The organism is Streptomyces sp. SID12501 (assembly GCF_010550245.1).
Classification (GTDB): Bacteria; Actinomycetota; Actinomycetes; order Streptomycetales; family Streptomycetaceae; genus Streptomyces.
This window is the reverse complement of sequence record NZ_JAAGLU010000011.1, coordinates 57,672-114,561: the sequence shown is the minus strand read 5'-3', so window position 1 is coordinate 114,561 and position 56,890 is coordinate 57,672. Positions and strand designations below refer to the sequence as shown.

Below are 56,890 nucleotides of genomic sequence, written 5' to 3'. Positions count from 1 at the left end.
CCGTCATGCGGGCGGTCCTGGAGCGCGGCACGCCGCTGTTCGGCATCTGCTTCGGAAACCAGATCCTGGGACGGGCGCTCGGCTTCGGCACGTACAAGCTGAAGTACGGCCACCGGGGCATCAACCAGCCCGTGCAGGACCGTACGACCGGCAAGGTCGAGGTCACCGCGCACAACCACGGCTTCGCCGTGGACGCGCCGCTCGACCGGGTCTCCGAGACGCCGTACGGGCGCGCCGAGGTCTCGCACGTCTGTCTGAACGACCAGGTCGTGGAAGGGCTCCGGCTGCTCGACCGGCCCGCGTTCAGCGTTCAGTACCACCCCGAGGCGGCAGCGGGCCCGCATGACGCCGCCTACCTGTTCGACCGCTTCACGTCTTTGATGAGCACAGTCCAGATGGAGGGCCAGCGTGCCTAAGCGCACCGATATCCAGTCCGTCCTGGTCATCGGCTCCGGCCCGATCGTCATCGGCCAGGCCGCCGAGTTCGACTACTCCGGCACCCAGGCGTGCCGCATCCTGCGCGCCGAGGGCATCCGGGTCATCCTGGTCAACTCCAACCCGGCGACGATCATGACCGACCCGGAGATCGCCGACGCGACCTATGTCGAGCCGATCACCCCCGAGTTCGTCGAGAAGATCATCGCCAAGGAGCGCCCCGACGCGCTCCTGCCCACCCTGGGCGGCCAGACGGCCCTGAACACCGCGATCTCCATGCACGAGCAGGGTGTCCTGGAGAAGTACGGTGTCGAGCTGATCGGTGCCAACGTCGAGGCGATCAATAAGGGCGAGGACCGCGACCTCTTCAAGGGCGTCGTCGAAGCCGTCCGCGCGAAGATCGGGCACGGCGAGTCCGCCCGTTCGGTCATCTGCCACACCATGGACGACGTGATCGCGGGCGTCGACACCCTCGGCGGCTACCCGGTCGTCGTCCGGCCATCCTTCACCATGGGCGGCGCCGGCTCCGGTTTCGCCCACGACGAGGAGGAGCTGCGCCGCATCGCCGGCCAGGGCCTGACCCTGTCTCCGACCACCGAGGTGCTCCTGGAGGAGTCCATCCTCGGCTGGAAGGAGTACGAGCTGGAGCTGATGCGCGACAAGAACGACAACGTCGTGGTCGTCTGCTCCATCGAGAACTTCGACCCCATGGGCGTGCACACCGGCGACTCGATCACCGTGGCGCCCTCGATGACGCTGACCGACCGCGAATACCAGCGCCTCCGGGACATCGGCATCGCGATCATCCGCGAGGTCGGGGTCGACACCGGCGGCTGCAACATCCAGTTCGCGATCAACCCGGACGACGGCCGCGTCATCGTCATCGAGATGAACCCGCGCGTGTCACGTTCCTCGGCCCTCGCCTCCAAGGCGACCGGCTTCCCGATCGCCAAGATCGCCGCAAAGCTGGCCGTCGGCTACACCCTCGACGAGATCCCGAACGACATCACGGAGAAGACCCCGGCTTCCTTCGAGCCGACGCTCGACTACGTCGTGGTCAAGGCTCCGCGGTTCGCCTTCGAGAAGTTCCCGAGCGCCGACTCCACGCTGACGACCACCATGAAGTCGGTCGGCGAGGCCATGGCCATCGGGCGCAACTTCACCGAGGCCCTCCAGAAGGCGCTGCGGTCGCTGGAGAAGAAGGGCAGCCAGTTCACGTTCGTCGGCGAGCCCGGCGACAAGGCGGAGCTGCTGACGGAGTCCGTACGGCCGACCGACGGGCGCATCAACACCGTCATGCAGGCCATCCGCGCGGGCGCCACGCCCGAGGAGGTCTTCGAGGCCACGAAGATCGACCCGTGGTTCGTCGACCAGCTGTTCCTGATCAAGGAGATCGCGGACGAGCTGGCAGAGGCGGAGCGGCTGAACCCCGAACTCCTGGCCGAGGCCAAGCGGCACGGTTTCTCCGACCAGCAGATCGGCGAGATCCGGGGCCTGCGCGAGGACGTCGTGCGCGAGGTGCGGCACGCGCTGGGCGTGCGTCCGGTGTACAAGACGGTCGACACCTGCGCCGCCGAGTTCGCGGCGAAGACGCCGTACTTCTACTCCTCGTACGACGAGGAGACGGAGGTCGCCGCGCGCGAGAAGCCGGCCGTGATCATCCTCGGCTCCGGCCCCAACCGCATCGGCCAGGGCATCGAGTTCGACTACTCCTGCGTCCACGCCTCCTTCGCGCTGAGCGACGCCGGCTACGAGACCGTGATGGTCAACTGCAACCCGGAGACCGTCTCCACGGACTACGACACCTCCGACCGCCTGTACTTCGAGCCGCTGACCCTCGAGGACGTGCTGGAGATCGTCCACGCGGAGTCCCTGGCGGGTCCGGTCGCGGGTGTGATCGTGCAGCTCGGCGGCCAGACCCCGCTGGGCCTCGCGCAGGCACTCAAGGACAACGGCGTACCGATCGTGGGCACCCCGCCCGAGGCCATCCACGCCGCCGAGGACCGGGGCGCCTTCGGCCGGGTCCTCGCGGAGGCCGGTCTCCCGGCCCCCAAGCACGGCACGGCGACCACCTTCGCCGAGGCCAAGGCGATCGCGGACGAGATCGGCTACCCGGTCCTCGTACGCCCGTCGTACGTCCTCGGTGGGCGCGGCATGGAGATCGTGTACGACGAGACCCGGCTGTCGTCCTACATCGCCGAGTCGACCGAGATCAGCCCCTCCCGGCCGGTCCTGGTCGACCGCTTCCTCGACGACGCGATCGAGATCGACGTCGACGCCCTGTACGACGGTGAGGAGCTGTACCTCGGCGGCGTCATGGAGCACATCGAGGAGGCCGGTATCCACTCCGGCGACTCGGCGTGCGCGCTGCCCCCGATCACCCTGGGCGGCTTCGACATCAAGCGGCTGCGGACCTCGACCGAGGCCATCGCGCGCGGGGTCGGCGTCCGGGGTCTGATCAACATCCAGTTCGCGCTGGCCGGCGACATCCTCTACGTCCTGGAGGCCAACCCGCGCGCGTCCCGCACGGTCCCCTTCACCTCGAAGGCGACCGCGGTGCCGCTGGCGAAGGCCGCCGCCCGGATCTCGCTCGGTGCGACCGTCGCCGAACTGCGAGCCGAGGGACTGCTGCCGGCGACCGGCGACGGCGGCGAACTGCCCCTGGACGCGCCGATCTCCGTCAAGGAGGCCGTCATGCCCTGGAACCGCTTCCGCGACACCTCCGGGCGCGGTGTCGACACCGTGCTCGGCCCGGAGATGCGGTCCACCGGCGAGGTCATGGGCATCGACTCCGCCTTCGGCACGGCGTACGCCAAGTCGCAGGCGGGGGCGTACGGCCCGCTGCCGACGAAGGGGCGCGCCTTCATCTCGGTCGCCAACCGGGACAAGCGCTCGATGATCTTCCCGGCCCGTGAACTGGTCGCCCACGGCTTCGAGCTGCTCGCCACCTCCGGCACGGCCGAGGTCCTCAGGCGCAACGGCATCAACGCGAGGGTCGTCCGCAAGCAGAACGAGGGCACGGGTCCAGGCGGCGAGAAGACCATCGTCCAGCTCATCCACGACGGCGAGGTCGACCTCATCGTCAACACGCCGTACGGCACCGGAGGCCGCCTCGACGGCTACGAGATCCGTACGGCGGCCGTGGCGCGGTCCGTGCCCTGCCTGACGACCGTCCAGGCGCTCGCCGCGGCCGTCCAGGGCATCGACGCCCTCAAACAGGGTGACGTGGGCGTGCGCTCGCTCCAGGAACACGCCGAACAGCTGACCGCGGCCCGCGACTAGCAGCCCTGAGGGGGACACCGGAAACGGTGTCCCCCTCTTCATGAGGCCTCACCGCGAGGCCGTAGCGAGGACACCACCATGTACAAGCTGTTCTTCCGACTGGTCTTCAAACGGATGGACCCCGAAGAGGCCCATCACCTCGCCTTCCGCTGGATCCGCCTCGCCGCCCGCGTCCCCGTGCTGCGGACGTTCGTCGCCGCCGCCCTCGCGCCCCGGTACGAGGAACTGCGCACCGAGGCCTTCGGGCTGCGGATGCACGGGCCCTTCGGGCTCGCGGCCGGCTTCGACAAGAACGCGGTCGCGATCGACGGGATGTCGATGCTCGGCTTCGACCACGTCGAGATCGGCACGGTCACGGGGGTGCCGCAGCCCGGCAACCCCAGGAAGCGGCTGTTCCGCCTTGTGCCGGACCGGGCGCTCATCAACCGCATGGGATTCAACAACGAGGGTTCGCTGGCCGTGGCGGCCCGTCTGGCGAGCCGGGAGGCGGTCGTCCGGACCGTCGTCGGCGTCAACATCGGCAAGACCAAGGCCGTCCCCGAGGGCGAAGCCGTCGCCGACTACGTGAAATCGACCGAGCGGCTCGCCGCGTACGCCGACTACCTCGTCGTCAACGTCAGCTCGCCCAACACGCCCGGACTGCGCAACCTCCAGGCCACCGAGGCGCTGCGCCCCCTGCTGACCGCCGTCCGCGAGGCCGCCGACCGTACGGTGACCGCGCGCCGCGTACCGCTCCTGGTGAAGATCGCGCCCGACCTCGCCGACGAGGACGTGGACGCCGTAGCCGACCTCGCCGTCGAACTCGGCCTGGACGGGATCATCGCCACGAACACCACCATCGCGCGCGAGGGACTCGGCCTGACCTCCGAACCCACTCTGGTCAAGGAAACCGGAGGCCTCTCCGGCGCACCCCTGAAGGCACGCTCCCTGGAGGTCCTGAGCCGCCTCTACGCGCGCGTGGGCGACCGGATCACCCTGGTGGGCGTCGGCGGCATCGAGAACGCCGAGGACGCCTGGCAGCGCATCCTGGCCGGCGCCACGCTCGTACAGGGCTACAGCGCCTTCGTATACGAGGGCCCTTTCTGGGGACGCGCCATCCACAAAGGGCTCGCCGCCCGCCTCCGTACGAGCCCGTACGCCACCCTCGCCGACGCGGTCGGCGCCGACGTAAGGAAGACCGTATGACAGTCCTGGAACCCTTCGGTGCCCGGCTGCGCCGCGCCATGGACGAGCGCGGCCCGCTCTGTGTCGGCATCGACCCGCACGCCTCCCTGCTCCTCGACTGGGGGCTGAACGACGATGTCACCGGCCTGGAGCGGTTCAGCCGCACCGTCGTCGAGGCGCTGGCCGGGCGCGTCGCGGTGCTGAAGCCGCAGAGCGCGTTCTTCGAGCGGTTCGGGTCGCGCGGCGTCGCCGTACTGGAGAAGACGGTCCAGGAGGCGCGGGAGGCCGGCACGCTGGTCGTGACGGACGCCAAGCGCGGCGACATCGGCTCCACCATGGCCGCGTACGCCGAAGCCTTCCTGGAGAAGGGCGCCCCGCTGTTCTCGGACGCGCTCACCGTCTCGCCGTATCTCGGCTACGGCTCCCTGCAGCCGGCGGTCGACCTCGCGCGGGAGAGCGGCGTGGGCCTGTTCGTGCTGGCGCTGACCTCCAACCCCGAGGGCGGTCAGGTGCAGCACGCCGTCCGCGAGGACGGGCTGAACGTCGGAGCGACCATGCTGGCGTACCTCGCCGCGGAGAACGCGGGGGAGCGGCCCATGGGTTCCTTCGGCGCGGTCGTCGGAGCCACGCTCGGCGACCTCTCGTCCTACGACCTCGACATCAACGGACCCATCCTGGCGCCCGGAGTCGGTGCGCAGGGGGCGACCCCGGCCGATCTTCGGGGGGTGTTCGGCGCGGCGCTGCGGAACGTGGTTCCGAACGTCAGCCGGGGTGTTCTGCGTCACGGTCCCGAACTCGTCGCCCTGCGGGACGCGTCGGACCGCTTCGCGGACGAGATCCGGGCCGCGGTGGCCGCCACCTGAGCATTCGCACAGTTCGGCGAAGTCCTCCGATGAGTGACTTCCGGACGCCCTGAGACTGAATACATTCTCAAATCCAGGGCAGTTTGACCGAAATATCCGACCTGGTGAAGGCTGACCAGGACTTTTCCGCTGTTCTCGCTGACTCTGGCGGACTTGGCCGCTAGTCTCCGACCAGAGCCAACGAGCGAGCGTGTTGCTCGTAGCTCACCAGGTGAGGGGCGATCAGGTTCCTCACCGGTCCGTATCCGACAGTTCGACATCCGAGGTGACGTAGGCGTGGCTCTTCCGCCCCTTACCCCTGAACAGCGCGCAGCCGCGCTCGAAAAGGCCGCCGCGGCTCGCCGGGAGCGGGCCGAGGTCAAGAATCGACTCAAGCACTCCGGCGCCTCCCTTCACGAGGTCATCAAGCAGGGTCGCGAGAACGACGTCATCGGCAAGATGAAGGTCTCCGCGCTGCTCGAATCGCTCCCGGGCGTGGGCAAGGTCCGCGCCAAGCAGATCATGGAGCGACTCGGTATCTCCGAGAGCCGCCGAGTGCGTGGCCTTGGCTCCAACCAAGTCGCCTCCCTGGAGCGCGAGTTCGGCAGCACCGGCTCCTGAGTCCTGGCACCCCGGGATTCCTGGAATAATCGCCGCATGGCTGCAACATTCCGGGGGACGACCCCCGAGCCCCCGGACGTACGTCCGCGGCTGACCGTGCTCTCCGGCCCCTCGGGCGTCGGTAAGAGCACGGTCGTCGTCCATATGCGCAAGGCACACCCCGAGGTGTGGCTCTCGGTGTCGGCGACGACCCGAAAGCCACGCCCCGGTGAGCGGCACGGCGTCCACTACTTCTTCGTCACCGACGAGGAGATGGACAAGCTGATCGCCAACGGCGAGCTCCTGGAGTGGGCCGAGTTCGCGGGCAACCGCTACGGCACGCCGCGTGCGGCCGTGCTGGAGCGGCTGGAGTCCGGCGAGTCGGTCCTCCTGGAGATCGATCTCCAGGGCGCCCGGCAGGTCCGTGAGTCCATGTCGGACGCTCTGCTGGTGTTCCTGGCTCCTCCCTCCTGGGAGGAGCTGGTGCGCAGACTGACCGGGCGGGGCACCGAACCGCCCGAGGTGATCGAACGTCGCCTGGACGCGGCCAAGATCGAACTGGCCGCCGAGCCGGAGTTCGACGAGACCCTGGTCAACACCTCTGTCGAGGACGTAGCACGCGAACTGCTAGTCTTGATGGAAGTTGTGTGATCGTTTTCGATCCCATCCCACCTTTCGGAAGGCAGAGCGTGTCCTCTTCCATCTCCACGCCCGAGGGCATCATCAACCCTCCGATCGACGAGCTCCTCGAAGCCACCGACTCGAAGTACAGCCTGGTGATCTACGCGGCCAAGCGTGCCCGCCAGATCAACGCGTACTACTCGCAGCTCGGCGAGGGCCTCCTTGAGTACGTCGGTCCGCTCGTGGACACCCATGTCCATGAGAAGCCGCTCTCTATCGCCCTGCGTGAGATCAACGCGGGTCTGCTGACGTCCGAGGCCGTTGAGGGCCCCGCGCAGTAGTATTTTCAACTTTCGGCTCACTTATCCACAGGCCCGACAGGGGGCACCTCCCAGCGTTAGCTGGGGGAGCGACTGTCGGGCCTGTGGTGTGTCATGGACGCGTACCGAGTCAGGGGAGGCCCGATGGGCAAGCCGAAGGTCGTACTGGGGGTCAGTGGCGGCATCGCCGCGTACAAGGCCTGTGAGCTGCTGCGGAGACTGACGGAGTCCGGCCACGACGTCCGCGTGGTCCCCACCGCGTCGGCCCTGCACTTCGTCGGAGCCGCGACCTGGTCCGCGCTCTCCGGCCACCCCGTCTCCACAGAGGTCTGGGACGACGTCCACGAGGTCCCGCACGTCCGTATCGGCCAGCAGGCCGACCTGGTCGTCGTGGCCCCGGCGACCGCCGACATGCTCGCGAAGGCGGCCCACGGTCTCGCCGACGACCTGCTCACGAACACCCTCCTCACCGCCCGCTGTCCGGTCGTCTTCGCCCCCGCCATGCACACGGAGATGTGGGAGCACCCGGCCACCCGGGAGAACGTGGCGACGCTGCGCCGCCGGGGCGCCCTCGTCATCGAACCGGCCGTGGGGCGCCTCACCGGCGTCGACACGGGCAAGGGACGCCTGCCCGACCCGGCCGAGATCTTCGAGGTCTGCCGCCGGGTCCTGGCCCGGGGCGTGACGGAACCCGACCTCGTCGGCCGGCACGTCGTCGTCAGCGCCGGCGGCACCCGTGAGCCCCTCGACCCGGTCCGCTTCCTCGGCAACCGCTCCTCCGGCAAGCAGGGGTACGCGCTCGCCCGTACGGCCGCCGCGCGGGGCGCCCGCGTCACCCTGATCGCCGCGAACACTGGCCTGCCGGACCCGGCCGGCGTGGACGTCGTGCCCGTGGGGACGGCCGTCCAACTGCGCGAGGCCGTGCTCAAGGCAGCCGCGGACGCCGACGCCGTGGTGATGGCCGCGGCGGTCGCGGATTTCCGTCCGGCGGCCTACGCGACCGGAAAGATCAAGAAGAAGGACGGCGAGGACCCCGAACCCGTCGTCCTGGTCCGGAATCCGGACGTTCTCGCGGAGATCTCGGCCGACCGCGCCCGAGCGGGCCAAGTGGTCGTCGGCTTCGCCGCCGAGACGGACGACGTCCTCGCCAACGGCCGTAAGAAGTTGCGACGCAAGGGGTGCGACCTGCTCGTCGTGAACGAGGTGGGGGAGCGCCGGACCTTCGGTTCGGAGGAGAACGAGGCCGTCGTGCTGGGCGCCGACGGCAGCGAGACCCTTGTGCCGCACGGGCCGAAGGAGGCATTGGCCGAGGTCGTATGGGATCGGGTAGTCGGCCGCCTGGAGTGAATGTCGGTGAATGTTCCTGCCGCCCCGACAGACCCCTAACATCCCCCTGTCTCGTGCTTCGGGGCGTGGCGCCCTCTGGCGCCCACCGCTCGTGGTGGGCAGAATGCCCGTGTCGCAGGTCACGACGCTTCCGAGAGGCGAGACGGATGGGCCGATGGCCGAGTGCGACCGATAAACTGTTCCTGGACGACACCGGGCGCAGCTCCCGAGCCGTCCGCCAATGATCAGCCAGCAGCCGCTGCAACCACAGGGAGCGTTGTGTCCCGTCGCCTTTTCACCTCGGAGTCCGTGACCGAAGGTCACCCCGACAAGATCGCTGACCAGATCAGCGACACCATTCTCGACGCGCTTCTGCGCCAAGACCCCACGTCCCGAGTCGCCGTCGAGACGCTGATCACCACCGGCCTGGTGCATGTGGCCGGAGAGGTCACCACCAAGGCCTACGCGCCCATCCCGCAACTGGTGCGCGACAAGATCCTGGAGATCGGCTACGACTCCTCCAAGAAGGGCTTCGACGGCGCCTCCTGCGGAGTGTCCGTGTCGATCGGCTCGCAGTCGCCGGACATCGCGCAGGGCGTCGACACGGCGTACGAGCAGCGCGTCGAGGGCGATGAGGACGAACTCGACAAGCAGGGCGCTGGCGACCAGGGCCTGATGTTCGGCTACGCGACGGACGAGACCCCGGAGCTGATGCCGCTCCCGATCCACCTCGCGCACCGTCTCGCGCGCCGCCTGTCCGAGGTCCGCAAGAACGGGACGATCCCGTACCTGCGCCCCGACGGCAAGACTCAGGTCACCATCGAGTACGACGGTGACAAGGCGGTCCGGCTGGACACGGTCGTCGTCTCCTCGCAGCACGCGAGCGACATCGATCTGGACTCCCTCCTCGCCCCCGACATCCGCGAGTTCGTGGTGGAGCACGAGCTCAAGGCCCTCCTCGAGGACGGCATCAAGCTGGAGACCGAGGGCTACCGCCTGCTGGTCAACCCGACCGGCCGGTTCGAGATCGGCGGCCCGATGGGCGACGCGGGCCTCACCGGCCGCAAGATCATCATCGACACGTACGGCGGCATGGCCCGGCACGGTGGCGGTGCCTTCTCGGGCAAGGACCCGTCCAAGGTCGACCGCTCCGCTGCGTACGCGATGCGCTGGGTCGCCAAGAACGTCGTCGCCGCGGGCCTCGCCTCGCGCTGCGAGGTCCAGGTCGCGTACGCGATCGGCAAGGCCGAGCCGGTGGGCCTGTTCGTGGAGACCTTCGGCACGGCCAAGGTCGACGCCGACAAGATCGAGGCCGCGATCACGACGGTCTTCGACCTTCGTCCGGCCGCGATCATCCGCGACCTCGACCTGCTGCGCCCGATCTACGCCCAGACGGCGGCGTACGGTCACTTCGGCCGCGAGCTGCCCGACTTCACGTGGGAGCGGACGGACCGCGTGGAGGCGCTGCGGAAGGCTGTCGGTCTGTAAGGCCCACAGCGGACTGCTTGATCGATCGTTGAGGCCCGGTGTCCTGTAGAGGGCGCCGGGCTTCGCCGTGTCGGGAAATGACTGGCGGGGTGGGGGCGCGGGTTCCTACTATGGTGCTCTCCCGGTGCGCAGGCCGCGGTTACTTCGGTGGAGTACGTCCCTTGGGCGTGCGGTGAATCTGGAATTTCGTGCCGCTGCCGACTTGATCTCGGGAGTTCGGACGCCGCCCGTTGTCAGTGGCGTTTGGTAAGAATGCAGGCGTGAGCAGCGAGAACGGGCAGGGGAGCGGCGGGGACCGGAGGGCCGATGGGGCGGCGCCGCCCGAGCAGCTTGCGTTGATTCGGGAGAGTGTGCGGCAGGCCAAGGCGCCGCGGGCCAAGCCGCGGACCTGGCGGGGGGCCGCGCTGGCCAAGGAGTTGCCCGTCGCGCGGGTCCTGGTCGACAAGGGTGTGCTGCATCTCGACCGGTACTTCGACTACGCCGTACCCGAAGAGCTGGATGCCGAGGCGCAGCCCGGGGTGCGGGTGCGGGTCAGGTTCGGAGCCGGGCGGCATCGGGTGCGGGACGGGCGCCGTGAGGGCGGGGGGCTGATCGACGGGTTCCTTGTCGCGCGGCTCGCCGAGTCCGACTACTCCGGGCCACTGGCCGCGCTGGCACAGGTCGTGTCCCCCGAGGTCGTGCTGAGCGAGGAACTGCTCTCGCTGGCTCGGGCCGTCGCCGATCGGTACGCGGGGAGCCTTGCCGACGTGCTGCAACTGGCCGTGCCACCGCGCAACGCCCGGGCGGAGAAAGCGGCCTCGGCCGTGGCTCTGCCCGTCACCGGGGCGCCGGACGCCGGCACCTGGGGGCGGTACGAGCGGGGGGGCGCGTTTCTCGAGGCGCTCGCCTCCGGGGGTGCGCCGCGTGCCGTGTGGAACGCCCTGCCCGGGCCCCAGTGGAGCGAGGAGCTGGCGCGGGCCGTCGGTGCGACCCTCGCCTCCGGGCGCGGGGCGCTCGTCGTCGTGCCGGACGGACGGGCCGTCGCGCGGGTCGACGCAGCCCTGACCGCCCTCCTGGGTGAGGGGCGGCACGCCGTGCTCACCGCCGACGCCGGGCCCGAGAAGCGGTACCGGGAGTGGCTCGCCGTGCGGCGGGGTGCCGTACGGGCCGTGGTCGGGACCCGGGCCGCCATGTTCGCGCCCGTCCGGGATCTGGGGCTCGTCGCGATCTGGGACGACGGCGACGACAGCCACAGTGAGCCGCACGCCCCGCAGCCGCATGCGCGCGAGGTGCTGTTGCTGCGGGCCGCGCAGGACAAGTGCGCATTTCTGCTGGGGAGTTGGAGCTGCACGGTCGAAGCCGCGCAGCTGGTCGAGAGCGGGTGGGCCCGGCCGCTGGTCGCCGGGCGGGAGCAGGTGCGGGCGGCTGCTCCGCTCGTCCGTACCGTCGGCGACGGGGATTTCGCACGGGACGAGGCCGCCCGGGCCGCGCGGCTGCCGACCCTCGCCTGGCAGGCGGTGCGGGAGGGGCTGAAGCACGGCCCGGTGCTGGTACAGGTGCCCCGGCGGGGATACGTACCGCGGCTGGCCTGCGATCGATGCCGGGAACCGGCCCGGTGCCGGCACTGCGCCGGGCCGATGGAGGCGCGGGAGGCCGGGGCGCCGTGGTGCGCGTGGTGCGGGCGGGAGGAGACCGGCTGGCACTGTCCGGAGTGCGGCGGGTTCCGGCTACGGGCGCAGGTCGTGGGCGCGCGGCGGACCGCCGAGGAGCTGGGGCGGGCGTTTCCGGCCGTGCCGGTGCGGACCTCCGGGCGTGAACATGTGCTGGACACGGTGCCGGGGACGCCCGCGCTCGTCGTCAGCACGCCCGGCGCCGAGCCCGTCGCCGAGGGCGGGTATGCGGCTGCCCTGCTGCTGGACGGCTGGGCCATGCTCGGGCGCCCCGACCTGCGGGCCGGGGAGGATGCGCTGCGGCGGTGGATGGCGGCTGCGGCCCTCGTCAGGGGGCAGGGCGTGCGAGGAGAGGGTGCGCCGGGGGGGACGGTCGTCGTGGTCGCCGAGCCCACCCTGCGGCCCGTGCAGGCGCTGGTGCGATGGGATCCCGTCGGGCATGCCGTGCGGGAGCTCGCGGAGCGCGCCGAGCTCGGGTTCCCGCCGGTGTCCAGGATGGCATCCGTCGCCGGGACCGCGGAGGCCGTCGCCGGGTTCCTCTCGGGAGCCGAACTGCCGGGGGACGCGCAGGTGTTGGGGCCGGTGCCGATGCCGGTCACGCCGGCGGGACGGCCCCGGCGGGCGGGCGCGCCTCCGCCGGGGGAGCACTGGGAGCGGGCGTTGGTCCGGGTGCCACCGGGGAGCGGGTCCGCGCTGGCCGCCGCGCTGAAGGCTGCCCAGGCCGCGCGGATGGCTCGCGCGGGGCGGGGCGGGGAGGAGAGCGTGTGGGTGCGGATCGATCCGCCCGACATCGGGTGAGAAGGGGTTGGTGGGGGACTGCAGGTCAGCTGGGGTGGAGCTGAAGGCCCGGTGGGGATCGGGCGTTGGGCGAGGGCCGGCGGGGGATCAGGGCTCGGCAGAGGGGTGGGTGTCGGGCTCTGGGCGTCAGGAGAGGGCGGATGAGGGTGTCGGTCCGACGCTTGCGGCGGCTGAGAGTGCGGGGGTTCGGCCCCGCCGCCCCTTCCCGTCCCATCCTCGGGGGCTCCGTCCCCGAACCCCCGTTCGCGCCGAACGCGCCCGTCCTCGAACTCCCGCAGAGGGGGACCCCCGGACGGGCTGAAATGGCTGGGCCTGGGGGCCTGCATGCCGCTGCCCTCCCGGGTGTGGGCGGGAGGGCAGAGGGTGGGGTGGGGTGGTGGTTCGGGTCAGCCGTTGCGTGGGCCGGGGAAGGCCGTGGGCCTCGACTCGTCGCGGGGGAACGTCGTGGGCCTTGCCTCGTCGCGGAGGGTCGGGCTGCCCGCCGTCGGCTGGGTCGGCATCGAGCGGGCCGCGGGGACCGTGGGCATGGCGGTGCCTACGCCGCTGACTGTGCCGACGCTGACCGTGCGGCTTGCCGAGGTCTCCGTGGCGCGCTCGGCCTCGGCCGCTGCCTGGGCGGCGGCGCGGCGGGCGCCGTAACGGCGGTGGACGGCCTGTTTGGTGACCCCGAGCGCGGAGCCCACCGCGTCCCACGAGAAGCCGAGCGAGCGGTCGAAGTCCACGGCTGCCGTGACCAGGGTCTCGACGCTGTCCCGCAGTTCCTGGGCGAGGCGGACGGTCGGGGCGGGGGCGCGTCCGTAGACGACGAAGCCCGTGGAGGGGCCGGAGCGGCGCGGGCGGTAGACATTGCCCAACTGGGCGGTGAGCGTGCGCAGTGCGTCCACCTGCCGGCGGACCCGCTCGATGTCCCGTACCAGCAAATGCAGGCTGGCCCGAGCCTGGGCGTCGTGGGTTGCGTGGTCGGCCATGAACAAGCCTCTCGAACCGGCGTTGAAAAGGAAGGGCCGCGCGGTGTGCGGCCCGTTGTGGTCAACTCTTTCTTGACCAACGCGATTTTGCGTGAGTGGTCACGGTGCGGGGGCGTAGGGGCATATGCGTACGCCCCCTGGAAGCGCGGTCATAGACTGGTGCGCTGCCCGCAGAATCCCGTCCGAGAGGCCCCCGCCCACCCATGAGGCTTGTCTTCGCTGGTACCCCCGAGGTCGCCGTTCCCGCTCTGGATGCCCTGATCGGGTCGGGACGGCATGAAGTGGTCGCCGTCGTCACGCGACCCGACGCGCCTGCCGGGCGGGGACGCAGGCTGGTCGCCAGCCCCGTGGCCCAGCGGGCCGAGGAGGCCGGCATCGAGGTGCTGAAGCCCGTCAAGCCAAGGGACGAGGCGTTCCTCGCGAGGCTGGGCGAGATCGGGCCCGACTGCTGTCCCGTCGTCGCGTACGGGGCCCTGCTGCCCCGTGTCGCCCTCGACATCCCCGCCCACGGCTGGGTCAACCTGCACTTCTCGCTGCTGCCCGCCTGGCGTGGCGCCGCGCCCGTGCAGCACTCCATCATGGGTGGCGACGAGATCACCGGCGCCTCCACCTTCCTGATCGAGGAGGGCCTCGACTCCGGGCCTGTCTACGGCACGGTGACCGAGACGATCCGGCCCACCGACACCAGCGGCGACCTGTTGACGCGGCTCGCCTTCGCGGGCTCCGGGCTGCTGGCCGCGACCATGGACGGCATCGAGGACGGCACCCTGAAGGCCGTACCGCAGCCCGCCGACGGCATCACCCTCGCGCCGAAGATCACCGTCGAGGACGCGCACGTCGACTGGTCCGTGCCCGCCCTCCGGGCCGACCGGATCGTGCGCGGGTGCACTCCCGCGCCCGGCGCCTGGACCGTGTTCCGGGGCGAGCGGCTCAAGCTCATCCAGGTCACGCCCGTGCCCGAGCGCACCGATCTCGCTCCCGGCGTGCTCTCCGTCGGCAAGAACAACGTGTACGTCGGCACCGGATCGCACGCCGTCGAACTGCTGTGGGTGCAGGCGCAGGGGAAGAAGCCGATGCGCGCCGCCGACTGGGCCCGGGGCGTGCGGATCACCGACGGCGAGATGCTCGGCGCCTGAGTTGCTCTCGCGGCCCGTTCCAGTGCGGTACCGCGAGATCCCGGCCGGCCCGGCACGACGTACGCTGGAAATCGCACCCCTTTTCCCGTATCCGGAGCACCTTTTTCGTGAGCGAGCAGCCCAGCCGGCCCCACAAGACCGGCAAGCCGTACCGTCGGCCCCAGAAGGACCCCGTCCGCATCCTCGCCTTCGAGGCGCTGCGGGCCGTGGACGAGCGGGACGCGTACGCCAATCTGGTGTTGCCGCCGCTCCTTCGGGCGGCCCGGGCGAAGGGGGACTTCGACGGGCGGGACGCGGCTCTCGCGACCGAGCTGGTGTACGGGACGCTGCGTCGGCAGGGGACCTACGACGCCGTCATCGGTCAATGCGTCGACCGGCCCCTGCGCGAGGTCGATCCGCCGGTGCTCGATGTGCTCAGCCTCGGCGTTCACCAGCTGCTCGGGACGCGGATCCCCACGCACGCCGCCGTGTCCGCCTCCGTCGAGCTGGCCAGGGTCGTGCTCGGTGACGGGCGGGCCAAGTTCGTGAACGCCGTGCTGCGCAAGGTCGCCCAGCACGATCTCGACGCCTGGATCGAGCGGGTCGCGCCGCCCTACGACGACGATCCCGAGGACCACCTCGCCGTGGTGCACTCGCACCCCAGGTGGGTCGTCTCCGCCCTGTGGGATTCGCTGGGTGGTGGCCGCGCCGGGATCGAGGAACTGCTCGCCGCCGACAACGAGCGGCCCGAGGTCACCCTGGTCGCCCGGCCGGGCCGGTCCACCACCGAGGAGCTGCTCCTCGAGGAGGCCGCGGTGCCGGGGCGCTGGTCGCCGTACGCCGTGCGGCTCGCCGAAGGCGGGGAACCCGGGGCCATCGACGCCGTACGGGACGGGCGTGCGGGCGTGCAGGACGAGGGCAGCCAGCTTGTCGCGCTCGCCCTGGCCAACGTTCCGATCGACGGGCCCGACAAGGCCTGGCTCGACGGGTGTGCCGGGCCGGGCGGCAAGGCCGCGCTGCTCGCCGCTCTCGCCGCGGAGCGGGGTGCGCTGCTGCTCGCCTCCGAGAAGCTGCCGCACCGGGCCGGTCTGGTCGCGAAGGCGCTGAACGGCAGTCCGGGCCCCTACCAGGTCATCGTGGGGGACGGGACCCGGCCGCCGTGGCGGGCCGGCAGTTTCGACCGGGTGCTGATGGACGTGCCGTGCACCGGGCTCGGGGCGCTGCGCAGGCGGCCCGAGGCGCGCTGGCGGCGACGCCCCGAGGACCTGGAAGGTTTCGCGCCGCTCCAGCGCGCGCTGCTGACCACCGCGCTGGAGTCGGTCCGTGTCGGCGGGATCGTCGGCTACGCCACCTGCTCGCCGCACCTCGCCGAGACCCGGGCCGTCGTCGACGACATTCTCAAGCAGCATCCGCACACCGAACTCGTCGACGCCCGGCCGCTGTTGGAGGGCGTGACCGACCTCGGCGAGGGTCCCGACGTACAGCTGTGGCCGCATCTGCACGGGACCGACGCCATGTATCTGGCCCTCATTCGCCGGACCGGCTGACCGTCGGGGTGGCGGCCGGCTCCGGGGCCTCGGTTCCGTCGGACTCCTTGGCCGGCCGGTGCGGCCACCACACCTTCGGGCCGACGTCCAGGAACAGGGACGTGACCAGGACCGACCGGACCACGAACGTGTCCAGGAGCACGCCCAGGGCCACCGCGAAGCCGATCTCCGCGAACGCCACCATGGGCAGCGTGCCGAGGGCCGCGAACGTGCCGGCCAGGACCAGGCCCGCCGAGGTGATGACCGCTCCCGTCGCCGCCAGGCCCGTCACCACGCCCTTGCGGGTGCCCTGACGGGCCGCCTCTTCGCGGATACGGGTGGTCAGGAAGATGTTGTAGTCGATGCCGAGTGCCACCAGGAACACGAAGACGAACAGCGGGAAGTCCGTCGACTCGCCCGCGTAGTCGAACAGGTGACGGAAGGCGAGGGCGCTGATGCCCAGTGCCGCCGCGAAGGACAGCACCACCGTGCCGATCAGCAGCAGCGGGGCGATCAGGGACCGGAGCAGGCCGCAGAGGATCAGCAGGACCACTGCCAGGACCAGCGGGATGATCAGCATGTTGTCGTGCGTCGTCGCCCTGTCCATGTCCAGCAGGGCCGCCGTACCGCCGCCCACCTGGGCGTCGGCGTCCGGCACCGCGTGCACTGCGTCCCGGACCCGCTCCACTGTCTGTTTCGCGGCCTCGCTGTCCGCCGGGGCGGTCATTGTCGCCTCGAACAGCACCTTGCCCTCGTGGGAGGCCTTCGTGCTCGGCGGCAGACCGAGGGAGGTGGGCACCACGCCACGCGTCTCCGCGACCGCCCGGCCGACCTGCTGGGCCTGCGCCTGGTTGCTGATGACGACGAGCGGATCGCCGCTGCCCGCCGGGAAGTAGCGCGCGGACACCTCCTGGCCGACGATCGAGTCCGGCTTGTCGGTGAACGCGTCCGCGTTGCTCAGCCCCTCGGCGCGCAGCTGCATCAGGCCGAACGAGCATGCGATCAGGGCCGCCGCCGTGATGCCCCAGACCATGCGCGGGCGGACGGCGATGCCCCGGCCCATCCGGGCCCACAGGCCGCGCTCGGTCGGGTCCGGCGAGCCGTTGTGCGGGATCACCGGCCAGAAGATCCAGCGGCCGCAGATCACCAGCAGAGCGGGGAAGAGCGTGATCATGGCCAGCAGGGCCACCGCCACCCCGATCGCCGCCACCGGGCCCAGGCCGCTCGTCGAGTTCATCTCGGCGGCCACCAGCACCAGCATGCCGAGCACGACCGTCGCGCCGGACGCGATGACGGCGGGGCCCGCGCGGTGCAGGGCAAGCGCCATCGCCTCGTGGCGGTCCTCGTGACGGCGCAGCTCCTCCCGGTAACGGGCGACCAGGAGCAGGGCGTAGTCGGTCCCCGCGCCGAACACCAGCACGGTGAGAATGCCGGCGCTCTGACCGTTCACCGTCAGGCCCGCGTGTTCGGCGAGGAAGTAGATCAGCGCCTGCGCGGTGAACAGGGCCGCGACCACACCCAGCAGGGGCACGACGATCAGGGTGGGGCTGCGGTAGGTGAGCAGCAGCATCACGATGACGACGCCCATGGCCGAGAGCAGCAGCGTCGAGTCGATGCCCTCGAAGGCCTCGGAGAAGTCCGCCGACGTACCGCCGGGCCCCGTGATGTGCACGGCCATCCCGGCCGCAGCGGTACCGGCGGCGGCCCGGACAGAGGCGACGGCGGACGAGATCTGCTCCCAGCCCTGCTCGTCCATCGTGATGGGTACGAAGATCTGCGCGGCCCGTGGATCGGAGGTGCGGTCGTACACCGGGCCCCGGGTCTCCGTGCCCCGGATGCCGTGGTCCCGCAGCTTCTCGATGCGCGCCGCGCCCTCGGTGATCCGGGCCCGGTCCGCCGCCGTGAGGCCGCTCCCGCGCGCGTAGACGACGATCGCGGGGATCTGCTCGGGCCGGAAACCCTCGGAGAGATGAAGGACCTGGGTGGACTCGGCGGACCCCGGCAGCCAGGAGGCGGCGTCGTTGTCCTGGGCGTCGGTGAGCTTCTGCGCGAAGGGCGCGACAAACACCAGCAGCACCAGCCACAGTGCCAACACCAGCCACTTGGCCCGCCGCCCACAGACGAAATACGCGATCCTGCGGTGACTGTTCATACCCACCTCGCATGGTCCCACCCAGGGGCGCGGGGAACTGCGCGACCAGCCACAGACGGCCCGCGGACTACACACCACCCAAGCCAAGACGGACCCAACCGCGCAACCCCCGGAGGGCATGGCACGCTTGGGGCATGGCCGCGCAGATCAACCCCAGCATCCTGTCCGCAGACTTCGCCCGACTCGCCGAGGAGGCGAAGGCGGTCGACGGGGCCGACTGGCTTCACGTCGATGTGATGGACAACCATTTCGTACCGAACCTCACGCTGGGTGTGCCGGTCGTAGAGTCCCTGGCCCGGGCGACGGACATCCCGCTGGACTGCCACCTGATGATCGAGGACCCCGATCGATGGGCTCCGCAGTACGTCGAAGCGGGTGCCGGTTCCGTGACCTTCCATGTGGAGGCCGCCGCCGCTCCGGTACGGCTCGCCCGCGAGATCCGGGCGAAGGGCGCCCGGGCCTCCATGGCCCTCAAGCCCGCGACCCCGATCGAGCCGTACGAGGATCTGCTGCCCGAACTCGACATGTTGCTGATCATGACGGTCGAGCCGGGTTTCGGCGGCCAGGCGTTTCTCGACATCATGCTCCCCAAGATTCGCCGCACCCGCGAGTTGATCAGCAAGCACGGCCTTGAGCTGTGGCTCCAGGTCGACGGAGGCGTCGCCGCCTCCACCATCGAGCGCTGCGCCGAGGCCGGCGCCGATGTCTTCGTCGCCGGATCGGCTGTCTACGGCGCCGCGGACCCGGCGGAGGCGGTACGTGCGCTGCGCACCCAGGCTCAGACGGCGACCGCCGGTGCGTCCTGGGCGTGCGGCCACTGAGCCAAGGGAACGTGAACGACGTACTTCTGGGCAGATCAAGTACTCGGGATCTGACAGGATGAACGGCGAATCCAGAATGTGAACAGCAGCGATGTAAGAGCAGTGAGGAGATCGCCGTGTCGGGTATGTCGGCTGGCCGGTCAGCCATGCGGATGGGACCCGCTGAGCTGGTGCAGGCGGCGGCCATGGCCCGCCGCTTCTACCTGGAGGGCAAGTCCAAGATCCAGATCGCCGAGGAGTTCGGCGTCAGCCGCTTCAAGGTGGCCCGGGTCCTGGAGACCGCTCTCGAACGGGATCTGGTGCGGATCGAGATCCGTGTCCCGGCCGAACTGGATGCCGAGCGCTCTGACGCGCTGCGCGCCCGGTACGGCCTCAGGCACGCGGTCGTGGTCGAGTCCCCGGCCGAGGCCTCCGAGGAGTCACCCGATCCTGAGAACCTCGGTGAAGTGGCCGCCGACCTGCTCGGCGAACTGGTGAACGAAGGCGATGTGCTGGGTCTCGCCTGGGGCCGGTCCACCATCCACATGGCCGCGGCCCTCGACCGGCTGCCGCCCTGCACGGTGGTCCAGCTGACGGGTGTGTACGACGCCGGAACCGCCGAGCGCGGCTCCGTCGAGGCGGTCCGTCGTGCCGCCCAGGTGTCCGGTGGCGACGCCCACCCCATCTACGCCCCGATGCTGCTGCCCGACGCGGCCACCGCCGCCGCGCTGCGCAACCAGACCGGGATCGCGCGGGCCTTCGAGTACTTCGACAAGGTCACCGTCGCCTGCGTCTCCATCGGCTCCTGGGAAGCCGGTATCTCGACGGTGCACGACATGCTCAGCGACGAGGAGCGCAGCCACTACGCGTCCCTGGGTGTCGCCGCCGAGATGTCCGCGCACCTCTTCGACAGTGACGGGCGCCGGGTCGGCCGTGACCTCGGCGAGCGGTGCATCACCGTCAAGACGGACCAGCTCCGCCGGGTCCCCGAGGTCGTCGCGATCGCGGGCGGGCAGCGCAAGGCCGCGGCCATCGACGCGGTGCTGCGGTCCGGGCTGGTCACCAGCCTGGTCACGGACACCTCGGCCGCGGACTATCTGATGACGGCGGGCCCGACGCCGAAGCCGGCGCTCAACAGGGCGGACCCGGACGGGATCTGACGGGTTGCGAAGGTGCGTACGGTGCCCGGGTTCCCTTCGGAGCCCGGGCACCGCTCTGTTCAACGGCCCTTTCATTGAACGACTCGCCGATCGACGTGTCCTGTCGGGAGGCTGTCGCCCGGGAACTCTCCCAGATTCTCGCCCGGTTTCCCGCCCGGGTCCTCGTTGTCACGGGGCGGGTGGTGGGATCTACTACAGCGATGATCACTTCGACCTTCCGCGACTCCACACGGCGGTGCTGAGATGACCGACCACCCCCTCGTCCCGGTGTTCGCCGGCAGCGTGCCCGCCGGTGTCCTGTCCTGGCCCGCCGCACTGCCGGCGGACCGCGCGCTCGAAGCCGCCCGCGAAGCCGGCTGGGAGGCCGTCGACCTCGACCTCGCCGATGTGTCCGACAAGGCCGGGCTGATGACGGCCTGCGCCACCGCGATGCGCTTCCCGGACCACTTCGGCTCGAACTGGGACGCCCTGGCGGACTGTCTCGGCGACCTGCAGTGGTGGCCCGCGAGCCGAGGCCGGCTCCTCCTGGTCCGCAACTGGCAGGCGTACGCGACGGCCCGGCCCGAGGAGTGGAACACGCTCCAGGAGCTCTTCGCCGACGCCGCCGCGAGCTGGCGGGAGACGGAGACGGGGCTGGCGGTGGTGATGGTGCTCGCCTGACCTCTCCCGCGGTGGTCCGTCGGAGGATGGCACCAGCCGTCCCACGATTCGTCTGGACGATCCGACCAGGCGGTTTCAGGTCACCGGCATGGGACAATGAGGTACGTGCTCTTCCCCTTGGCTGTCCTGTCCGGGGGCCACCTCTGATCGACCGGGATGTGCAGCACGTGCGTTTCCTCAACGACATCCAGCCCCCGTACGACCTGACGTACGACGACGTCTTCATGGTCCCGAGCCGTTCCGCCGTGGGTTCCCGGCAGGCCGTGGACCTCAGCTCCCCCGACGGTTCGGGTACGACGATCCCGCTGGTCGTCGCCAACATGACCGCCATCGCCGGCCGCCGGATGGCCGAGACGGTCGCCCGGCGCGGCGGGATCGTCGTCATCCCGCAGGACATCCCGATCGAGGTCGTCACCGACGTCGTCTCCTGGGTGAAGAGCCGGCACCTCGTACTCGACACGCCGATCATGCTCGCCCCGCACCAGACCGTCGCCGACGCCCTCGCCCTGCTGCCCAAGCGGGCGCACAACGCGGGTGTGGTCGTCGACGCCGAGCAGCGGCCGGTCGGTGTGGTCACCGACGCCGACCTGACCGGTGTGGACCGCTTCACCCAGCTCTCCGAGGTCATGTCGAAGGACCTGCTCCTCCTCGACGCAGACATCGACCCGCGCGAGGCCTTCAACCGTCTCGACGGCGCCAACCGCCGGTACGCGCCCGCTGTCGACGCCGAGGGCAGGCTCGCCGGCATCCTCACCCGCAAGGGCGCTCTGCGTGCCACCCTCTACACGCCGGCCACGGATGTGAACGGCCGTCTGCGGATCGCCGCCGCCGTCGGGATCAACGGCGATGTGGCCGGAAAGGCGCAGCAACTGCTCGACGCGGGCGTCGACACGCTCGTCATCGACACCGCGCACGGTCATCAGGAGTCGATGCTCAGCGCCATCAAGCTGGTCCGTGACCTCGACCCGCACGTCCCGATCGCCGCGGGCAACATCGTCGCTGCCGAGGGTGTCAGGGACCTCATCGAGGCGGGCGCCGACATCATCAAGGTCGGCGTCGGACCGGGCGCCATGTGCACCACCCGCATGATGACGGGCGTGGGCCGGCCGCAGTTCTCGGCGGTCCTGGAGTGCGCGGCCGAGGCGAAGAAGTACGGCAAGCACGTGTGGGCGGACGGCGGGGTACGCCACCCTCGTGACGTCGCGATGGCGCTGGCCGCCGGTGCGTCGAACGTGATGGTCGGCTCCTGGTTCGCGGGGACGTACGAGTCCCCGGGCGACCTCCAGCAGGATGCCGCCGGGCACCTCTACAAGGAGTCGTTCGGCATGGCGTCGGCGCGTGCGGTGCGCAACCGTACGTCGGAGGAGTCGTCGTACGACCGGGCCCGCAAGGCGCTGTTCGAGGAGGGCATCTCCACGTCCCGGATGTTCCTCGACCCGGCCCGTCCGGGCGTCGAGGACCTGATCGACTCGATCATCGCGGGCGTCCGCTCCTCCTGCACCTACGCCGGTGCCAACTCCCTCGAGGAGTTCGCCCAGAAGGCCATCGTCGGCATCCAGAGCGCCGCCGGGTACGCGGAGGGCAAGCCGCTCCACGCCAGCTGGAGCTGACCCGACCGTGCTGAACGATCTCGACGAACGTATCGTGCACGCCCTCGCCGAGGACGCGCGTCGCTCCTACGCGGACATCGGGCAGCTGGTCGGGCTGTCCGCGCCGGCGGTGAAGCGGCGGGTGGACCGGTTGCGGGCGAGCGGGGCGATCACCGGGTTCACCGTGCGGGTGGATCCGGCGGCGCTGGGGTGGGAGACGGAGGGGTTCGTCGAGATCTACTGCCGGCGGAACACCTCGCCGGAGACGATTCAGCGGGGGCTGGAGCGGTATCAGGAGGTGGTGGCCGCGTCCACCGTGACGGGGGAGGCGGATGCGGTGGTGCAGGTTTTCGCCTCTGACATGCGGCACTTCGAGCGGGTGCTTGAGCGGATCGCGGGGGAGCCGTTCGTGGAGCGGACGAAGTCCGTGCTGGTGCTGTCGCCCTTGTTGCGGAGGTTTTCTGCGGGGTCGCCCACGTAGGTGCCTCTGGGGGTGAGTTCGCGGGTGCGGGTTCGCTGTGGCTTGTCGCGCAGTTCCCCGCGCCCCTTCCCGGCACTGCCCCCAGCCCCGTTTGCAAGCCGGCCTTATTCCGCCGGTTTTCTCGCCAGGGCGTTGTTTCCGATCGAGTTGTGGACGCTGAAGCTCACCGCGTCGCCTCGGTAGCGGTCGTCGGACCATTCGACCGGGCGGCCCTCCCTGGTTGTTGTCACGCGGCGGACGCGTAGGAGAGGGCTGGTGCGGCGGATGTCGAGGAGTTCGGCGTCCTGGGCGCCGGCCGCCACCGCGTCGATGACGTGTTCGCCGTATGCGAAGACCAGACCCGTGTCCTCGAAGAGGCGTTGGGTGACCGAGGGGCAGTCCGGTTCGATGGGTTCCACGGACGGGGCGATCCAGTCGGCGTAGACCGTGCGTTCCAGGAGGACCGGTTCGCCGTCCAGGCCGCGTACGCGCAGGACGTACAACACCCTTTCCTTCTCAGGGAGTTGGAGACGGATCGCGTCCTCCGCCGTCGCCGGACGGTACTCCTGGTGGACCACTCGGCCCGTTGCCTCGCGGCCCATCGCGCGGGCCCACTGGGCGAAGCTGCGCAGTTCCTCGAAGGTCTGGCTGCGGCGGCTGGCCAGGACCACCCGGCGGGCGCCCTGGCGGGAGCCGATCAGACCCTCGGACGTCAGGGCGGCCACGGCCTGGCGGATCGTGCCGCGGGCCACGCCGTAGTGGGCGGCGAGTTCCGTTTCCGGAGGCAGACGGCTGCCGACCGTGTACTGCTCGTGGTCGATCGCGCGGCGCAGCTCGTCGGCGATCTCCTCGTGTCGCGCCGTCATGCTTCCCCTCCGGATTTGTCGCTGTGCACAGCGTGAGCAGCCTAATCGACATCTGGGAGCGGTCAGGGCGCGCCGGAAATGTGCAGGGAATCAGTGGTCAGTGTTTCGCCAGTGTTTACGGGCGTGATACCGGCGGAAGTCCTACTGAAGCCAACTTGTTCAGACAAGTTCTCCGCACTACCTCCACCCTCGTGCGCACCCCTGGAGAGACCGTGATCGTGACCCTGCCGAGAACAGCCGTCCGCGGCGGCGCCCTCGCCGTCGTCGCCGCGCTCGCCCTGAGCGCCTGCGGCGCGGCCCCCGACGACACGTCGACCACCGCGAACGGCAGGAGCGCGGCCACCGCGACCTCCGCCGCCGACTTCGGCGGCCTGGACGCCCTGGTGAAGGCGGCCAGGAAGGAGGGCAAACTCAACGCCATCGCGCTGCCCCGCGACTGGGCCAACTACGGAGCCCTGATCGACGGTTTCCAGAAGAAGTACGGCATCAAGATCTCCGTGGAGAGTCCCGACGGGACCAGCCAGGACGAGATCAACGCCGTCACCTCCCGCAAGGGACAGGACCGCGCGCCGGACGTGCTCGACCTCGGCAGTTCCTTCGCCATCAGCGCCGCCCAGCAGGGGCTGCTCGCGCCGTACAAGGTCGTGTCGTTCGACGACCTCGCCACCGGGCAGAAGGACGTGCAGGCCCGCTGGTACAACGACTACGGCGGCTACATCTCCATCGGCTGCGACGCGAAGCGGGTCAAGTCCTGTCCGACCACCTTCGCCGACCTGCTCAAGCCGCAGTACAAGGGCCAGGTCGCCCTCAACGGCAACCCCACCAAGTCCGGTTCGGCCTTCGGCGGTGTGTACGCGGCCTCCCTTGCCAGTGGCGGCTCCTTCGACGACATCCAGCCCGGCCTCGACTTCTTCGCCAAGCTCAAGAAGAACGGCAACTACACGCCCGTCGAGTCCACCCCGGCGACCGTCGAGAAGGGCGAGACGCCGATCAGCATCGACTGGGACTACCTGAACGCCGGGTACGCCGACGAGTTCAAGTCCAAGGGCCTCGACTGGAAGGTGTCGGTGCCGAGCGACGGCCAGTTCTCGCAGTACTACTCCCAGGCCGTCAACAAGGACGCCCCGCACCCCGCCGCCGCCCGCCTGTGGCAGGAGTACCTCTACAGTGCCGAGGGCCAGAACCTGTGGCTCAAGGGGTACGCCCGCCCGGCTCTGATGACCGCCATGGAGAAGGCCGGCACCCTCGACAAGACGGCCGCGGCCAAGCTGCCCGAGGTCTCCGGGACGCCCAGCTTCCCGACCGAGGCCCAGCAGGACAAGGCCAAGACGGTCCTCGGCCAGGGCTGGGCGAAGGCGATCTCCGGATGACCTCCGCCCTCCCGAGGGTCGACACGGTGTCCGCCGCCGCACCGCGGCGGCGGCGCCGTGCGCCGGGCTGGCTCGCCGTCGTCCCGCTGCTCGCCGTCACCGCGATCGCCTTCGGCGTCCCGGCGCTGGCCATGCTGAACGGCGCGTTCACGGCCAAGGACCAGGCGACGGGCGCCACTTCGTACACCATGGCGAACCTGACCGACTCCCTGCAGGGCGCCTACCTGACCGCCCTCCTCGGCAGTGTCAAGCTGTCCGCCCTCTCCGCCGCCCTGGCGACCGTGCTCGGCCTGTTCCTGGCGCAGGCTGTGGTGACCTCGCGGTTCCGGGCACTGCGCGAGGCCATCCTGACCGCCTCCGGGGTACTGGCCAACTTCGGCGGAGTACCGCTCGCGTTCGCCTTCGTCGCCACCCTCGGCAACTCCGGTGTCCTTACCCAGCACCTCGATCTGAAGGACGCGGGCTGGGACCTCTACAGCTTCTGGGGCCTGACCCTGGTCTATCTGTACTTCCTCATCCCGCTGATGGTGCTCACCATCACCCCGGCCCTGGAGGGACTGCGCGTCCAGTGGCGCGAGGCCGCCCAGAACAGCGGCGCCACCCACGCCCAGTACTGGCGGCACGTGGCCCTGCCCGTGCTCACGCCGTCCCTGCTCGGCGGCTTCGTGCTGCTGTTCGGCAGCGCGTTCGCCGCCTACGCGACCGCCGCCGCCATGGTGGGCAGCGCCGTCCCGCTGGTCACCCTCCAGATTGCCGACGCGCTCTCCGGCAACGTCCTGGTCGGACAGGAGAACGTGGCGCTCGCCCTCAGCCTCGACATGGTGCTGGTCGCGGGCCTGGTGATGGCCCTCTACCTGCCCCTGCAACGACGGAGCGCGCGATGGCTCGCCTGAACCCGTGGCGGTGGGTCGTGTTCGGCCTTGCCGCGCTGTACTTCCTCGTCCCGCTGGGCGCGTCCGTGATCTTCTCGGTCGACGTCAACGACGAGGTCACCTTCGACGCCTACAGCCAGATCGTCGGCACCGACGGCTTCGTCTCCAGTCTGCTGCTCGCCCTCGAACTGGCCGCCGCCACCATCGCCTTGGTGCTGCTGCTCATGGTGCCCGCGATGGTCGCCCTGCGGCTCGGCGCGCCCCGGCTGCGGCCGGTCGTCGAGGTGGTCTGCTCGCTGCCGCTGGTCGTGCCGCCCATCGCGTTCGTCGCCGGGATCGTCACGGTCCTGAAGTGGGGCCCCGACCATTTCTCGCGGACGCCGTTCTTCGAGACGTTCGTGGCCGTCCAGAACCCGGACTTCCCCTTCGTTCTTGTCCTGGCATACGTCGTGATGGCGCTGCCGTTCGTCTACCGGGCACTGGACGCCGGGTTGCGTGCGATCGACGTGCCCACCCTCGTCGAGGCCGCCCGCAGCTGCGGCGCGAACCAGACCCAGGCCCTGCTGCGGGCCGTGCTGCCGAACCTGCGCGGCGCGCTGCTCAACGCCTCCTTCCTGACCCTCGCCCTGGTGCTCGGCGAGTACACCGTCGCCCACCTCCTGGGCTTCCGACCCTTCGCGGTGTGGATCGTCGACATCTCCGGCTCCCAGGCTCAGATGTCCGTCGCCGTGTCCGTGCTCAGCCTGCTCGTGACCTGGGCGCTGCTGCTGGCCCTCGCCGCCCTCGGAGGACGGCACGCCTCCTCCCGTACCGTCGCCCAAGGGAAGACAACGCCATGACGATCACAATCCCCGAGAACGAGGTTCCCGAGAACGGCAGGACCGTCCAGGACGGCGCCGCCACCGTCGAGTTCCGCGGCCTGACCCGCCGGTTCGGGGCGACGGTCGCGCTCGACGCCCACGACCTGACCGTCCGGCCCGGCGAACTGATCGCCCTGCTCGGCCCGTCCGGCTGCGGCAAGACCACCGCGCTGCGCATGCTCGCCGGGTTCGAGGCGCCCGACTCCGGCGCGGTGCTGGTCGACGGACAGGACGTCACCGGTGTTCCGGCCCATCGGCGCGACGCCGGGATGGTCTTCCAGTCGTACAGCCTCTTCCCGCACCTGAACGCACTGGACAACGTGGCCTTCGGACTGCGCATGCGGAAGGTGGCCACGGCCGAACGACGCTCGCGGGCGGCGGAGCTGCTGGAGCTGGTCGGGCTCGCCGACAAGGGCGAGCGGTTCCCGCACCAGCTCTCCGGCGGTCAGCAGCAGCGCGTCGCGCTCGCCCGGGCGCTCGCCCTGCGACCGCGGGTCCTGCTGCTCGACGAGCCGCTGTCGGCGCTGGACGCCAAGGTGCGCACCACACTGCGCGAGGAGATCCGCCGCCTCCAGCAGGAACTCGGCATCACCACCTTGTTCGTCACCCACGACCAGGAGGAGGCGCTCTCGACGGCCGACCGGGTCGCCGTGCTGCGGGCCGGCCGGGTCGAGCAGTGCTCTACACCCACCGAGCTGTACGCCCGCCCGGCCACCGCCTTCGTCGCCGAGTTCGTCGGGACGACGAGCCGGATCCCCGGGGTCATGAGCGCGCCGGACACCGTCGAGGTGCTGGGGCGCCGGGTCCCCGCGACCGGCGCGGGCATCGCCGCCGGCACGGACGTCGACGTGCTGCTGCGCCCGGAAGGGGTGGACGTCACCCCCGATCCGGGCGCCGGGGCGCGGGTGGTCGCCACCGCTTTCCTGGGCGCGACCACCCGCGTCACGGTACGGCTGTCGAACGGAGTGGAGGTCAAGGCCGACGTACCCACCCGGCGCACCGCCGAGCTTCCCGTCGGCACGCCGGTCGCCGTCGGACTCCCGGACCAGGAGGTGCTGGTGGTGGAGCGGCCGCGGACGGCTACTTGAAGATGCCGCAGTACAGATTGACGTTGGGCGTCTCCCAGTGCGTGCCCGCTTCTCGGAGCCAGACGGTCTGCCAGGTCTTCAGGCTCGCCCCTGAATTCGGGTAGTCGAATGTGCACTGGTGGGTGATGCTCCAACTCGCCGACTTCTTCGACTGGAAGACGTAGTCCCGCTTCTCGTACAAGTCGCGGCCGAATGCGGGGTGTGCGTAGTTGATTTCCGACGTCATATGGAATGTGTGGCTGGACTCGCATTTCCATGAGCCGTTCACGGTGATGGTCTGGTCGTCGCGGCCGTAGTAGTGGTGGACCGGTACCCCGACGGAGAACGTACAGCCCTCGAACGTCCAGTTCACCGTGGTCGCGCCGGCTGCCGGGGCCTCCAGGACGCCGAGCGCCGTGACCGAGAGCAGCGCTGCGGAGAGTGCGGCGAGGTGGGAGCGGGAAAAGCGGGAAAGGCGAGAAAACATGGAAACCCCGTTTCGTTGTGGTCGGCGCACGTCAACCTAGCAGGCGGTGAGGAATAGAAATCGATCTCTTGATGACTTTGCCGATAATTTCCCGACTTGGTGGAAAAGAAAGTGAAGGTTTCCGTGGAAAGCCTTGCGGGTCGAATTCCTGACACTCCGTTGGCGGCCGTTCTGTTCGATATGGACGGCACGCTCGTCGACACCGAACGGCTGTGGTGGGAGGCCGTTGAGCAGGTCGCGGAACGCGCGCTGACCGACGCCGACCGGCCCGACGTGCTCGGGCGGCCGGTCGAGCACACCGCCGCGTGGCTGGGCGCAGCCACGGGAACCTCCGCCGCGGACCTCGCAGACACGCTCCACCGGGAGTTCGCGGATCGCGTCCGCGCCGGCGCGGTGCCCCGCCCCGGCGCGCTCGCCCTGCTCGACGCCCTGGCCCGCGAGGGTGTCCCCACGGCCCTGGTGACCGCGTCCTCACGAGCCGTCGCCGACCTGGTCCTCGTGACCCTGGGCGGCACGAACCGATTCGCCGTCTCCGTCACCGCCGACGACACCGAGCGGACCAAGCCCGCCCCCGACCCGTACCTCGCCGCCTGCCACGCCCTGGGCGTCGCCCCGGCCGCCTGTGTGGCCGTCGAGGACACCGAGACGGGCGTCGCGTCCGCCGAGGCTGCGGGGTGCACGGTGCTCGCGGTGCCGTCACTGGCGCCGATCGAGGAGGCGCCAGGACGGACGGTACTGACGAGCTTGGCGGGGGTGACGGTGGCGAGTCTCGCTGCCTTGGTCACCCGTGAATTCCGTCCCGAACTACGGGTGATGAGCTGGAACCTCTGGCTCGGCGGTACGAAGGTCGACGGCCACCGGGACAAGCAGCTCAAGGTGATCACCGAGACGGGCGCCGACGTGGTCGGCCTCCAGGAGACTTACGGGAACTCGGCGCGGGAACTTGCCGAAGCGCTCGGCTGGCACCACCATCAGGCGGGCCCGAACCTCGGCGTCATCAGCCGCTACCCGATCACCGCCCGGCTCGGCGGCCTGGACGTCGGCTTCTACGGGGCGACCGGGGTACGGATCCGGCTGGGCGGAGGGCAGGAGGTGGACGTCTGGAGCGCCCACCTCGACTGCGCGCCGTACGGGCCCTACGAGGCCCACTTCGACGGGTTGCCGCCGGCTGAGCTGATCGCGCATGAGAGCGGGCGGCTGGAGCAGATGCGGGAGATCCTGTTGCGGATCGCGGATTTCGTCCCCGACGAGCACGGCTCCATGCCCGTCGTGCTCGTCGGGGACTTCAACACACCCTCGCATCTGGACTGGCCGGGGGTGGAGTGGCCGGTGACGAAGGCGGCGGAGGAGGCGGGGCTGCGAGACTCGTACCGGGAGGCCCACCCGGACCCGGTCCGTGACCCCGGTCTCACCTGGTCCCCGATCCATGTCGAGCACGAGGACGGGAGTGGGCGGCCGGAGCCGCAGGACCGGATCGACTTCGTGCTGTACAGGGGGAAAGGGCTGCGGGTGCTGGACTCGCGCGTGGTCGTGAGCGGGGTGGTGCGGGTGTGGCCCGAGATGGCCGACAACGTCTGGCCCTCGGACCACGCGGCGGTACTGACGACGTTCGGGTTCCGGTAGAGGGATTCCTCGCGGGGCGAGAACAACGAATCGCCGCCCAGCCCTCGCCTCACGCAACGAATCGCTCACCGGCGCGCAACAGCTCCGCCTTGTCCCGCCGAGCCCGCCCCCCGTACCGTCTACCTGTATCCCCAACCCCTTAAGCCCCTGCAAGGACCGCGCATGCGCACCGCCCTGCTCCAGAGCTCCGGCCGCCCCGGCTCCCTCGTCGAGAACCTCAAGGTGCTCGACGAGGCCGCGGGCCGGGCCGCCGCAGCGGGCGCCGCGCTGCTGGCCGCCCCGGAGATGTTCCTCACCGGGTACGCGATCGGCGACGGCATCGGCCACCTCGCCGAGCCCGCCGACGGCGACTCCGCCGACGCGGTCGCCGACATCGCCACCCGGCACGGCCTCGCCGTCGCCTACGGCTACCCCGAGCGGGCCGACGACCAGGTCTTCAACTCCGCGCAACTGATCTCCGCCGACGGCGACCGACTCGCCAACTACCGCAAGACCCACCTCTTCGGCCGCTTCGAACGCGACCACTTCACACCGGGCGAGCAGCCCGTCGTACAGGCCGAACTGGACGGGCTCCGGGTCGGTCTGATGATCTGTTACGACGTCGAGTTCCCGGAGAACGTCCGCGCGCACGCGCTCGCCGGCACCGACCTTCTCCTGGTCCCGACGGCGCAGATGCACCCGTTCCAGTTCGTCGCCGAGTCCGTCGTACCGGTGCGGGCCTTCGAGAACCAGATGTACGTCGCCTACGTCAACCGGGTCGGCCAGGAAGGGGAGTTCGACTTCGTCGGGCTCTCCACGCTCGCCGGACCCGACGGAGTCGCCCGCACCCGGGCCGGCCGCGGTGAGGAACTCCTCCTCGCCGACGTCGACCCCGTTCTCCTCGCCGCCTCCCGTGAGGCGAACCCGTATCTCAAGGACCGGCGCCCCGGCCTGTACGGCTCCCTCGTCTGAGCCTTCTCCTCTCCTCCCCCTCACCTGTTCCGCCCGCAAGGAGTCCGTACCCCATGACGTCCACGGTGCCCACCGCCGTCCAGCACGCCGACGCGCAGCAGCCGCCGATCACCATGTTCGGGCCGGACTTCCCCTACGCCTACGACGACTTCCTCGCCCACCCGGCCGGCCTCGGGCAGGTTCCCGCGACCGAGCACGGCACCGAGGTCGCCGTCATCGGCGGCGGGCTGTCGGGGATCGTCGCCGCGTACGAGCTGATGAAGATGGGCCTCAAGCCCGTGGTGTACGAGGCCGATCGGATCGGCGGGCGGCTGCGGACCGTCGGGTTCGACGGCTGCGACCCCTCGCTCACCGCCGAGATGGGCGCGATGCGCTTCCCGCCCTCCTCCACCGCCCTCCAGCACTACATCGACCTGGTCGACCTGGAGACCCGGCCGTTCCCCAACCCCCTTGCCCAGTGCACCCCTTCGACGGTCGTCGACCTCAAGGGCGAGTCGCACTACGCCGAGACGGTCGGCGACCTGCCGCAGGTCTACCGTGATGTCGCCGAGGCCTGGAACACGTGCCTCGAAGAGGGCGCCGACTTCTCCGACATGAACCGGGCCTTGCGTGAGCGCGACATCCCGCGCATCCGCGAGATCTGGGCACGGCTCGTCGAGAAGCTCGACAACCAGACCTTCTACGGCTTCCTCTGTGACTCCGAGGCCTTCAAGTCGTTCCGGCACCGCGAGATCTTCGGCCAGGTCGGCTTCGGGACAGGCGGCTGGGACACCGACTTCCCCAACTCGATCCTGGAGATCCTGCGGGTCGTCTACACCGAGGCCGACGACCATCACCGGGGCATCGTGGGCGGCAGCCAGCAACTGCCGCTGCGGCTCTGGGAACGTGAGCCGGGAAAGATCGTCCACTGGCCGTACGGGACCTCCCTCGCGTCCCTGCACGTGAACGGCGTACCGCGCCCGGCCGTGACCCGCCTGCACCGCACGGCCGGCAACCGGATCACCGTCACCGACGCGGGCGGCGACATCCGTACGTACCCGGCGGCTGTCTTCACCGCCCAGTCCTGGATGCTTCTGTCGAAGATCGCCTGCGACGACTCGCTCTTCCCGATCGACCACTGGACGGCCATCGAGCGGACCCACTACATGGAGTCCAGCAAGCTCTTCGTGCCCGTCGACCGGCCGTTCTGGCTCGACAAGGACGAGAACACCGGGCGTGACGTGATGTCGATGACCCTCACCGACCGTATGACACGCGGGACTTACCTCCTCGACGACGGCCCGGACAAGCCCGCCGTCATCTGCCTCTCGTACACCTGGTGCGACGACAGCCTCAAGTGGCTGCCGCTGTCCGCGAACGAGCGGATGGAGGTCATGCTGAAGTCGCTCGGGGAGATCTATCCGAAGGTCGACATCCGGAAGCACGTCATCGGCAACCCGGTCACCGTGTCCTGGGAGAACGAGCCTTACTTCATGGGCGCGTTCAAGGCCAACCTGCCCGGCCACTACCGTTACCAGCGGCGCCTGTTCACGCACTTCATGCAGGACCGGCTGCCCGCCGACAAGCGGGGGCTCTTCCTCGCCGGCGACGACATCTCCTGGACGGCGGGCTGGGCAGAGGGTGCCGTCCAGACCGCGCTGAACGCGGTCTGGGGCGTCATGCACCAGTTCGGCGGGACCACCGATCCGACCAACCCGGGTCCCGGTGACGTGTACGACGAGATCGCGCCCGTCGAACTCCCCGAGGACTAGGTACCAGGTCCAGGACCAGGGCTGCCGGGGTCGGTCAGATCCCGGCCGCTCGCGCCGCCTCGTACAACTCGGCGGCAAGGTCCTTGAGTTCGCCGGCGTCCCTCGGGGTGTCGCCGAAGTCGAGGAAGAACTCGTCGAGGCCGATCTCGGTGTGGGCGGCGAGGTCCGTCACGATCTGGTCGACGTTGCCCTGGAAGGGCCGGCGGTCGGTGCCGTCGTATGCCTTCGCCGTGTAGGAGGGGTTCACCCGCACCGCCGTCTCGATCGGCCTCGTGCGGCCCTTCTCGGCGGCGAAGTCCTGCACCTGCCGCCACTGGGCGGCGAGTTGCTCGGCGCCCATGGCGATCGGGTTCCAGCCGTCGCCGCGTTCGACGAGGCGGGTCAGGGACTTCTTGCTGAAGGCGGGCAGGAATATCGGGATCGGCCGGGCGGGCTTGGGGCCGACGACGGCCGACGCGATGTTCGTCAGGTTGCCCCCGTACTGGACCGGGTCCGGGCCCCAGACCGCGCGGCACACGTCGAGGATCTCGTCCAGGACCTTGCCGCGCTCGGCGAACGGGGCAACCCCGGCGGCGGCGTACTCGTCGAGGGACCAGCCGGTGCCCAGGCCCGCCACCACCCGGCCGCCGCTCGCCGCGTCCAACGTGCCGAGTGTGCGGGCCAGTTGGAACGGGCCGTGCAGCGGGGCGACCAGCACACTGGTGCCGAGGCGGGCGCGCTCGGTGGCCGCGGCGGCCAGCGTCAGCGTCACCAGGGGTTCGGCGAGACCGCGGTACGCGTCGGGCCAGGGGACGCCCTCCATGCCGTACAGCCCCTGGGTCGCGGGTTCCGGGTACAGGGCGCGTTCGAACACCCACAGGCTCTCGTAGCCCATCTGCTCGGCCGCGCGTGCCACGTCCGGCACGTCCCGTCCGATCTCGTACTGGTGTGACTGCGGAAGACCCAGACCCAGGCGGACGGCCATGCTCGTGCTCCTTCGCAAGAGATCGCAAGAGATCGCTAGAGATCACAAGAGATGCGTTCGCCATCGAACGTACAACGTTCACCTAGCTATGGCGGAGGCCCTGTGCAGGAGTGGCCGGATCAGTCCGGCAGTGGCGTGAGGAGCATGCGGCTCGCGAAGCCGACCGCTGCGTCGAGACGGTCGGTGAACTCATCGGCGACATCGGGCAGCCGGCGCAGCGCCCACAGGGTGCGGGCCGCGGACCAGGTGGCGGCCCGGGCCCGCTCCATGCTCCACGCGCCGAGCAGATGGGTGAGCGGATCGGCGATCTGGAGCAGATCGGGACCCGGCATCAGCTCTTCGCGGACGCGCTCCTCCAGCGAAACGAGTAGATCACCCACGCGCTCGAACTCATCCTCGAGATCGGCCGGTTCGCAGTCGAGCGTACGACAGGCGTCCACGACGGCGAGCGCCAGATCGTGCCCGATGTGCGCATTGATGCCCGCGAGCGCGAACTGCAGCGGGCGTACGCCGGGGTGGCGGCGGAACTGGAGCAACGGGCGCCAGCAGGCGGGCGCGTGGTCGTCCTCGGCCACCCGCAGATACCGCTCGGCGAACCGTACGTCCAGGGTGATCGCGGCCTCGCTGTCGGGGAAGGCGTCGGCCTCCAGACGCCGGTCGAAGGCCTCCGTGACGGCGAGGTAGACGCGGTTGAAGACCGCCAGCCCGTCGCGCGGCGGCAGGTGTGCCTCCAGCGCGCGCATACGGGAGAGGACGTGGTCGACAGAAGTGGTGAACTGTTCCAATTGCACCATGAGGGCAGGGTCCCAGTCCTAGGCTGGCGCACGTGCCGCCGGGCCGGACACTTCCCCAGAACGGGGGAACGCGCCCGCCGAGGCAGAGGAAGAGGAGTCGTACGTGTCAGGCTTGCGCGCCCACCGCCTGGCCGCGCGCCGGGTCGAACGCAGGCGCGCCGCCCGGCGTTCCGTCATGGTCGCCGCCGCCTCGGTCGTGGTCGCCGTGGGCACGGCGACCGGGCTGCTCTCCGCACTCGACGACGGCCGCGGTGGCGGTGCCGACGAGGCCAGGCCCGAGGTGACCAGCTCACCCCTGCTCGCCCCGCTGCCGGCCGTGACGTCGGCCTCGTCCACGCCGAGCGTCTCGAAGTCGCCCTCCCCGTCCGCCCGTACGACGAAGGCGAAGAAGCCGAGCCGTACCCCCTCGCCCGCCGCGACGGAACCCGGACCGGAGGCGAAGCAGGCGCCCGCCGCGGTGTCCGCCCGTCTCTACCGCTACCCGGATTCCCAGGTCCTCGACTGGGTCGGCACCCACCGCGACGATCCGCGCCGCCCCGTCATCGAGGCGGAGATCGCCGACCGTCCGGCGGCGGTCTGGTTCGCCGACTTCACGCCCTCGACGATCGCCTCCCGGGTCCGCGCGGTCACCTCGGGCGCGGCGGGCGCCGGCCGGGTCCCGGTCCTCGTGCCCTACGCCGTGCCGGACCGCGACTGCGGCGGGGCCTCCGAGGGCGGCGCGCCCGACCTCGACGCGTACGACGGCTGGATCGACGCGTTCGCGGCGGGCCTGGGCTCCGACGAGGTCATCGTGATCCTGGAGCCCGACTCGATCGCCCAGTCCGACTGTCTCTCCACGGGGCAGCGCGCCGACCGCTTCGCCTCGCTGGCCCGCGCGGGCCGCGCCCTCAAGGCCGCCGACCCCAACGCCCGCGTCTACTACGACGCGGGCCACTCCGGCTGGAACACCCCCGCGAAACAGGCGGCCCTCCTCCGTCAGGCGGGCGCCGCCTCGGCCGCCTCCTCCGACGGTGTCTTCAGCAACGTCTCCAACTTCCACCGCACGGACGACGAGATCGGGTACGACCGACAGGTACTCGACGCCCTCGGCGGCCCCGCAGGCCTCGGCGCCGTGATCGACACCAGCCGCAACGGCAACGGCGCCCCGGCCGACGGCGAGTGGTGCGACCCGGACGGCCGGAAACTCGGCCGGGCGCCGACCACGAACACGGGCGAGGCGCGGATCGACGCCTATCTGTGGGTCAAGCTGCCGGGGGAGTCGGACGGCTGCAAGGGCACCCCCGGCACGTTCACCGCGTCGTACGCCTACGACCTGGCGCGCTGACCTGCGGGAAAAGGGCCAGGGAGGATGTGCGGAGGATCACCGGGAGCAATCTGAGCGTCCGCTTAGGATGGTGAGGCGCGGACAACCGCATCCGCCACTCGTCCCGTACGCCCAGGAGCCCCGCCCGTGACCGCCGAAGCCGAAGTCGCAGCGCCCATGTCCTCCGCCGATCCGGACGGCTCGTACGGGCGGCTGATGCCCGTCACCGTCCACTTCGACGACCTCGACTCCCTCGGAATGCTCCACAACGCCCGCTACCCGCTGCTGGTGGAGCGGGCCTGGAACGAGCTGTTGCACGGGTACGGCTTCACCTTCGACGGCGACTGGGCGGCGGCCGGCGACTTCTGCAACGTGGTCAGGGAACTGCTCATCGGCTACGAGGCACCGGTCGACCGGCCGGGCGTCCACGCCGTGCACCTCTGGGTGGAGCGCCTCGGCACCACCGGCCTCACCTACGGCTTCCGGCTCTGCTCGGCCGACGGCGAGCTGACGTACGCCCGGGGCACGCGGGTGCTGGTGCGGCTCGACGCCGGCACCCTGCGGCCCACGCCGTGGAGCGACCGGTTCAGGGCCTGCGCTCGGGAACTGCTGCGCTCGGCGGACTGACCTTCGGGCGGTCCTTCTCGCCTGCCCGCAGGACTCCCGCGAACCCGGCGAGCCCGCCCGCCAGCACTGTGACCAGCCCGAACGACACCACCAGGCTCGTCGCCTGGGCCAGTGTCCCGATCGCGCTCGGCGCGACCAGACCCGAGGTGTACGTGATGGTGGCGACGCCCGCGATGGCTTGACTGGGGTTGGAGCCGCTGTGGCCCGCCGCCGCGAAGCACAGCGGGACGACCACGGCGATACCGAGACCGAGCAGCCCGAAGCCGGTCATCGCCGTGGCGGGTCGCTCCGCGATCACGATGAGCACACCGCCGAGTACGGCGAGCACGCCGCCCGCGCGGACCGTGCGCACCGCACCGAAACGGTTCACGACCGCGTCGCCGACGAGCCGGGCCACCGCCATCGTCAGCATGAAGCCGGTCGTGGAAGCCGCCGCCAGACCGTCCGAGGTCCCCAGCTCGTCCCGCAGATACACCGCCGACCAGTCCAGGCTCGCGCCCTCCGCGAACACCGCGCAGAAGCCGATCGCGCCGATCAGCAGCGCTGACCTGGGCGGCAGCGCGAACCTCGGGGGCGGCTCCTCGTCCTCGGTGGGGCGCAGGTCGAGCACCCAGCGGCAGGCGGCCACGCCGAGCACCGTGAGGGCTGCCGCCGCGAGTACGTGATGAAGGCGCGCGTCCGAGCCCAGATGTGCGGCGAGGGTGCCGCCGGCCGCGCCGATCAGGGCGCCCGCGCTCCACATGCCGTGCAGGCCGGACATGATCGACCTGCCCAGCCGGTTCTCGATCTCCACGCCCAGCGCGTTCATCGCCACGTCCGCCATGCCTGCGGTGGCGCCGTAGACGAACAGGGCGAGGCAGAGCGTGGGGAGGTTCGGGGCCATGGCCGGCAGGACGAGCGCCAGGGTCCAGAGCGCGATCAGACCGCGCAACGCCGTACGGGCGCCGAAACGGTGGCTGATGCGGCCCGCGAGCGGCATCGCGAGGGACGCGCCGAGCGCGGGGAACGCCAGCGCCAGCCCCAACTGCCCCGCGCTGACCGAGGCGTGGTCCTGGATCCACGGCACCCGGGTCGCGAACGAGCCGGTGACGGCGCCGTGCACGGCGAAGACCGCGGCCACGGCGTACCGGGCGCGCTTCACCTCGTCTCGTTCGTACAGCACAGCACTCATTCTGCGGCCCTCCCCGGGTCGGCTCTCCGCCGTGTCTCCATTTGTGCCGCGGAACCTCCGCCGCGCGCCGCCGTAAACTATCAGGGACCCTGCCTGATAGATAGCGAGATACGGGCCGTCCGCAGCGGGAACGGCCCCGCCGATCTGGAAGGATCTCGGCATGCCCGCATCACCGAGCACCGCCCGGGCCATCAACGACCGGCTCGCCCTGCGTCTGCTCCAGCAGGAAGGCCCGTTGGCGGCCTGGCAGTTGAAGCAGCTCACCGGCCTGTCCCGCCCGACGGTCGCCGACCTCGTCGAACGCCTCACCGCCGCCGGACTGATCACGATCGTGGGGGAGTCGGGAGAGCAGCGCCGAGGACCCAACGCGAAGGTGTACGGGATCGTCGCCGGCCTCGCCCACCTGGCCGCCCTCGACATCCGTACCGAAGGCGTCTCCGTCGTCGTCGCCGACCTGCTGGGCGAGGTGCTCGCCGAGGCGTCCGTGCCGATCGGGGGTGACACCGGCACCGGCCCCGCCGTGGAACAGGCGGTCGCTCTCGTCGAGCGGGCCGCCAAGGAGGCCGGGGCCGAGCAACTGCACACGGTCGGGGTCGGCGCCCCCGGCCTGATCGACCCGGCGACCGGTGAACTCCGGGACTCCACGGGCCTGCCCGAGTGGCACCGCAGGCTGGTCGCCGCGCTCCAGGAACGGCTCCCCGGGACCCGCGTGATCGTCGAGAACGAGACCAACCTCGCCGCCCTCGCCGAACAGCGCGACGGCGCCGCCCGCGACCGGGACACCTTCGTGCTGCTGTGGCTCGGTCACGGCACCGGCGCGGCCGTGGTCCTCGACGGCATCCTGCGCCGGGGGGCCTCCGGCGGCACCGGTGAGATCGGCTTCCTGCCGGTGCCGGGCACGGGGCAGCTGCCGTCGGCCACGGACTGCGCGGGCGGCTTCCACTCCCTGGCCGGAGCGGCGGCGATCGCCCGACTGGCGGGTACGCAGGACCTGGTGGCCGACGCCGCCGCCCACGAGCCCTACGCGGCGGCTCTGGTCCGGGCGGCCGTGGCGGCCCCTGGAGTCCCGGCCCACGCCCGTTTTCTCGGAACCCTCGCCGATCGCGTCGCCATCGGCGCCGCGTCCGTCGTCGCCGTCCTCGACCCGGGGTGCGTGGTGCTGGGCGGCGAGGTCGGCCGGGCGGGCGGCGACGTACTCGCCGCCCGTGTCGAGGAACGGCTCGCCCGGATGTCACCCCTCCCGGCCCAGGTGCGCGCGAGCATGCTGGGCGGTGGAGCAGTACTGCGCGGGGCGTTGCTGACGGCGCGGGAGGGTGCGCAGGAGGTGCTGTTCGGGGCGCGGATCGGGTAGCGCGGGAGGGCGTGAGGGACCGGCGGCGGGCAAGAGCCGTCGACACCGCCACCGGTCCGGCACCGACGCTAGGAGGTCTGGACCATGACGGTCAATAGGTATGGACCAATTGTGGGACTTGGCTGCCCGCCTCTCGCCTGTGGCCCGATCCCGTCGATTATTCCCATCGGTTGTTGTGAGCCAGTCCACAAAACTCACCCGCATGGAGTATGGCCAGGCGTGGCACACTGGCCTCTAACAGAAGCAGCGCACTCCGGGGTCGGTGAAAGTCCGAACCGGCGGTTACAGTCCGCGACCCGTCCGCATTTTTTTCGGTGGCCGGTTGACCAGGTGGAATTCCTGGACCGACGGTTAAAGTCCGGATGGGAGGCAGTGCGCGGCGGGCGGGCATTCGTGCGCGCCGCCGTACCGCTCGGCCATGGGTCGAGCTCCGTCCGGCGTCGCTCCCGATGTTCCTGCCCGTTCACAGCTGTCGTCATCGACAGGCCCCGGAGTCCGTGCCCGAAGAGGCAGGGAGGACCCGGGAAGTGTTCACCGGAATCGTCGAAGAACTGGGCGAAGTCACGGCGGTCGAGAACCTCGGCGACGCCTCCCGCTTCAGGCTCCGTGGCCCCGTGGTCACCGAAGGTGCCCGCCACGGCGACTCCATCGCCGTCAACGGCGTGTGTCTCACGGTCGTCGAACACGAGGGCGACGAGTTCACCGCCGACGTCATGGCGGAGACCCTCGACCGCTCCGGCCTGGGCGCCCTCGCCGTCGGCTCCCGCGTCAACCTCGAACGCCCCATGGCCCTGGGAGCCCGCCTCGGCGGCCACATCGTGCAGGGCCACGTCGACGGCACGGGCACGGTTCTCGAACGCAGGCCGTCCGAGAACTGGGAGATCGTCAAGATCTCGCTCCCCGCAGACCTCACCCGCTATGTCGTCGAGAAGGGTTCCATCACCGTCGACGGCATCAGCCTCACCGTCGTCGACGCCGGGCCGGACTACTTCACCGTCAGCCTCATCCCCACCACCCTCGACCTGACCACGCTCGGCCGCAAGCAGTCCGGCGACCCGGTCAACCTCGAGGTCGACGTCATCGCCAAGTACGTCGAGCGGCTGCTCGGACCGCAGGGGGCGGCGAAGTGAACCGGCTGAACACCGAGGCGTTCACCCTCCTCGACCAGCACATCCTCTGGTCGGACATGATCGGCAACATCCTCGGCCTGATCGCCCTCGCCCTCGGCTGGCGGCGCTCCCTGCTGAGCTGGCCGGTGCAGTTCCTCTCCGGCCTGATCCTCTTCGGCGCCTTCTTCGGCCACCTCACCGGCAGTGCGGGCAAGCAGGTCGTCGTCATGGCCGTCGCCGGCTACGGCTGGTGGCAGTGGAACCGCCACAAGGGCGACTCCGCGGACGGTCACATCACCCCGCGGTTCGCCACCTGGCGCGAGCGAGTGGCCATGATCGGCGCCGCCGCCGTCGGCACGGTCGCCGTGGCCCTGCTCTTCAAGGCCTACCCGACCCTGTCCTGGGACCCCTGGCCGGACGCCTACATCTTCGTCGGCACCATCGTCGCCATGTACGCCCAGGCGCGCGGCATGGTCGAGTTCTGGTTCGCCTGGCTCCTCGTCGACCTCGTCGGCGTCCCCCTCAACTTCGCCAACGGCTACGCCTTCTCCGGCTTCGTCTACGTCATCTACGGCGCGCTCGTCCTGTGGGGCATGCGCGACTGGTGGCTGCGCTCCCGCAGGGACACGCGGCCCGTCCTGGAAGGAGCGCCCGCATGACTGCTCTCACGTCTCCCACCACCGCCCCGAACGAGACGCTACGCGCCACCCCTTCGATCCCGCCGGTCCTCTACAGCACCGACAACATGGAGGACTGGTCCCTCGACCCGATCGAGCGGGCCATCGCGGACATCGCGGCCGGCCGCCCGGTCGTGGTCGTCGACGACGAGGACCGGGAGAACGAGGGCGACCTCGTCATCGCCGCCGAGAAGGCGACCCCCGAGATCGTCGCGTTCATGATGAGCGAGTGCCGCGGGCTCATCTGCGCCCCGATGGAGGGCGACGAGCTCGACCGGCTCCGGCTGCCGCAGATGGTCGACGACAACACCGAGTCGATGAAAACCGCGTTCACAGTCTCCGTCGACGCCTCGGCGGTTCACGGTGTGAGCACCGGTATCTCGGCTTCCGACCGGGCGACCACGCTTCAGCTCCTCGCGAGCGGCGACACCGGCGCCGACGACTTCGTCCGCCCGGGCCACATCTTCCCGCTGCGCGCCAGGCCCGGCGGCGTGCTGGTCCGCAACGGCCACACCGAGGCGGCCGTCGACCTCGCCCGTCTCGCGGGGCTGCGCCCGGCCGGGGCCATCGTGGAGATCGCCGGCGAGGACGGCCGGATGCTGCGCCTGCCCGAGCTGATCCCCTTCGCCCGCAAGCACGGCCTGACGATCATCTCCATCGAGGACCTGGTCGCCTACCGCAAGAGCGCCGAACCCACCGTCCGCCGCGAGGCCGAGACCAGGCTCCCCACCGCCTTCGGCACGTTCACGGCGTACGGCTACCGCTCCACCGTCGACGGCGTCGAACACGTCGCCCTCGTCCACGGCGACATCGGCGCCGACGACGGCGAGGACGTCCTGGTCCGCGTCCACTCCGAATGCCTCACCGGCGACGTCTTCCACTCCCTGCGCTGCGACTGCGGCCCCCAGCTGGAGACCTCCCTCGAACGCATCCGGGACGAGGGCCGGGGAGTGGTCGTCTACCTGCGCGGCCACGAGGGGCGCGGCATCGGACTGCTGTCCAAGCTCCGGGCGTACGAACTCCAGGAGCAGGGCCGCGACACCCTCGACGCCAACCTGGAGCTCGGCCTGCCCGCCGACGCCCGGGACTACGGCGCCGGCGCGCGGATACTCCAGGACCTCGGCGTCCGCAGCGTGCGCCTGATGACCAACAACCCCGACAAGACCGACGCGCTCGTCCGCCACGGCCTCAAGGTCACCGGCCGCGAGCCGATGCCCGTACAGGCGGGCGAGCACAACCTCCACTACCTGCGCACCAAGCGGGACCGGATGGGACACGACCTGCCCTGGCTGGACGCGGCCCCCGTGTCCCCCTGCGGCAACCAGTAGAGACCGCTGCAGAACTCGCTGTAGAAGACGCTGCAGAAGACGTTGTAGAGACAGCCAAGGAGAGACGAGAACGTGAGCGGCAAGGGTGCACCCGAACTGTCCGTACGCAACTGCGGTGACCTGCGCGTCGCCGTCATCGCGGCCCAGTGGCACGAGAAGGTGATGGACGGTCTGGTGGACGGCGCCCTGCGCGCCCTGCACGACCTGGGCATCGACGAGCCGACCCTGCTGAGGGTCCCCGGCAGCTGGGAACTCCCGGTCGTCGCCAAGGTCCTGGCCGGGCGGGGCTACGACGCGATCGTCGCCCTCGGCGTCGTCATCCGGGGCGGCACTCCCCACTTCGAGTACGTGTGCCAGGGCGTCACCCAGGGCCTGACCCAGGTCTCCGTCGACACCGGAGTCCCCATCGGCATGGGCGTGCTGACCTGCGACACCGAGGAGCAGGCCCTCGACCGCGCGGGCATCGAGGGCTCCAACGAGGACAAGGGGCACGAGGCGGTGACAGCGGCCGTGGCGACGGCGGCCACCCTCCGCTCAGTATCCGAACCCTGGCGATAGGGAGTTCCATTCACCACGTAATGTGGGGGCCATCATGTCCAATAAGACGTTCGAAGAGCTCTTCACCGAGCTCCAGCACAAGGCCGCCACGGGCGATCCCGCCACCTCCCGCACCGCTGAGCTGGTCGGCAAGGGCGTCCATGCCATCGGCAAGAAGGTCGTAGAAGAGGCCGCCGAGGTCTGGATGGCCGCCGAGTACGAGGGCAAGGAAGCAGCCGCCGAGGAGATCTCGCAGCTGCTCTACCACGTCCAGGTGATGATGGTCGCCCGCGGAATCTCGCTGGACGACGTCTACGCCCACCTGTAAGCCGTAGTCGCACACCTTTCCGTACGAAACGAAGGAAGCTTGTCTCATGCTGCGCATCGCCGTCCCCAACAAGGGTTCCCTGTCAGGCCCTGCGTCGGCGATGCTGCATGAGGCCGGCTACCAGCAGCGCCGGGAGTCCAAGGAGCTGCGGATCGTCGACCCGGAGAACGAGGTCGAGTTCTTCTACCTCCGCCCCCGCGACATCGCGATCTACGTCTCCTCCGGCCGCCTCGACATCGGCATCACCGGTGGAGACCTGCTCGTCGACTCCGGGGCCAACGCGGAGGAGATCCTCCCGCTCGGCTTCGCCCGCTCCACCTTCCGCTTCGCCGGCAAGCCCGGCACCGCGGCGGGCATCGAGGATCTGGCCGGCCTGACCGTGGCCACCTCGTACGAGGGGATCGTCGCCAAGCACCTCGCCGACCACGGCGTGGACGCCTCCGTCGTCCACCTCGACGGCGCCGTCGAGACCGCGATCGAGCTCGGCGTCGCCGAGGTCATCGCGGATGTCGTCGAGACCGGCACCTCACTGCGCAACGCGGGCCTGGAGGTGTTCGGCGAGCCCATCATGAAGTCCGAGGCGATCGTCATCCGCCGGGTCGGAGCGGAGGCCGAGGAACCCAAGGTCCAGCAGTTCCTGCGCCGCCTCCAGGGCGTCCTGGTGGCCCGGACGTACGTGATGATGGACTACGACTGCCGTGTCGAGCAGCTGGAGAAGGCCGTCGCCCTGACGCCCGGTCTCGAGTCGCCGACCGTCTCGCCGCTGCACAACGAGGGCTGGGTCGCCGTCCGAGCGATGGTCCCGTCCAAGGAGGCCCAGCGGATCATGGACGATCTGTACGACATCGGCGCGCGGGCCATCCTGACCACGGCCATCCACGCCTGCCGCCTCTGAGACACGGCAAGCCACCGACACCGTGAGCGACAGGGACCGTACACCGATGCAGGATCCGCCCACCGCACCCGTTCCACCGGCGCTGCCCGTGCTGCCCGTCACTTTTCGGCCGGGCCGCACCCGGGCCGTGCTGGGCACCGCGAGCGTCGCGATCTTCGCCGTCATCACGACGATCGCGCTGCTCCTGGAGAACCTCAGCCCCGGGGAGCGCCTCAGCTTCGTCTTCACCGGCGCGCTGCTGTCCTCCGTACTCCTGCTCCTGTCCCGGCCGAAGGTGGTCGCGGACGAGTCCGGAGTCACCGTCGTCAACATCGCGAGCAAGAGGCGTCTGGACTGGGCGGAGATCCTCCGGGTGAACCTCCGGCCGGGCGACCCCTGGGTGTTCCTCGACCTCAGTGACGGTACGAGTCTGCCCGCGCTCGGCATCCAGCCCGGCATCGCCAAACAGCGTGCCATCGAGGACGCGCGCACCCTGCGGGCGCTCACCGAGGCGCGGTCCGCGGGTACCTCCGAGCAAGATCAGGGCTGACTCAGGGCCGTCCACCCTGCCGCTCAGGCCCATGTCTTGATTAATCTGTTGGCGGAGGCGTTTTTCGCGCGCCTCCGCCACTGATGTTCCCCCCGGTCTTCAGAGGCCCCCTGCTACCCGAGGAGTGACTCCCTCCAGCGATGGACGGATCGTCCTGTAGTACCTGCGCCGCCCCCTCCCGGCATATCGAGGCGGCGGCATCATGACCACCCCCCTGCTGCTCCTAGGCGCGGCATTCCTGCTGATCCTGGCCAACGGCTTCTTCGTGGCCGCCGAGTTCGGCCTCATCACGGTCGAGCGTCCGGACGCGGAGAAGGCCGCCGCCGAGGGCGACCGACGGGCCCGTACGGTCGTCGAGTCGCTCAAGGAGCTGTCCTTCCAGCTCTCCGGCACCCAGCTCGGCATCACCATCACCTCCCTCGTCGTCGGCATGCTCGCCGAACCGGCGCTCGCGGAGCTGCTGCACGGCCCGTTCACCGCGATCGGGCTGCCCGAAGGGGCCGTCCCCACCATCTCGGTGATCGTCGGCATGCTGCTGGCCTCGGCCGTGCAGATGGTGATCGGCGAACTCGTGCCCAAGAACTGGGCGGTCTCCAGGCCGCTGCAGGTCGCCCGCTTCGTGGCCGGCCCGCAGCACGCCTTCTCCCGCCTCTTCCGCCCGGTGATCGCCGGGCTCAACGCGGTGGCCAACCGCCTGGTCCGTGCCCTGGGCGTCGAGCCCACCGCGGAGCTGGCCTCGGCCCGCACCCCCGGCGAACTGGTCTCCCTTGCCCGGCACTCGGCCCAGGCCGGCACGCTGGAACAGGACACCGCGGACCTCTTCGTACGGACGCTGTCGCTGGGCGAGCTGACCGCGCAGCACGTCATGACCCCGCGCGTGCGGGTCAGCGCGCTGCAGTCGTCGGCCACCGCCGAGGACGTCGTCAACCTGACCCGGGCCACCGGCCTGTCCCGCTTCCCCGTCTACCGGGAGCGGATCGACGAGATCGTCGGCATGGCCCACCTCAAGGACGCCCTCGCGGTGCCGGCCGGGGACCGGCTGCGCACACCGGTCGGGCGGATCGCCAAGTCACCGCTGCTGGTCCCCGAGACGCTCCCCGTGCAGCCACTGCTCGAACTGCTGCGCAGCCAGCAGCCCATCGCCGTCGTCGTCGACGAGTACGGCGGTACGGCGGGCGTGGTCACCTTGGAGGACATCGTCGAGGAACTCGTCGGCGAGGTGCACGACGAGCACGACGACGTGCTCAACGAACCGACCGAACTCGCCGCCGCCCCGCCCGAGGACGGCCGCCCCGCCTGGGACGCCGACGGCAGCTGTCGTGTCGACATCCTCCAGCGCATAGGCCTCGACGTGCCGGAGGGGCCGTACGAGACGGTCGCCGGCCTCGTCGCCGACCTGCTGGGCCGGATCCCGGTCCCCGGAGACCGGGCCGAACTGCCGGGCTGGCGCCTGTCGGTCCGCCAGGTCGGCCACTACCGGGCCGAGCGGGTACGCCTGATCAGGGCAGAGGGCAGTACGAACACGGCGGACCTCGCGGTGGAGGCGACCCGATGAGCGTGCTCCAACTCCTCTTCGCCCTTCTCCTCGTGCTCGCCAACGGCTTCTTCGTGGGCGCCGAGTTCGCCCTCGTCTCCGTACGGCGAAGCCAGATCGAACCGCTCGGCACGGCGCGGGCCCGCCAGGTGCTGTACGGCCTGGAACGGCTGCCGCAGATGATGGCCGCCGCCCAGTTCGGCATCACCATGTGCTCGCTGACCCTGGGCGCGGTCGCCGAACCGACGGTGGCCCAGCTGTTGGAACCGGTCTTCGAGGCGGCCCACCTGCCCGAGGGCATGATCCACCCGCTGGGTTACGTCATCGCGCTCGCGGTCGTGGTCTTCCTCCACCTGGTCGTGGGGGAGATGCTCCCGAAGAACCTGGCGATGGCGGCACCGGAGAAGACCGCGCTGTGGCTGAGCCCCGGCCTCGTCGCCTTCGCCCGGGTGTGCGGGCCGGTCACGGTGGGGCTGGGCGCCTGTGCCCGACTCATCCTGAAGCTCTTCCGCGTCGAGCCCAAGGACGAGGTCGAGGCGGTCTTCACCAGCGAACAGCTCAACCGCCTGGTGGAGGACGCCGGCCAGGCCGGACTGCTCGACCCCGGTGAGCAGGAACGCCTGGAGGACGCGCTGGAACTGGGCTCCCGCCCGGTCACCGACGTCCTCCTCGACCGCGAGTCCCTGGTGACGGTGGGCCCGTCGGTCACCCCGGGCCAGGTCGTCGCCCTCACCGCCCGTACCGGCTACTCCCGCTTCCCGGTGGTGGCGGACAACGGCGCCTTCATGGGCTATCTGCACGTGAAGGACGTACTGGACGTGGAGGAGTCGCAACGGGCGGTGCCGCAGCACATCTGGCGCGCCATGACGACCCTGCGCTCCGAACTCCCGCTGGACGACGCGCTGACGGTGATGCGCCGGGCGGCGACCCACCTGGCCCAGGTCGCGGACGGTTCTGGCCGGGTGATCGGCCTGGTCGCGATGGAGGACGTACTGGAACTCCTGGTGGGCGAGGTACGCGACCCGGCCCACCGCCAGTCACCTCCGGTACCGAAGGTGACGGAACCCAGGGCGGAGGCACAGAAGGAGGCGCTGGCGAGTTGACGCTCCGCGGGACGGGCGGGTTGTTCGGCTGCGGGTGGGTGGGGGTTGATCGCGCAGTTCCCCGCGCCCCCGAAGGGGCGCCCCAGCGGGCCGGAGTTCGCAGGCACCGCGCTGCGGGCGCGCGTGCTGCTGGGCGACGCCCGACCTGGCGGCTCCCGCCCAACTCGCCCAGCTGCGGCACGCGTGCCGCTAGGGGCGGCGCCCGTCCCACCGAGAGCGGCACCCCGTACAGCGCCGGGCTGCGCGACCCACCCCGCCCCCGGACCAGTTCCCGGGCGCCGAACAAACAGGCGCCCGGGGACTGGTCCGGTCACAGGGCCGACGGATCCTGCGGCCCCCGCCCCGACAGAACCTCCCCGTACGCCTGCATGAGGTCCGGAAGCCGCAAAGTCGACAAGTCGTCCCGCGTCAGCGTCCCCGGATAGACCGACAGCCGCAGGTCCCGATACGCACAGCTCTTCTCGTACAGCGTCCGTAGGAACCGCCCGTTGCCCAGCTCGTCGATCCACCCCTGGTCCACCACATGCCCGGCGATCGAGCGCAGCTCGTCCAGCGCCTCCTCGTCCCACACGTCACCGTTCTCCGCCGCCAGCACCTCGCCGATGGAGGTGAGTTCGAGCGGACGGTACGAGGGGAAGTCGACGCGGGTCGTGAAGCGGGACGACAGCCCGGGGTTGGCTGCGAGGAGCCGGTCCATGCCCTCCGGATAGCCGGCCAGGATCACCACCAGGTGGTCCCGGTTGTCCTCGGCGCGCTTCAGCAGCACCTGCAGCGCTTCGTCGCCGTACGCATCGCCCTTGCCGTACCCGGAGTTGGAGAGCGAGTACGCCTCGTCGACGAACAGGACGCCCCCGATCGCGGAGTCGATCAGCTCGTTGGCCTTCACCGCGGTCTGGCCGAGATACTCGCCGACGAGGTCCGCCCGCTGCGCCTCGACCAGATGGTCGCCGCCGAGCAGCCCGAGCGCGTAGAACACCCGGCCGAGGATGCGAGCCACCGTCGTCTTGCCGGTGCCCGACGGGCCCGAGAAGACGAAGTGCCGCTTCGGCGGCTGTACCGGCAGTCCCTGCCCCGCCCGCAGCCGCGCCATGTTCAACTGGGCGGAGAGCGCCTTGACCTGGCGCTTCACCGGTTCCAGGCCCACCATGCACTCCAGCTGGGCGAGTGCCTCATCGAGCAGCGCGGGGTCGGTCGGGCCGGTCGGCAGCGGCTGCACCGGAAGGCCGGCCTTCTCCCGCACCGAGTCGGTCGCGGACGACAACGGGCTGCCCGGCGAAGGGAGTTCGGGCTCCGAGAGCTTCAGGTCGCGACCCTCGCCACCGAACAGGGGGTCGATACCGTCCGGGCTCTCCAGCAGCTCCTGCCCGATCCCGGAGAGCGTGATCGCCGCCATGTCGGCTGCCTCGTCGTACCCGTCGCCCTCGGAGATCGCGGCGAGCCGTGCCGAGGTGTCCATGAACGCGGCGTCCACGCGGTGCACGGCCCGGTAGAGGGGGAGCGCCGCCGCCGAGCGGCCCGTGCCCTCGTGGGCCCGCGCCAGCCAGTACCGCAGCTCCTTGCGCTGCGGCTGCTCGCTGCGACAGCGCATCAGCGCGGCAGACAGCAGCGGCTCAGCTTGCCCGTACATCTCCAGGCGCACCCGGGCCATGCCGCCGAACAGACCCGCCTCGATGCCCAGCATCGCGTCGTTGATCAACGGGTCGGTGTGCCGGACCAGTTGCTCCCAGTCCTTGACGAGATAGGCGCGGCACGCGTGCAGGAAACGGACCTGCGGATCGGTGTCCACCGGTGGCAGACCGGCCAACGCCCGGTCCAGCTCCGGCACATGGCGGCCGTCCAGCCAGTGCGAGGCGTGCGCGAGCAGCAGATCGCGCGGGCTCTCCAGCACGGGCTGCACCCACCAGCCGAGCCAGTACCAGGAGTTGAGGGTCCGGCGGTGACGTGAGCGCTGCTCCCCGAAGCGCTCCCGGTGCCGGAACATCCGTAGCAGCGCGGTCGTCGTGTCGACGCGCAGCGCATGCAGTCCGAGCCAGCCGTCGGCCATCCCGGGATCCATCCGCACCGCGGTGCGGAACTCCTCCTCCGCCTGGGGATAGGCGCCCATCGTGTAGGCGTCCACACCTCGCAGCCAGACGAGGTCGGCCGGGGCCTCGGGGCCCTGCGTGCCGAAGTCCATCACGTCCCCCACAAACCGTGCCCCCGATTGCCTCTCCGACGGGCCGGTGCCCGTCGGCAGCTTGGTCGAACCGCTGTGCCGCGGACGGGAGTTGCAACGGTGCGCAGAGCAGCCGTCCGAGTCGCACCCAGGGCATCGTACCTGCGCTTCACGTGCCCGCAGCAGGGTGCCGTACAGGCTGTTTGACGAGGTGGGAGCAGATGGGGCGCACACGGCGCGGTCACCGAGGGTGAGCGGATCGCGCCTCGGAGCGGCCGGAAAACAGGCCGCGGGCAGAACGAAGCCCCCAATCACGGGGGAACAACCGGGGGCTTCGCGACTGCGGGCGGCTCCGAATGGCCGCGCATTCAGAACGTAAGTCCTGTACGGCTCACCGGTCAAGCCGAGTTGAGGCACTCGTAGAAGTTGAGTGACAAGGGTCTTCACAAGTTCAGCACACAGCGGACGGCCCATCACGGTGAGTGACATTCTGGTCTGATCCAACGGTCCCGGCAGGCCCCGGGAGCACCTCGTACCCCTCGCGACACTGCCGCACCAATAGCTCGGCGTACGGACGTGAGGGGTCCGCGGCGAAGTGCCGCCGTTCCGCGCCGACCCACCCGGCCCAGAACTCGCTCTGTTCCGCCCCGTCCCGCGACCGCCCGCGCGCCCAGGCCTCCTCGTCCGGCAGTTCCATCCACAACAGCCGCGCCAGGAACGGCCGTAGCGCACTCCGGCCGGCCCCGACCCCCTCCACCAGTACCACGGGCGAGGCCGGCAGGGTCCGGGGCGGTCCGAAGCGCCGGGACGTCCAGTCGTAGGGGGCGTAGGAGGCGCCCTCGCCGCGCCGCAGCGGCTCGATCACCTGACCGAGCAGGCGTTGCGTCCACGCGAACGGCTCGTCGTGGGTGGCGATGTCGTCGAGGTGCAGCACGGGCGCCCCGTCGAGAGCGGCGGCCAGTCGTCCGGCGAACGTGCTCTTCCCGGAACCCGCGTGTCCGTCGACGGCGATCAGCCGGACCGGGCCGCAGGAGGGTGGCAGTCGGCGCAGGGTGCGTGCGAGGTCGTGGATGGCGGTTCCCGGAGGGTGACGGGGGTGAGGGATGCGGACATATTGCCAGGGCGCATTCTAGGGACCGGTCGGGCGCAGCCGTTGCCGCGCCCCAGGTCACGCCAATGGTCGAGACCAAAATTCCTGGGCGTGGCATGGCCCGAAGAGCTGGCAGGAGCAGGTCATCGGCGGCCATAGTGGGCGCACAGCCGTGCACTGTCCCGCCCGCCTAGGTCACCTGGGGGTCACCCGCCCATGAGCAGAGCCGAAGAGCCGTCCCGCAGAACCGTCCTCGCCGCGGCGGTCGCCGCCGCCGTCGCGGGCAGCGCCGGCCCGGCTGCCGCCGCCACCCCGGACGTGACCGGCCGCGAGGCCGCGGTCACCCCCGCCCGCCCCGTCGACTACCGCGCCTGGACCTCGTACGCGGACTGGTGCGGCGGCACGGCCAAGGGCACCCGTACCGTCGCCGGGGCGCGGCCCGGGGTCGTGATCGGGGCTCCGGCCGGCACGGTCGACTACACCGATCCGCACACCGGCACGACGGCGGTCTGGGAGTACGCGACCTGGACGTCCGTCGTGCACCGGCTCACGGTGCCCGCCACGGAGGTCATCGCCTCCTGGAACGCGCGCACCCCGGCCGGTACCTGGCTCCAGGTCGAGCTGACCGGCACGTACTCCGACGGCACGGCCACACCCTGGTACGTGATGGGCCGCTGGGCCTCCGGTGACCAGGACATCAAGCGGACCTCCGTCGACGACCAGACCGACGACAGAAGCACGGTCTGGACCGACACCTTCGCCATCGACGACCCGGCCACGGGCCTGCGCCTGGACTCGTACCGGCTGCGGCTGACCCTCTACCGCAAGCCCGGCACCACGGCCACGCCCACGGTCTGGCGGCTCGGCGCGATGGGCTCCGACGTCCCGGACCGCTTCACCGTCCCCGCCTCGACGCCCGGCGTGGTCAGGGAACTGACCGTCCCGCGCTACTCGCAGGAGATCCACAGCGGCCAGTACCCCGAGTACGACAACGGCGGTGAGGCCTGGTGCAGCCCCACCTCCTCGCAGATGATCATCGAGTACTGGGGGCGGAAGCCCACGGCGGCACAACTGGCCTGGGTCGACCCGGCCTACGCCGACCCACAGGTGTGCCACGCGGCGCGCTTCACCTACGACTTCCAGTACGGCGGCTGCGGCAACTGGCCCTTCAACGCGGCCTACGCGGCGACCTACAAGGACCTCCAGGGCGTGGTCACCCGGCTCGGTTCGCTCACGGACCTGGAGACGCTGGTCGCGGCGGGCATTCCGGCCATAACGTCCCAGTCGTTCCTCAAGGCCGAGCTGACGGGGGCGGGTTACGGCACCTCCGGCCATCTGATGACGGTGATCGGCTTCACCGCCGACGGCGACGTGATCGCCAACGACCCGTTCTCGCCGACCGACCAGGCCGTACGCCGGGTCTATGCAAGGCGTGAGTTCGAGAACATCTGGCTGCGGACCAAGCGGTACAACGCGAGCGGCAAGGTCGTGTCCGGCACCGGCGGCGTCTGCTACCTGTACTTCCCGGCCCGGCCGAGCACCGCCCAGCTCGCCGCGCTGGCCGCGGTGGGCGTGCGCTGAGCCGAGCAGGACGCGTAACGGCGTGCGGCGGCCCCCGGGAGACCGGGGGCTGTCCGTTTTCCGGCGGGATGTGACCAACGTCTCCGGCGCGAAAGCCCCGATGAATGGCAAGGTGGACAGAACGGTGGGGGGAGTCCATCGCACACCGACCTCAGTGAGATGCCATGACCGCGAGCACTGCCGCAGCCACCGTCCGCACCCGTACCGGGGGTCCCCGGGAGAACGGACCGAAGATCTTCGAGCACGTCATGGGCTGGACGTTCGTGATCGTGCTCGCGATGCTCGTCGCCCAACTCGGGCTGCTCTGACCCGGTGCGATCCGCCACGAACGGGCGCTCGCCCTGTCGATCAGAGTCGAACGTGCAGGTGGCTCAGGTCTGCCATACTTCGGATGTCCCGCCCGCAGTTGGAGACCAGGGCCCCAAGTTGAACAGTAGTAGACAGGATGCCACCGAACGCCCGCGGGCGCGCGGCACCGACCGCTCCCTGGCGCGACGCGCCGAACTCATCGCCATCGGACGGAAGTTGTTCGCCGACAGGTCGTACGACGCCCTGTCGATGGACGACATCGCACGTCAGGCGCAGGTCGCCAAAGGGCTGATCTACTACTACTTCCAGTCCAAGCGCGGCTACTACCTCGCCATCGTCGAGGACTCGGTCGCCGACCTGGTCACCTTCGCGTCCAGCGGCCTCGTCCACGCGCCGGTGGACCGGGTGCACCGCACACTCGACGCCTATCTGCGCTTCGCCGAGCACAACCAGGCCGCCTACCGCACGATCGTCAGCGGCGGTGTCGGCTTCGACGCCGAGGTGCACGCCATCCGGGACGGGTGCGCGAGGCGATCGTCGGGACCATCGCCGAAGGCGCGTACGGCAGACAGGACATCGGACCGCTGGCCCGTATGGGCCTGTTCGGCTGGGTGTGCAGCGTGGAGGGTGCCACCCTCGACTGGATCGACCGCCCCCAGCTCTCCCGCGACACCATGCGCGAGCTCCTCGTGAAGATGCTGGGCGGCGCCATGCGCGCCATCGAGGAACTCGACCCGACGTATGTGACACCGGAGCCGGCGCGCCGGGACAACTGACGGCGAAGGGGCGAAGGCTCGTGGCCTCCGCCCCCCAACCGCCTTCCGGGTGGGCCTACTTGATCGCCCTGACCAGCTCACCGTTCGAGGTGTCGCCGCTCAGCTCCCAGAAGAACGTGCCGCCCAGCCCCTGCTGGTTCTTGTACGCCATCTTCGTCCCGATGGTCGCCGGGGTGTCGTAACTCCACCAGTCGCTCCCGCACTTGGCGTACGCGGTCCCGCCGACGGTGCCGGTCGCGGGGCACTTGGTCTTGAGCACCTTGTAGTCCTCGAAGCCCGCCTCGTACGTACCCGCCGCCGGACCGGTCGCCGTGCCGCCGGGTGCCGCCTGGGTGACGCCGGTCCAGCCGCGCCCGTAGAAACCGATGCCGAGCAGCAGCTTCGAGGCCGGGATGCCGAGGCCCTTGAGCTTCGCGATGGTCGCCGAGGTGTAGTAACCGGCTTGCGGGATACCGGAGTACGAGTTCAGCGCCGAGTGCGGTGCCGTCGGCCCGGTCGCCGCCCAGGCGCCGAAGTAGTCGTACGTCATCGGGTTGTACCAGTCGACGTACCGGGCCGCGCCCGCGTAGTCCGCCGCGTCGATCTTGCCGCCGGCGGTGGCGTCGGCCGTGATCGCCGCCGTGACCAGGTTGCCGGAGCCGAACTTGGCCCGCAGCGCCGCCATCACGTTCCTGAAGGCCGCCCTGCCGCTGGTGTCGCAGGTGTTGCCGCAGGCGTTCGGGTACTCCCAGTCGATGTCGATGCCGTCGAACACGTCGGCCCACTTGGAGTTCTCGACCAGGTCGTAGCAGGACTTGGCGAACGCGGCCGGATTCTGCGCGGCCTCGCCGAAACCGCTCGACCAGGTCCAACCCCCGAAGGACCAGAGGACCTTGAGGTTCGGATGCTTGCGCTTCAGCTCGCGCAGCTGGTTGAAGTTGCCGCGCAGCGGCTGGCTCGCGGTGTCGGCGACCCCGTCCACCGACTCGGCGGCGGTGTACGTCCGGCCGGTCGCCGCATCGGCGTCGCCCATCGCGCACTTGCCGCCGGTGACGTTGCCGAAGGCGTAGTTGACGTGGGTCAGCCGGGCGGCCGAACCGGACGTCTGGATGTTCTTGACGTAGTACTTGCGGTCGTACGTGCCCCATTCGGTGAAGTAACCGACGACCTTGGAGCCGGCGGCCTTCGGGACGGGCTTCACGGCGGCCTTCGAGGCCGATTGCGCGGCGGTCGCGGTACCCGCGCCGGCCAGGAGTCCGGCGCCGAGAACGGCACAACACGCGGCGGACACAAGCGCCTTGAAACGGACGCGGGGGAGATGCGGTCGGTGCATCGAGCTGTCTCCTCGGGAGGGAGGGGAGAGTGGGGGAGGTGGTGTCAGGAACCGAGGGCACAGTAAGAGGACTAGACCAGTATGGTCAATGGTTCGGACCAATCTCCGGTCGGGCTCGTTGCCCCGAGGTGTGATCGAATAAACGCTCGTTAACCGGTGACGTGGTGCCGCCGATCGGGCATACTCGCAGCTCCACAGCCGTTCGCCGACCGCTTCCGTGACCCGGAAGGGCCGGCATCGGCCGTGACCAGTGAGACCGGCGGACGCCACCCTACTCAGGCGCGCGTGTGCCGTCGCGCCCGACAGGGAGGAGAGCGTCGACATGCCCGACCACGCCCCGCAGCCGGTGGACCGTCAACTGCCGACGGACGAGGCCCGGGACCTGATCTCGCTCGTCCGTGACATCGCCGAGCGCGAGATCGCCCCCAAGGCGGCCGAGGAGGAGGACGCCGGCCGCTTCCCGCGCGAAGTCTTCGCCCTGCTCTCGGAGTCGGGGCTGCTCGGCCTCCCTTACTCCTCCGACCACGGCGGTGGCGACCAGCCGTACGAGGTCTACCTCCAGGTCCTCGAGGAACTCGCCGCGGCCCGCCTCACCGTCGGACTCGGTGCGAGCGTGCACACGCTGTCCTGTCACGCCCTCGCGAGCTACGGCACCAAGGAACAGCAGGCCGAACACCTCCCCGCGATGCTCGGCGGCGGGCTCCTCGGCGCGTACTGCCTCTCCGAACCCGCGTCCGGCTCCGACGCCGCCTCCCTGAGCACGAAGGCGGTACGGGACGGCGACTTCTGGGTGCTCGACGGCACCAAGGCCTGGATCACGCACGGCGGCATCGCCGACTTCTACACGGTCATGGCACGCACCGGCGAGGAGGGCCCGCGCGGGATCACCGCCTTCCTGGCTCCGGGCGACGCGGCCGGGCTGGGCGCGGCGGCGCCGGAACGGAAGATGGGCCTCAAGGGCTCGCCCACCGCGCAGATCAACTTCGACGGGGTCCGGCTGGACAGCAGCCGGCGCATCGGCGAGGAGGGGCAGGGCTTCGCGATCGCGCTGTCCGCGCTCGACTCGGGGCGTCTCGGTATCGCGGCCTGCGCAATCGGCTTGGCCCAGGCGGCACTTGACGAGGCGGTGGCCTACGCGACCGGGCGCCGGCAGTTCGGGCGGCCGATCTCCGACTTCCAGGGGCTGCGCTTCATGCTCGCCGACATGGCCACGCAGATCGAGGCGGGCCGGGCGCTGTACCTCGCGGCGGCACGGTTGCGCGATGCCGGCCGGCCGTTCGCCAAACAGGCCGCCATGGCCAAACTCCTGTGCACCGACACGGCGATGAAGGTCACGACGGACGCGGTCCAGGTACTCGGCGGCTACGGCTACACCGCGGACTTCCCCGTGGAGCGCTACATGCGCGAGGCCAAGGTCCTGCAGATCGTCGAGGGCACCAACCAGATCCAGCGGATGGTCATCGCCCGTCACCTGGCGGGCCCGGAGACGCGCTGAACGGGTCCATCACGATCCCGAGCCCGAGCGGCGGCGCCGCGAGCCGGACCCACTCCGGGTCGTAGCGCCCCGGCAGGGTGCGGCCACCGTCGGCCCAGGTGCGCAGCAGCGCGCGGTAGATGGGCGGGTCGGACGGTACCGGCGGGCTCGGCCGGCCCTCGTTCGGCAGACCCCGCTGAACCGATTCTGCCGGGCCGGAGTCGTAGAGCTGGCGCCCCTGCGCCGCGTACATGGGGGTCGTCATGCCAGGGCAACGCGGTGGCGGTCGATCAGGTCACCGCGCGCCGGATTCGGCCCTGCGTTCGCGACGCCGCGTGCGCGCACCGGAACCGCGCACCGCGGCAGCCCGCGTGTGCCGTGGCGCAGAGACGTTCGGGAGGTTCGAGCGGATGCGCTCAGGCGGCGTGGCGCCGCAGCACGGGGACCCGCATCGGGCGTGAGGCAGGGCCGCCGACGTGCGAGAAGGGCTGGGTCCGCCAGTCGAGCCCCTGAGGGAGCGTCAACAGCAGGGCGGTGTGCTGCTCCTGGGGCTCCGCGGACTCGTCCGCGGACCGGGCGTCGGCCGCCGCGCGACCCGTACCGGCGCAGACCGTGAGCCCGAACGGGTTCCACGGTGACGCGCACAGCGCGTGCTCCGGCAGGATCTCCTCGTCCGAGAGCAGCGCGATGGGCTGTGTGCAGTCCGGGCAGATCACCCGGAACATCTCGAACGTGTCGTAGTCGTCGAGTTCCTCGCTGTCGAGCGCGTCGGGTTCGATGCCCTCCGGCTCGATGTCGACGACCGACTGGGGCCTCTTGGGCGTGGTGCGACCAGGGCGCTTAAGACTCTGCATGGGTAACTCCCCCTCGGGCTGGGCCGACAAGGCAACTGCGGCCTCGGCCACAGCAAGCACTTCCCGCCCGGTCTCGGCCGTAATCACGAGACCTTCACGGAGCGCGTTCGAGGGCTGTGGCGTTCGTCACATGCCGTTCGCAGGTGCCCGTGGCGATGCTTTTGTCCCTCGTCCGGCCCGCGGCGCACCTTCAGTCACATCACGAACAGGCCATGACCTGCACCGCTCAGGTATCGGAGGAGATCAACCGCACGGTAGGTTCTGCGCCATGGAGGAGCTGGACCGAC

52 protein-coding genes, 1 pseudogene and 1 riboswitch (2 of these 54 only partly in view) are annotated in these 56,890 nt (G+C 70.5%); of the genes and pseudogenes, 41 read left to right on the top strand and 12 right to left on the bottom strand.

All coding sequences use genetic code 11. From position 1 onward, the window contains the following. The 10 genes from carA to G3I71_RS15225 all read left to right on the top strand — a co-directional run. Positions 1–416: the 3' end of a glutamine-hydrolyzing carbamoyl-phosphate synthase small subunit gene (gene carA / locus G3I71_RS15270; RefSeq protein WP_164315010.1), read on the top strand. Its footprint begins 742 nt before the window's first position; the window shows 416 of its 1,158 coding nt (coding positions 743–1,158); its start codon lies off the left edge, out of view; the stop codon is at positions 414–416. Further along, positions 409–3,717, top strand: coding sequence for a carbamoyl-phosphate synthase large subunit (gene carB / locus G3I71_RS15265; RefSeq protein ID WP_164315008.1), 3,309 nt, complete (start codon positions 409–411; stop codon positions 3,715–3,717). Before carA ends, carB begins: the two co-directional genes overlap by 8 nt. A gap of 78 nt (positions 3,718–3,795) precedes the next feature. Beyond that, positions 3,796–4,902, top strand: a complete 1,107-nt coding sequence (locus tag G3I71_RS15260) for a quinone-dependent dihydroorotate dehydrogenase (RefSeq protein ID WP_164315006.1) — start codon at positions 3,796–3,798, stop codon at positions 4,900–4,902. Next, positions 4,899–5,744: an orotidine-5'-phosphate decarboxylase gene (gene pyrF, locus G3I71_RS15255; RefSeq protein ID WP_164315004.1), complete on the top strand. Its 846-nt coding sequence runs from the start codon at positions 4,899–4,901 to the stop codon at positions 5,742–5,744. The genes G3I71_RS15260 and pyrF overlap by 4 nt, the downstream gene beginning before the upstream one ends. A 276-nt stretch (positions 5,745–6,020) precedes the next feature. Then, a complete protein-coding gene (locus G3I71_RS15250) occupies positions 6,021–6,344 on the top strand; it encodes an integration host factor (RefSeq protein WP_164315001.1) in 324 nt (107 codons plus the stop codon). Between the two features lie 36 nt (positions 6,345–6,380). After that, positions 6,381–6,974 carry a guanylate kinase gene (gmk, locus tag G3I71_RS15245; RefSeq protein ID WP_164314999.1) on the top strand — a complete coding sequence of 198 codons (594 nt, stop codon included), beginning with the start codon at positions 6,381–6,383 and terminating at the stop codon, positions 6,972–6,974. Positions 6,975–7,012: 38 nt separating this feature from the next. After that, positions 7,013–7,285, top strand: coding sequence for a DNA-directed RNA polymerase subunit omega (gene rpoZ / locus G3I71_RS15240; RefSeq protein WP_006382157.1), 273 nt, complete (start codon positions 7,013–7,015; stop codon positions 7,283–7,285). A gap of 123 nt (positions 7,286–7,408) precedes the next feature. Next, positions 7,409–8,611, top strand: coding sequence for a bifunctional phosphopantothenoylcysteine decarboxylase/phosphopantothenate--cysteine ligase CoaBC (gene coaBC, locus G3I71_RS15235; RefSeq protein ID WP_164314996.1), 1,203 nt, complete (start codon positions 7,409–7,411; stop codon positions 8,609–8,611). Between the two features lie 258 nt (positions 8,612–8,869). Then, positions 8,870–10,078: a methionine adenosyltransferase gene (gene metK / locus G3I71_RS15230; protein ID WP_164314994.1), complete on the top strand. Its 1,209-nt coding sequence runs from the start codon at positions 8,870–8,872 to the stop codon at positions 10,076–10,078. 260 nt (positions 10,079–10,338) lie between these two features. Beyond that, positions 10,339–12,525: a primosomal protein N' gene (locus G3I71_RS15225; protein WP_164314992.1), complete on the top strand. Its 2,187-nt coding sequence runs from the start codon at positions 10,339–10,341 to the stop codon at positions 12,523–12,525. A gap of 386 nt (positions 12,526–12,911) precedes the next feature. Here G3I71_RS15225 and G3I71_RS15220 read toward each other — a convergent pair whose 3' ends face one another. Further along, on the bottom strand, positions 12,912–13,493 hold the full coding sequence (locus G3I71_RS15220) for a hypothetical protein (protein WP_164314990.1): 582 nt from the start codon (positions 13,491–13,493) through the stop codon (positions 12,912–12,914). Between the two features lie 203 nt (positions 13,494–13,696). On the opposite strand from G3I71_RS15220, the gene fmt reads away from it, so the two are divergent. Together fmt and G3I71_RS15210 are read left to right on the top strand one after the other, a co-directional pair. After that, positions 13,697–14,629, top strand: a complete 933-nt coding sequence (gene fmt / locus G3I71_RS15215; protein ID WP_164314988.1) for a methionyl-tRNA formyltransferase — start codon at positions 13,697–13,699, stop codon at positions 14,627–14,629. A 107-nt stretch (positions 14,630–14,736) separates the two neighbouring features. Continuing rightward, positions 14,737–16,155, top strand: coding sequence for a transcription antitermination factor NusB (locus G3I71_RS15210; RefSeq protein WP_164314986.1), 1,419 nt, complete (start codon positions 14,737–14,739; stop codon positions 16,153–16,155). Here G3I71_RS15210 and G3I71_RS15205 read toward each other — a convergent pair. Next, on the bottom strand, positions 16,136–18,286 hold the full coding sequence (locus G3I71_RS15205; protein ID WP_164314984.1) for an MMPL family transporter: 2,151 nt from the start codon (positions 18,284–18,286) through the stop codon (positions 16,136–16,138). The two genes, G3I71_RS15210 and G3I71_RS15205, sit on opposite strands and share 20 nt — an antisense overlap. A gap of 134 nt (positions 18,287–18,420) precedes the next feature. On the opposite strand from G3I71_RS15205, the gene rpe reads away from it, so the two are divergent. The 5 genes from rpe to G3I71_RS15180 all read left to right on the top strand — a co-directional run bounded on the left by rpe (position 18,421) and on the right by G3I71_RS15180 (position 22,976). Further along, a complete protein-coding gene (rpe, locus tag G3I71_RS15200; RefSeq protein WP_164314981.1) occupies positions 18,421–19,107 on the top strand; it encodes a ribulose-phosphate 3-epimerase in 687 nt (228 codons plus the stop codon). A gap of 146 nt (positions 19,108–19,253) precedes the next feature. Continuing rightward, the gene (locus G3I71_RS15195; protein ID WP_239149164.1) at positions 19,254–20,246 is read left to right on the top strand and encodes a sugar-binding transcriptional regulator; all 993 of its coding nucleotides are present in this window, start codon (positions 19,254–19,256) and stop codon (positions 20,244–20,246) included. 243 nt (positions 20,247–20,489) lie between these two features. Next, positions 20,490–20,906, top strand: coding sequence for a barstar family protein (locus G3I71_RS15190; RefSeq protein WP_164314979.1), 417 nt, complete (start codon positions 20,490–20,492; stop codon positions 20,904–20,906). 167 nt (positions 20,907–21,073) lie between these two features. After that, positions 21,074–22,516, top strand: a complete 1,443-nt coding sequence (locus G3I71_RS15185) for a GuaB1 family IMP dehydrogenase-related protein (protein WP_164315251.1) — start codon at positions 21,074–21,076, stop codon at positions 22,514–22,516. A 7-nt stretch (positions 22,517–22,523) separates the two neighbouring features. After that, positions 22,524–22,976 carry an Lrp/AsnC family transcriptional regulator gene (locus G3I71_RS15180; protein ID WP_164314977.1) on the top strand — a complete coding sequence of 151 codons (453 nt, stop codon included), beginning with the start codon at positions 22,524–22,526 and terminating at the stop codon, positions 22,974–22,976. 104 nt (positions 22,977–23,080) lie between these two features. Here G3I71_RS15180 and G3I71_RS15175 read toward each other — a convergent pair whose 3' ends face one another. Continuing rightward, positions 23,081–23,821, bottom strand: a complete 741-nt coding sequence (locus G3I71_RS15175; protein WP_164314975.1) for a GntR family transcriptional regulator — start codon at positions 23,819–23,821, stop codon at positions 23,081–23,083. 212 nt (positions 23,822–24,033) lie between these two features. Between G3I71_RS15175 and G3I71_RS15170 the strand changes: the two genes are divergently transcribed. Genes G3I71_RS15170 through G3I71_RS15155 form a run of 4 tightly spaced genes read left to right on the top strand, consistent with a single transcriptional unit; the run spans position 24,034 to position 28,011 of the window. Continuing rightward, on the top strand, positions 24,034–25,191 hold the full coding sequence (locus tag G3I71_RS15170) for an extracellular solute-binding protein (protein WP_164315249.1): 1,158 nt from the start codon (positions 24,034–24,036) through the stop codon (positions 25,189–25,191). Continuing rightward, a complete protein-coding gene (locus tag G3I71_RS15165; RefSeq protein ID WP_164314973.1) occupies positions 25,188–26,084 on the top strand; it encodes an ABC transporter permease subunit in 897 nt (298 codons plus the stop codon). The genes G3I71_RS15170 and G3I71_RS15165 overlap by 4 nt, the downstream gene beginning before the upstream one ends. Next, on the top strand, positions 26,072–26,902 hold the full coding sequence (locus G3I71_RS15160; protein WP_164314971.1) for an ABC transporter permease: 831 nt from the start codon (positions 26,072–26,074) through the stop codon (positions 26,900–26,902). Before G3I71_RS15165 ends, G3I71_RS15160 begins: the two co-directional genes overlap by 13 nt. Then, positions 26,899–28,011, top strand: a complete 1,113-nt coding sequence (locus tag G3I71_RS15155) for an ABC transporter ATP-binding protein (protein ID WP_164314969.1) — start codon at positions 26,899–26,901, stop codon at positions 28,009–28,011. The genes G3I71_RS15160 and G3I71_RS15155 overlap by 4 nt, the downstream gene beginning before the upstream one ends. Here the strand turns inward: G3I71_RS15155 and G3I71_RS15150 are convergent. Then, on the bottom strand, positions 28,004–28,477 hold the full coding sequence (locus G3I71_RS15150; protein ID WP_164314967.1) for a hypothetical protein: 474 nt from the start codon (positions 28,475–28,477) through the stop codon (positions 28,004–28,006). The two genes, G3I71_RS15155 and G3I71_RS15150, sit on opposite strands and share 8 nt — an antisense overlap. 144 nt (positions 28,478–28,621) lie before the next feature. Here G3I71_RS15150 and G3I71_RS15145 point away from each other — a divergent pair, with 144 nt between their 5' ends. The 3 genes from G3I71_RS15145 to G3I71_RS15135 all read left to right on the top strand — a co-directional run bounded on the left by G3I71_RS15145 (position 28,622) and on the right by G3I71_RS15135 (position 32,802). Beyond that, positions 28,622–30,100: an HAD-IA family hydrolase gene (locus G3I71_RS15145; RefSeq protein WP_343242967.1), complete on the top strand. Its 1,479-nt coding sequence runs from the start codon at positions 28,622–28,624 to the stop codon at positions 30,098–30,100. Between the two features lie 162 nt (positions 30,101–30,262). Further along, entirely contained in the window at positions 30,263–31,051 is a 789-nt protein-coding gene (locus G3I71_RS15140) for a carbon-nitrogen hydrolase family protein (RefSeq protein WP_164314963.1), read from the top strand. Between the two features lie 53 nt (positions 31,052–31,104). Further along, positions 31,105–32,802, top strand: a complete 1,698-nt coding sequence (locus G3I71_RS15135) for an NAD(P)/FAD-dependent oxidoreductase (protein WP_164314961.1) — start codon at positions 31,105–31,107, stop codon at positions 32,800–32,802. 34 nt (positions 32,803–32,836) lie between these two features. On the opposite strand, the gene G3I71_RS15130 is transcribed toward G3I71_RS15135, so the two are convergent. Together G3I71_RS15130 and G3I71_RS15125 are read right to left on the bottom strand one after the other, a co-directional pair. Next, positions 32,837–33,766 carry an LLM class F420-dependent oxidoreductase gene (locus G3I71_RS15130; RefSeq protein ID WP_164314960.1) on the bottom strand — a complete coding sequence of 310 codons (930 nt, stop codon included), beginning with the start codon at positions 33,764–33,766 and terminating at the stop codon, positions 32,837–32,839. Positions 33,767–33,885: 119 nt separating this feature from the next. Further along, positions 33,886–34,560, bottom strand: coding sequence for a DUF5995 family protein (locus G3I71_RS15125; RefSeq protein ID WP_164314958.1), 675 nt, complete (start codon positions 34,558–34,560; stop codon positions 33,886–33,888). A gap of 175 nt (positions 34,561–34,735) precedes the next feature. Between G3I71_RS15125 and G3I71_RS15120 the strand changes: the two genes are divergently transcribed. Then, complete coding sequence (locus G3I71_RS15120; RefSeq protein WP_164315247.1) at positions 34,736–35,884, top strand: glycoside hydrolase family 6 protein; 1,149 nt, start codon at positions 34,736–34,738, stop codon at positions 35,882–35,884. Between the two features lie 156 nt (positions 35,885–36,040). Then, positions 36,041–36,490, top strand: a complete 450-nt coding sequence (locus G3I71_RS15115) for a thioesterase family protein (protein WP_164315245.1) — start codon at positions 36,041–36,043, stop codon at positions 36,488–36,490. Here the strand turns inward: G3I71_RS15115 and G3I71_RS15110 are convergent. Next, positions 36,450–37,661 carry an MFS transporter gene (locus tag G3I71_RS15110; protein ID WP_164314956.1) on the bottom strand — a complete coding sequence of 404 codons (1,212 nt, stop codon included), beginning with the start codon at positions 37,659–37,661 and terminating at the stop codon, positions 36,450–36,452. The two genes, G3I71_RS15115 and G3I71_RS15110, sit on opposite strands and share 41 nt — an antisense overlap. Before the next feature lie 160 nt (positions 37,662–37,821). Here G3I71_RS15110 and G3I71_RS15105 point away from each other — a divergent pair, with 160 nt between their 5' ends. The 10 genes from G3I71_RS15105 (at position 37,822) to G3I71_RS15060 (ending at position 47,052) form a co-directional block, all read left to right on the top strand. Continuing rightward, the gene (locus G3I71_RS15105) at positions 37,822–39,012 is read left to right on the top strand and encodes an ROK family transcriptional regulator (RefSeq protein ID WP_164314954.1); all 1,191 of its coding nucleotides are present in this window, start codon (positions 37,822–37,824) and stop codon (positions 39,010–39,012) included. Positions 39,013–39,256: 244 nt separating this feature from the next. Then, positions 39,257–39,392, top strand: a riboswitch (FMN riboswitch). 147 nt (positions 39,393–39,539) lie between these two features. Next, positions 39,540–40,142 carry a riboflavin synthase gene (locus tag G3I71_RS15100; RefSeq protein ID WP_164314951.1) on the top strand — a complete coding sequence of 201 codons (603 nt, stop codon included), beginning with the start codon at positions 39,540–39,542 and terminating at the stop codon, positions 40,140–40,142. Further along, positions 40,139–40,780 carry a nicotinamide mononucleotide transporter family protein gene (locus G3I71_RS15095; protein ID WP_164314950.1) on the top strand — a complete coding sequence of 214 codons (642 nt, stop codon included), beginning with the start codon at positions 40,139–40,141 and terminating at the stop codon, positions 40,778–40,780. The genes G3I71_RS15100 and G3I71_RS15095 overlap by 4 nt, the downstream gene beginning before the upstream one ends. An 86-nt stretch (positions 40,781–40,866) precedes the next feature. Further along, a complete protein-coding gene (locus tag G3I71_RS15090) occupies positions 40,867–42,126 on the top strand; it encodes a bifunctional 3,4-dihydroxy-2-butanone-4-phosphate synthase/GTP cyclohydrolase II (protein WP_164315243.1) in 1,260 nt (419 codons plus the stop codon). 72 nt (positions 42,127–42,198) lie between these two features. Then, a complete protein-coding gene (gene ribH, locus G3I71_RS15085) occupies positions 42,199–42,684 on the top strand; it encodes a 6,7-dimethyl-8-ribityllumazine synthase (RefSeq protein WP_053740326.1) in 486 nt (161 codons plus the stop codon). 34 nt (positions 42,685–42,718) lie between these two features. Continuing rightward, positions 42,719–42,991, top strand: coding sequence for a phosphoribosyl-ATP diphosphatase (locus G3I71_RS15080; protein ID WP_006378313.1), 273 nt, complete (start codon positions 42,719–42,721; stop codon positions 42,989–42,991). Positions 42,992–43,037: 46 nt separating this feature from the next. After that, positions 43,038–43,886, top strand: coding sequence for an ATP phosphoribosyltransferase (gene hisG / locus G3I71_RS15075; protein WP_164314947.1), 849 nt, complete (start codon positions 43,038–43,040; stop codon positions 43,884–43,886). Positions 43,887–43,932: 46 nt separating this feature from the next. Continuing rightward, positions 43,933–44,415, top strand: coding sequence for a PH domain-containing protein (locus G3I71_RS15070; protein WP_164314945.1), 483 nt, complete (start codon positions 43,933–43,935; stop codon positions 44,413–44,415). Positions 44,416–44,617: 202 nt separating this feature from the next. Continuing rightward, complete coding sequence (locus G3I71_RS15065) at positions 44,618–45,970, top strand: hemolysin family protein (RefSeq protein ID WP_164314943.1); 1,353 nt, start codon at positions 44,618–44,620, stop codon at positions 45,968–45,970. Then, positions 45,967–47,052 carry a hemolysin family protein gene (locus G3I71_RS15060; RefSeq protein ID WP_164314941.1) on the top strand — a complete coding sequence of 362 codons (1,086 nt, stop codon included), beginning with the start codon at positions 45,967–45,969 and terminating at the stop codon, positions 47,050–47,052. The genes G3I71_RS15065 and G3I71_RS15060 overlap by 4 nt, the downstream gene beginning before the upstream one ends. A gap of 310 nt (positions 47,053–47,362) precedes the next feature. On the opposite strand, the gene G3I71_RS15055 is transcribed toward G3I71_RS15060, so the two are convergent. Together G3I71_RS15055 and G3I71_RS15050 are read right to left on the bottom strand one after the other, a co-directional pair. Continuing rightward, positions 47,363–49,228 (bottom strand): AAA family ATPase, encoded by a 1,866-nt coding sequence (locus G3I71_RS15055; RefSeq protein ID WP_164314939.1) that lies wholly within the window; start codon positions 49,226–49,228, stop codon positions 47,363–47,365. A 430-nt stretch (positions 49,229–49,658) separates the two neighbouring features. Continuing rightward, a complete protein-coding gene (locus tag G3I71_RS15050; protein WP_164315241.1) occupies positions 49,659–50,312 on the bottom strand; it encodes a hypothetical protein in 654 nt (217 codons plus the stop codon). 201 nt (positions 50,313–50,513) lie between these two features. On the opposite strand from G3I71_RS15050, the gene G3I71_RS15045 reads away from it, so the two are divergent. The 3 genes and pseudogenes from G3I71_RS15045 (at position 50,514) to G3I71_RS15035 (ending at position 52,963) form a co-directional block, all read left to right on the top strand. Beyond that, complete coding sequence (locus G3I71_RS15045; RefSeq protein WP_164314937.1) at positions 50,514–51,878, top strand: peptidase C39 family protein; 1,365 nt, start codon at positions 50,514–50,516, stop codon at positions 51,876–51,878. Between the two features lie 164 nt (positions 51,879–52,042). Continuing rightward, positions 52,043–52,186, top strand: coding sequence for an SCO1431 family membrane protein (locus tag G3I71_RS15040; protein ID WP_164314935.1), 144 nt, complete (start codon positions 52,043–52,045; stop codon positions 52,184–52,186). A 118-nt stretch (positions 52,187–52,304) separates the two neighbouring features. Further along, positions 52,305–52,963, top strand: a pseudogene (locus tag G3I71_RS15035) (TetR/AcrR family transcriptional regulator). A gap of 55 nt (positions 52,964–53,018) precedes the next feature. Here G3I71_RS15035 and G3I71_RS15030 read toward each other — a convergent pair. After that, complete coding sequence (locus tag G3I71_RS15030) at positions 53,019–54,275, bottom strand: glycoside hydrolase family 18 protein (RefSeq protein ID WP_164314933.1); 1,257 nt, start codon at positions 54,273–54,275, stop codon at positions 53,019–53,021. A 322-nt stretch (positions 54,276–54,597) separates the two neighbouring features. Between G3I71_RS15030 and G3I71_RS15025 the strand changes: the two genes are divergently transcribed. Further along, positions 54,598–55,770, top strand: coding sequence for an acyl-CoA dehydrogenase family protein (locus tag G3I71_RS15025; protein WP_164314932.1), 1,173 nt, complete (start codon positions 54,598–54,600; stop codon positions 55,768–55,770). Here the strand turns inward: G3I71_RS15025 and G3I71_RS15020 are convergent. Beyond that, entirely contained in the window at positions 55,733–56,014 is a 282-nt protein-coding gene (locus tag G3I71_RS15020) for a hypothetical protein (protein ID WP_239149160.1), read from the bottom strand. The genes G3I71_RS15025 and G3I71_RS15020 overlap by 38 nt on opposite strands. A gap of 151 nt (positions 56,015–56,165) precedes the next feature. Continuing rightward, the gene (locus G3I71_RS15015; RefSeq protein ID WP_164314930.1) at positions 56,166–56,603 is read right to left on the bottom strand and encodes a hypothetical protein; all 438 of its coding nucleotides are present in this window, start codon (positions 56,601–56,603) and stop codon (positions 56,166–56,168) included. Positions 56,604–56,871: 268 nt separating this feature from the next. Between G3I71_RS15015 and G3I71_RS15010 the strand changes: the two genes are divergently transcribed. Continuing rightward, on the top strand, positions 56,872–56,890 hold the beginning of the coding sequence (locus G3I71_RS15010; protein ID WP_164314928.1) for an Lrp/AsnC family transcriptional regulator. 422 nt of this gene lie beyond the right edge of the window; only the first 19 of its 441 coding nucleotides appear in the window; the start codon lies at positions 56,872–56,874; the stop codon falls past the right edge of the window.

Coding starts and splice junctions, on each gene's coding strand:
- G3I71_RS15260 (WP_164315006.1), top strand. CDS start 3,796: ATGTACAAGCTGTTCTTCCGACTGGTCTTCAAACGGATGGACCCCGAA.
- pyrF (WP_164315004.1), top strand. CDS start 4,899: ATGACAGTCCTGGAACCCTTCGGTGCCCGGCTGCGCCGCGCCATGGAC.
- gmk (WP_164314999.1), top strand. CDS start 6,381: ATGGCTGCAACATTCCGGGGGACGACCCCCGAGCCCCCGGACGTACGT.
- coaBC (WP_164314996.1), top strand. CDS start 7,409: ATGGGCAAGCCGAAGGTCGTACTGGGGGTCAGTGGCGGCATCGCCGCG.
- G3I71_RS15220 (WP_164314990.1), bottom strand. CDS start 13,493: ATGGCCGACCACGCAACCCACGACGCCCAGGCTCGGGCCAGCCTGCAT.
- fmt (WP_164314988.1), top strand. CDS start 13,697: ATGAGGCTTGTCTTCGCTGGTACCCCCGAGGTCGCCGTTCCCGCTCTG.
- G3I71_RS15205 (WP_164314984.1), bottom strand. CDS start 18,286: ATGAACAGTCACCGCAGGATCGCGTATTTCGTCTGTGGGCGGCGGGCC.
- rpe (WP_164314981.1), top strand. CDS start 18,421: ATGGCCGCGCAGATCAACCCCAGCATCCTGTCCGCAGACTTCGCCCGA.
- G3I71_RS15195 (WP_239149164.1), top strand. CDS start 19,254: ATGCGGATGGGACCCGCTGAGCTGGTGCAGGCGGCGGCCATGGCCCGC.
- G3I71_RS15190 (WP_164314979.1), top strand. CDS start 20,490: ATGACCGACCACCCCCTCGTCCCGGTGTTCGCCGGCAGCGTGCCCGCC.
- G3I71_RS15175 (WP_164314975.1), bottom strand. CDS start 23,821: ATGACGGCGCGACACGAGGAGATCGCCGACGAGCTGCGCCGCGCGATC.
- G3I71_RS15165 (WP_164314973.1), top strand. CDS start 25,188: ATGACCTCCGCCCTCCCGAGGGTCGACACGGTGTCCGCCGCCGCACCG.
- G3I71_RS15160 (WP_164314971.1), top strand. CDS start 26,072: ATGGCTCGCCTGAACCCGTGGCGGTGGGTCGTGTTCGGCCTTGCCGCG.
- G3I71_RS15155 (WP_164314969.1), top strand. CDS start 26,899: ATGACGATCACAATCCCCGAGAACGAGGTTCCCGAGAACGGCAGGACC.
- G3I71_RS15150 (WP_164314967.1), bottom strand. CDS start 28,477: ATGTTTTCTCGCCTTTCCCGCTTTTCCCGCTCCCACCTCGCCGCACTC.
- G3I71_RS15140 (WP_164314963.1), top strand. CDS start 30,263: ATGCGCACCGCCCTGCTCCAGAGCTCCGGCCGCCCCGGCTCCCTCGTC.
- G3I71_RS15135 (WP_164314961.1), top strand. CDS start 31,105: ATGACGTCCACGGTGCCCACCGCCGTCCAGCACGCCGACGCGCAGCAG.
- G3I71_RS15130 (WP_164314960.1), bottom strand. CDS start 33,766: ATGGCCGTCCGCCTGGGTCTGGGTCTTCCGCAGTCACACCAGTACGAG.
- G3I71_RS15125 (WP_164314958.1), bottom strand. CDS start 34,560: ATGGTGCAATTGGAACAGTTCACCACTTCTGTCGACCACGTCCTCTCC.
- G3I71_RS15120 (WP_164315247.1), top strand. CDS start 34,736: ATGGTCGCCGCCGCCTCGGTCGTGGTCGCCGTGGGCACGGCGACCGGG.
- G3I71_RS15115 (WP_164315245.1), top strand. CDS start 36,041: ATGTCCTCCGCCGATCCGGACGGCTCGTACGGGCGGCTGATGCCCGTC.
- G3I71_RS15110 (WP_164314956.1), bottom strand. CDS start 37,661: ATGAGTGCTGTGCTGTACGAACGAGACGAGGTGAAGCGCGCCCGGTAC.
- G3I71_RS15105 (WP_164314954.1), top strand. CDS start 37,822: ATGCCCGCATCACCGAGCACCGCCCGGGCCATCAACGACCGGCTCGCC.
- G3I71_RS15090 (WP_164315243.1), top strand. CDS start 40,867: ATGGAGGACTGGTCCCTCGACCCGATCGAGCGGGCCATCGCGGACATC.
- G3I71_RS15080 (WP_006378313.1), top strand. CDS start 42,719: ATGTCCAATAAGACGTTCGAAGAGCTCTTCACCGAGCTCCAGCACAAG.
- hisG (WP_164314947.1), top strand. CDS start 43,038: ATGCTGCGCATCGCCGTCCCCAACAAGGGTTCCCTGTCAGGCCCTGCG.
- G3I71_RS15070 (WP_164314945.1), top strand. CDS start 43,933: ATGCAGGATCCGCCCACCGCACCCGTTCCACCGGCGCTGCCCGTGCTG.
- G3I71_RS15065 (WP_164314943.1), top strand. CDS start 44,618: ATGACCACCCCCCTGCTGCTCCTAGGCGCGGCATTCCTGCTGATCCTG.
- G3I71_RS15060 (WP_164314941.1), top strand. CDS start 45,967: ATGAGCGTGCTCCAACTCCTCTTCGCCCTTCTCCTCGTGCTCGCCAAC.
- G3I71_RS15055 (WP_164314939.1), bottom strand. CDS start 49,228: ATGGACTTCGGCACGCAGGGCCCCGAGGCCCCGGCCGACCTCGTCTGG.
- G3I71_RS15045 (WP_164314937.1), top strand. CDS start 50,514: ATGAGCAGAGCCGAAGAGCCGTCCCGCAGAACCGTCCTCGCCGCGGCG.
- G3I71_RS15040 (WP_164314935.1), top strand. CDS start 52,043: ATGACCGCGAGCACTGCCGCAGCCACCGTCCGCACCCGTACCGGGGGT.
- G3I71_RS15030 (WP_164314933.1), bottom strand. CDS start 54,275: ATGCACCGACCGCATCTCCCCCGCGTCCGTTTCAAGGCGCTTGTGTCC.
- G3I71_RS15025 (WP_164314932.1), top strand. CDS start 54,598: ATGCCCGACCACGCCCCGCAGCCGGTGGACCGTCAACTGCCGACGGAC.
- G3I71_RS15020 (WP_239149160.1), bottom strand. CDS start 56,014: ATGACGACCCCCATGTACGCGGCGCAGGGGCGCCAGCTCTACGACTCC.
- G3I71_RS15015 (WP_164314930.1), bottom strand. CDS start 56,603: ATGCAGAGTCTTAAGCGCCCTGGTCGCACCACGCCCAAGAGGCCCCAG.